45 protein-coding genes and 1 pseudogene (2 of these 46 only partly in view) are annotated in these 57,671 nt (G+C 64.9%); 22 read left to right on the top strand and 24 right to left on the bottom strand.

Annotated features, from left to right (window positions below):
* Window positions 1-149, bottom strand: partial view of an efflux RND transporter periplasmic adaptor subunit gene (locus DCM79_RS07385; protein ID WP_257179311.1) — the 5' portion only. 1,057 nt of this gene lie to the left of the window's left edge; the window shows 149 of its 1,206 coding nt (coding positions 1-149); it begins with the start codon at window positions 147-149; its stop codon lies beyond the left edge, outside the window.
* Between the two features lie 255 nt (window positions 150-404).
* Here DCM79_RS07385 and DCM79_RS07380 point away from each other — a divergent pair, with 255 nt between their 5' ends.
* The 7 genes from DCM79_RS07380 (at window position 405) to DCM79_RS07350 (ending at window position 9,148) form a co-directional block, all read left to right on the top strand.
* Entirely contained in the window at window positions 405-1,559 is a 1,155-nt protein-coding gene (locus tag DCM79_RS07380; RefSeq protein WP_257179310.1) for an iron-containing alcohol dehydrogenase, read from the top strand.
* A 17-nt stretch (window positions 1,560-1,576) separates the two neighbouring features.
* Complete coding sequence (locus DCM79_RS07375) at window positions 1,577-3,127, top strand: AMP-binding protein (protein WP_257179309.1); 1,551 nt, start codon at window positions 1,577-1,579, stop codon at window positions 3,125-3,127.
* 334 nt (window positions 3,128-3,461) lie between these two features.
* Window positions 3,462-5,060 carry an ABC transporter substrate-binding protein gene (locus DCM79_RS07370; RefSeq protein WP_257179308.1) on the top strand — a complete coding sequence of 533 codons (1,599 nt, stop codon included), beginning with the start codon at window positions 3,462-3,464 and terminating at the stop codon, window positions 5,058-5,060.
* A 40-nt stretch (window positions 5,061-5,100) separates the two neighbouring features.
* Window positions 5,101-6,048 carry an ABC transporter permease gene (locus tag DCM79_RS07365; RefSeq protein WP_257179307.1) on the top strand — a complete coding sequence of 316 codons (948 nt, stop codon included), beginning with the start codon at window positions 5,101-5,103 and terminating at the stop codon, window positions 6,046-6,048.
* Between the two features lie 207 nt (window positions 6,049-6,255).
* On the top strand, window positions 6,256-7,149 hold the full coding sequence (locus DCM79_RS07360; RefSeq protein ID WP_257179306.1) for an ABC transporter permease: 894 nt from the start codon (window positions 6,256-6,258) through the stop codon (window positions 7,147-7,149).
* Window positions 7,149-8,156 carry an ABC transporter ATP-binding protein gene (locus DCM79_RS07355; RefSeq protein ID WP_257179305.1) on the top strand — a complete coding sequence of 336 codons (1,008 nt, stop codon included), beginning with the start codon at window positions 7,149-7,151 and terminating at the stop codon, window positions 8,154-8,156. Before DCM79_RS07360 ends, DCM79_RS07355 begins: the two co-directional genes overlap by 1 nt.
* Window positions 8,153-9,148, top strand: a complete 996-nt coding sequence (locus DCM79_RS07350) for an ABC transporter ATP-binding protein (protein ID WP_257179304.1) — start codon at window positions 8,153-8,155, stop codon at window positions 9,146-9,148. The genes DCM79_RS07355 and DCM79_RS07350 overlap by 4 nt, the downstream gene beginning before the upstream one ends.
* A gap of 32 nt (window positions 9,149-9,180) precedes the next feature.
* Here DCM79_RS07350 and DCM79_RS07345 read toward each other — a convergent pair whose 3' ends face one another.
* From DCM79_RS07345 to DCM79_RS07310, 8 genes are all read right to left on the bottom strand, one after another.
* Entirely contained in the window at window positions 9,181-9,978 is a 798-nt protein-coding gene (locus tag DCM79_RS07345) for a hypothetical protein (RefSeq protein WP_257179303.1), read from the bottom strand.
* Between the two features lie 221 nt (window positions 9,979-10,199).
* On the bottom strand, window positions 10,200-12,173 hold the full coding sequence (locus tag DCM79_RS07340) for an acetyl-CoA carboxylase biotin carboxylase subunit (protein WP_257179302.1): 1,974 nt from the start codon (window positions 12,171-12,173) through the stop codon (window positions 10,200-10,202).
* Window positions 12,170-13,786, bottom strand: a complete 1,617-nt coding sequence (locus tag DCM79_RS07335; protein WP_257179301.1) for an acyl-CoA carboxylase subunit beta — start codon at window positions 13,784-13,786, stop codon at window positions 12,170-12,172. Before DCM79_RS07335 ends, DCM79_RS07340 begins: the two co-directional genes overlap by 4 nt.
* A 114-nt stretch (window positions 13,787-13,900) precedes the next feature.
* Complete coding sequence (locus tag DCM79_RS07330) at window positions 13,901-14,767, bottom strand: 3-keto-5-aminohexanoate cleavage protein (protein ID WP_257179300.1); 867 nt, start codon at window positions 14,765-14,767, stop codon at window positions 13,901-13,903.
* Window positions 14,768-14,961: 194 nt separating this feature from the next.
* Entirely contained in the window at window positions 14,962-15,762 is an 801-nt protein-coding gene (locus DCM79_RS07325) for an AraC family transcriptional regulator (protein ID WP_257179299.1), read from the bottom strand.
* 192 nt (window positions 15,763-15,954) lie between these two features.
* Entirely contained in the window at window positions 15,955-16,611 is a 657-nt protein-coding gene (locus tag DCM79_RS07320; RefSeq protein ID WP_257179298.1) for a glutathione S-transferase family protein, read from the bottom strand.
* Window positions 16,611-17,774, bottom strand: coding sequence for an acyl-CoA dehydrogenase family protein (locus DCM79_RS07315; protein ID WP_257179297.1), 1,164 nt, complete (start codon window positions 17,772-17,774; stop codon window positions 16,611-16,613). Before DCM79_RS07315 ends, DCM79_RS07320 begins: the two co-directional genes overlap by 1 nt.
* A 132-nt stretch (window positions 17,775-17,906) precedes the next feature.
* The gene (locus DCM79_RS07310) at window positions 17,907-19,043 is read right to left on the bottom strand and encodes an acyl-CoA dehydrogenase family protein (RefSeq protein ID WP_257179296.1); all 1,137 of its coding nucleotides are present in this window, start codon (window positions 19,041-19,043) and stop codon (window positions 17,907-17,909) included.
* 231 nt (window positions 19,044-19,274) lie between these two features.
* On the opposite strand from DCM79_RS07310, the gene DCM79_RS07305 reads away from it, so the two are divergent.
* Window positions 19,275-20,825, top strand: coding sequence for a long-chain fatty acid--CoA ligase (locus tag DCM79_RS07305; protein ID WP_257179295.1), 1,551 nt, complete (start codon window positions 19,275-19,277; stop codon window positions 20,823-20,825).
* Between the two features lie 47 nt (window positions 20,826-20,872).
* Here DCM79_RS07305 and DCM79_RS07300 read toward each other — a convergent pair whose 3' ends face one another.
* A complete protein-coding gene (locus DCM79_RS07300) occupies window positions 20,873-21,643 on the bottom strand; it encodes a helix-turn-helix transcriptional regulator (RefSeq protein WP_257179294.1) in 771 nt (256 codons plus the stop codon).
* Window positions 21,644-21,830: 187 nt separating this feature from the next.
* Between DCM79_RS07300 and DCM79_RS07295 the strand changes: the two genes are divergently transcribed.
* The 4 genes and pseudogenes from DCM79_RS07295 to DCM79_RS07280 all read left to right on the top strand — a co-directional run bounded on the left by DCM79_RS07295 (window position 21,831) and on the right by DCM79_RS07280 (window position 28,152).
* Entirely contained in the window at window positions 21,831-24,092 is a 2,262-nt protein-coding gene (locus DCM79_RS07295; protein ID WP_257179293.1) for a marine proteobacterial sortase target protein, read from the top strand.
* A gap of 172 nt (window positions 24,093-24,264) precedes the next feature.
* Window positions 24,265-24,822 (top strand): annotated as a pseudogene (locus tag DCM79_RS07290) (class GN sortase); the annotation flags it as partial.
* A 144-nt stretch (window positions 24,823-24,966) separates the two neighbouring features.
* A complete protein-coding gene (locus DCM79_RS07285; protein ID WP_257179292.1) occupies window positions 24,967-27,183 on the top strand; it encodes an acetate--CoA ligase family protein in 2,217 nt (738 codons plus the stop codon).
* Between the two features lie 147 nt (window positions 27,184-27,330).
* The gene (locus DCM79_RS07280; protein ID WP_257179291.1) at window positions 27,331-28,152 is read left to right on the top strand and encodes an MlaD family protein; all 822 of its coding nucleotides are present in this window, start codon (window positions 27,331-27,333) and stop codon (window positions 28,150-28,152) included.
* Between the two features lie 257 nt (window positions 28,153-28,409).
* Here DCM79_RS07280 and DCM79_RS07275 read toward each other — a convergent pair whose 3' ends face one another.
* From DCM79_RS07275 to urtA, 8 genes are all read right to left on the bottom strand, one after another.
* On the bottom strand, window positions 28,410-29,450 hold the full coding sequence (locus tag DCM79_RS07275; protein ID WP_257179290.1) for an aliphatic amidase: 1,041 nt from the start codon (window positions 29,448-29,450) through the stop codon (window positions 28,410-28,412).
* 45 nt (window positions 29,451-29,495) lie between these two features.
* Window positions 29,496-29,873: a zinc ribbon domain-containing protein gene (locus DCM79_RS07270; protein ID WP_257179289.1), complete on the bottom strand. Its 378-nt coding sequence runs from the start codon at window positions 29,871-29,873 to the stop codon at window positions 29,496-29,498.
* A gap of 111 nt (window positions 29,874-29,984) precedes the next feature.
* Window positions 29,985-31,214: a formamidase gene (gene fmdA, locus DCM79_RS07265; protein WP_257179288.1), complete on the bottom strand. Its 1,230-nt coding sequence runs from the start codon at window positions 31,212-31,214 to the stop codon at window positions 29,985-29,987.
* A 29-nt stretch (window positions 31,215-31,243) separates the two neighbouring features.
* Window positions 31,244-31,933 (bottom strand): urea ABC transporter ATP-binding subunit UrtE, encoded by a 690-nt coding sequence (urtE, locus tag DCM79_RS07260; RefSeq protein WP_028133834.1) that lies wholly within the window; start codon window positions 31,931-31,933, stop codon window positions 31,244-31,246.
* A gap of 222 nt (window positions 31,934-32,155) precedes the next feature.
* Entirely contained in the window at window positions 32,156-32,911 is a 756-nt protein-coding gene (urtD, locus tag DCM79_RS07255) for an urea ABC transporter ATP-binding protein UrtD (RefSeq protein ID WP_257179287.1), read from the bottom strand.
* Window positions 32,912-32,922: 11 nt separating this feature from the next.
* The gene (gene urtC / locus DCM79_RS07250; protein ID WP_257179286.1) at window positions 32,923-34,065 is read right to left on the bottom strand and encodes an urea ABC transporter permease subunit UrtC; all 1,143 of its coding nucleotides are present in this window, start codon (window positions 34,063-34,065) and stop codon (window positions 32,923-32,925) included.
* Window positions 34,066-34,082: 17 nt separating this feature from the next.
* Window positions 34,083-35,009: an urea ABC transporter permease subunit UrtB gene (urtB, locus tag DCM79_RS07245; RefSeq protein WP_257179285.1), complete on the bottom strand. Its 927-nt coding sequence runs from the start codon at window positions 35,007-35,009 to the stop codon at window positions 34,083-34,085.
* 132 nt (window positions 35,010-35,141) lie between these two features.
* Window positions 35,142-36,401 carry an urea ABC transporter substrate-binding protein gene (gene urtA / locus DCM79_RS07240; RefSeq protein WP_257179283.1) on the bottom strand — a complete coding sequence of 420 codons (1,260 nt, stop codon included), beginning with the start codon at window positions 36,399-36,401 and terminating at the stop codon, window positions 35,142-35,144.
* 172 nt (window positions 36,402-36,573) lie between these two features.
* Between urtA and DCM79_RS07235 the strand changes: the two genes are divergently transcribed.
* Window positions 36,574-39,945 carry an ATP-binding protein gene (locus DCM79_RS07235; protein ID WP_257179282.1) on the top strand — a complete coding sequence of 1,124 codons (3,372 nt, stop codon included), beginning with the start codon at window positions 36,574-36,576 and terminating at the stop codon, window positions 39,943-39,945.
* Window positions 39,929-40,855, top strand: coding sequence for a response regulator (locus DCM79_RS07230; protein ID WP_257179281.1), 927 nt, complete (start codon window positions 39,929-39,931; stop codon window positions 40,853-40,855). Before DCM79_RS07235 ends, DCM79_RS07230 begins: the two co-directional genes overlap by 17 nt.
* Window positions 40,856-41,109: 254 nt before the next feature.
* On the opposite strand, the gene DCM79_RS07225 is transcribed toward DCM79_RS07230, so the two are convergent.
* Both DCM79_RS07225 and DCM79_RS07220 read right to left on the bottom strand, forming a co-directional pair.
* Complete coding sequence (locus DCM79_RS07225; protein ID WP_257179280.1) at window positions 41,110-42,612, bottom strand: NAD(P)/FAD-dependent oxidoreductase; 1,503 nt, start codon at window positions 42,610-42,612, stop codon at window positions 41,110-41,112.
* A gap of 124 nt (window positions 42,613-42,736) precedes the next feature.
* A complete protein-coding gene (locus tag DCM79_RS07220; RefSeq protein WP_257179279.1) occupies window positions 42,737-43,495 on the bottom strand; it encodes a trypsin-like serine protease in 759 nt (252 codons plus the stop codon).
* 104 nt (window positions 43,496-43,599) lie between these two features.
* Here DCM79_RS07220 and DCM79_RS07215 point away from each other — a divergent pair, with 104 nt between their 5' ends.
* Entirely contained in the window at window positions 43,600-44,235 is a 636-nt protein-coding gene (locus tag DCM79_RS07215) for an HAD-IA family hydrolase (RefSeq protein ID WP_257179278.1), read from the top strand.
* A 95-nt stretch (window positions 44,236-44,330) separates the two neighbouring features.
* Here the strand turns inward: DCM79_RS07215 and mtnA are convergent, their stop codons facing one another.
* From mtnA to DCM79_RS07200, 3 genes are all read right to left on the bottom strand, one after another.
* Window positions 44,331-45,437: an S-methyl-5-thioribose-1-phosphate isomerase gene (mtnA, locus tag DCM79_RS07210; RefSeq protein WP_257179277.1), complete on the bottom strand. Its 1,107-nt coding sequence runs from the start codon at window positions 45,435-45,437 to the stop codon at window positions 44,331-44,333.
* Between the two features lie 18 nt (window positions 45,438-45,455).
* Window positions 45,456-46,331: an S-methyl-5'-thioadenosine phosphorylase gene (locus DCM79_RS07205; RefSeq protein WP_257179276.1), complete on the bottom strand. Its 876-nt coding sequence runs from the start codon at window positions 46,329-46,331 to the stop codon at window positions 45,456-45,458.
* A 134-nt stretch (window positions 46,332-46,465) separates the two neighbouring features.
* Window positions 46,466-46,738, bottom strand: coding sequence for a phosphopantetheine-binding protein (locus tag DCM79_RS07200; protein WP_028133822.1), 273 nt, complete (start codon window positions 46,736-46,738; stop codon window positions 46,466-46,468).
* 354 nt (window positions 46,739-47,092) lie between these two features.
* On the opposite strand from DCM79_RS07200, the gene DCM79_RS07195 reads away from it, so the two are divergent.
* From DCM79_RS07195 to DCM79_RS07165, 7 genes are all read left to right on the top strand, one after another.
* Window positions 47,093-48,310, top strand: a complete 1,218-nt coding sequence (locus DCM79_RS07195; RefSeq protein ID WP_257179275.1) for an acyl-CoA dehydrogenase family protein — start codon at window positions 47,093-47,095, stop codon at window positions 48,308-48,310.
* A gap of 54 nt (window positions 48,311-48,364) precedes the next feature.
* Complete coding sequence (locus tag DCM79_RS07190; RefSeq protein WP_257179274.1) at window positions 48,365-49,357, top strand: amino acid--[acyl-carrier-protein] ligase; 993 nt, start codon at window positions 48,365-48,367, stop codon at window positions 49,355-49,357.
* 37 nt (window positions 49,358-49,394) lie between these two features.
* The gene (locus DCM79_RS07185; RefSeq protein ID WP_028133819.1) at window positions 49,395-50,270 is read left to right on the top strand and encodes an acyl-CoA acyltransferase; all 876 of its coding nucleotides are present in this window, start codon (window positions 49,395-49,397) and stop codon (window positions 50,268-50,270) included.
* A 243-nt stretch (window positions 50,271-50,513) separates the two neighbouring features.
* The gene (locus tag DCM79_RS07180; protein WP_257179273.1) at window positions 50,514-53,381 is read left to right on the top strand and encodes a PAS-domain containing protein; all 2,868 of its coding nucleotides are present in this window, start codon (window positions 50,514-50,516) and stop codon (window positions 53,379-53,381) included.
* A gap of 213 nt (window positions 53,382-53,594) precedes the next feature.
* The gene (locus tag DCM79_RS07175; RefSeq protein ID WP_257179272.1) at window positions 53,595-54,572 is read left to right on the top strand and encodes a tripartite tricarboxylate transporter substrate binding protein; all 978 of its coding nucleotides are present in this window, start codon (window positions 53,595-53,597) and stop codon (window positions 54,570-54,572) included.
* A 148-nt stretch (window positions 54,573-54,720) separates the two neighbouring features.
* Window positions 54,721-55,206: a tripartite tricarboxylate transporter TctB family protein gene (locus tag DCM79_RS07170; protein ID WP_257179271.1), complete on the top strand. Its 486-nt coding sequence runs from the start codon at window positions 54,721-54,723 to the stop codon at window positions 55,204-55,206.
* 4 nt (window positions 55,207-55,210) lie between these two features.
* Window positions 55,211-56,719, top strand: a complete 1,509-nt coding sequence (locus tag DCM79_RS07165; RefSeq protein ID WP_257179270.1) for a tripartite tricarboxylate transporter permease — start codon at window positions 55,211-55,213, stop codon at window positions 56,717-56,719.
* A 101-nt stretch (window positions 56,720-56,820) separates the two neighbouring features.
* Here the strand turns inward: DCM79_RS07165 and DCM79_RS07160 are convergent, their stop codons facing one another.
* A protein-coding gene (locus DCM79_RS07160) for a bifunctional diguanylate cyclase/phosphodiesterase (protein ID WP_257179269.1) crosses the window boundary here: on the bottom strand, window positions 56,821-57,671 show its 3' portion. 844 nt of this gene lie beyond the right edge of the window; the window shows 851 of its 1,695 coding nt (coding positions 845-1,695); the start codon falls outside the window, past its right edge; its stop codon occupies window positions 56,821-56,823.

Genomic DNA, 57,671 nt, shown 5'->3' with positions numbered 1-57,671 from the left:
GCCGGCGGCGGAGCGGCGGCCTGCGAAGCCGGCTTGTCACAACCGGTGAGCGCGACAGCCGCGACGAGCAGCGCGGTGATTGCAATCGGTCGGGCCAGAACGAAATCGTGCTTTTTGACAAACCGCTCGCTTCCATCCGGTCCGCTCATCCCAGGTCCTCGCACAAAAGCCGCAGAAAGCCACATGGTACGCTTCTACCTGCGGGCGCCACAAGATGGGTGGCCAAGATGAACTCTTCAAGACTGCGATGCGCGCAATGCTCGGACGAGCGCCCTGGCCGGAAGACGGGTTGACAGTTCGAGAGCCGGCTTCGGCGCCCTCAGCGCCTTCACACATGACGGGACCTAGCGGCTCGGCTAGATTAACCTGCACAAAAACAAGGCGAATTGTCCGGGAGGACAGGCGTGCACCAGGGACGTGTCGTTTTCGGCGCGATCGAGGAGGTCGTATTCGGCCATCCCGCGGCGGGCGCCATCGTCGCGCAGATGGACCGGCTGGGAACGCGCCGCGCCTTCCTGATGGTCTCTGGCACGCTCAACCGGCAAACCGACGAAATCGAGACGATCAAGCAGGCGCTGGGCCCGCGCTGCGCCGGCCTGTTCGACGCCATGCCGGCGCATACGCCGCGCGAGGCGGTGATCGCGGCCACACATGCGGCGCGCGCGGCGGAGGCTGATCTGATCGTCACCGTGGGTGGCGGCTCGATCACCGACGGTGCCAAGGCGGTGCAGCTTTGCCTCGCCAATGGCATCACCGATATAGACGGCATCGAGCGCATCCGCGTCCGCAAGGGCATCGCACCCGAGATGAATGCGCCGACGGTGCGGCAGGTCAGCGTGCCGACGACGATCGCCGGGGGCGAGTTCAGCGCGATCGCCGGCGTCACCGACCGCAGCACGAACGTGAAGCAGATGCTGCGGCATCCGCTGACCGTGCCGCGCGCGACCATCCTCGATCCGGCCATCACCGTGCACACGCCGGAATGGCTGTTCCTGTCGACCGGCATCCGTGCCATCGACCATTGCGTCGAGGCGATCTGCTCGCGCGAGACGCATCCCTATGCCGACGCGCAGGCGGTGAAGGGCCTCGCCATGCTCGCCGACGCGCTGCCGCGGGTGAAGGCCAATCCCGCCGATCTCGACGCGCGAATGGACGCGCAGATCGGCACCTGGCTATCGATGGGCGCGCTCGCTGCCGGCGTGCCGATGGGCGCGAGCCACGGCATCGGCTACGTGCTGGGCGCGGCCTTCGATGTGCCGCACGGCTACACCTCCTGCGTCATGCTGCCGGCGGTGATGCGCTGGAACGGGCGCGACAATGCCGAGCGGCAGATGATCGTCGCCGCCGCCATGGGCTATCCCGGCCACGACGCCGCCGACGTGCTCGATGCCTTCATCCGCTCGCTCGGCATGCCGCGCAGCCTCGCCGAGGTACATGTGTCGCCCGAGCACTTCGAGTCGATCGCCGAACAGGCGATGCGCACGCCCTGGGTGCCGCGCAACCCGCGCAAGATCGAAGGCCCGGCAGAGGTGCGCGAAATCCTGCTTCTCGCCGCATGATTCAAGCCGGAGGATAGATGTACACTGGTCACCACGCCCGCCTGCGCCCGCTGCAACCCGCCTTCATCATGGCGTCGACCGGCGAGGCCGTCACCTATCGCGAGCTCGAGGCGCGCAGCAACCGGCTGGCGCATCTGTTCCGCAAGCAAGGCTTGAGGCGGCTCGACCATTACTCGATCTTCATGGAGAACAATTCGCGGTACCTGGAAGCCTGCGGCGCGGGCGAACGCTCCGGGCTGTACTACACCTGCATCAACTCCTTCCTGACACCGGGCGAGCTCGCTTATCTGCTCGTCAACAGCCAGTCCAGGATCCTGATCACGTCGGTGGCGAAGCTCGACATCGCGCGCGAGGCGATCAAGTCCTGCCCCGATATCAAGCTCTGCATCGTCGCCGATGGCCCGGGCGAAAGCGAGCGCATCGTCGGGCTTGCGGACGTGACCGCGGACATGCCGGCGACACCGATCGCGGACGAATGGCTGGGCACGGCCATGCTGTACTCGTCCGGCACGACGGGACGGCCGAAAGGCATCCTGCGGCCGCTGCCGGAGGAGCCGCCGAAGCACAATCTGCCGCTGTTCGATTTCCTGACCAAGCTCTGGCACTACCGTGAGGGCATGGTCTATCTCTCGCCGGCCCCGCTCTATCATTCCGCACCGCAAGCCGCCGTGAACCTCACGATCCGCATGGGCGGCACCGTGATCATCATGGAGAGCTTCGATCCCGAGCGCTACCTCGAGCTGGTCCAGCGCTGGGGCATCACCCACACCCAGCTGGTGCCGACGATGTTCTCGCGCATGCTGAAGCTGCCGGAGGATCTCCGCAAGCGCTACGACCTGTCGTCGCTCGAGATCGCGATCCATGCCGCCGCGCCCTGCCCGGCGCTGGTCAAGGACGACATGATCAAATGGTGGGGACCCATCATCCACGAATATTACGGCGCGACCGAGGGCCTCGGCTTCACCGCCTGCAACAGCGAGGAATGGCTTAGCCATCGCGGCACCGTGGGCAAGGTGCTGCTCGGCGACCTCCACATCCTCGACGAGAACATGCGGGAATGTCCGGCCGGCACGCCCGGCCAGGTCTGGTTCAAGACGGCGACGCCGTTCGAATATTTCAACGATCCGGAGAAGACCAAGGAGGCGCGCTCGGCCGACGGCAGCATGAGCACGGTCGGCGATGTCGGCTATGTCGACCAGGACCGCTTCCTGTACCTGACCGACCGCGCGACCTTCATGATCATCTCCGGCGGAGTGAACATCTATCCGCAGGAATGCGAAAACCTCCTGATCACCCATCCGAAGGTCGCCGATGCCGCGGTGTTCGGCGTGCCCAATGCCGATCTCGGCGAGGAGGTGAAGGCGGTGGTGCAGCCGATGCCGGGCGTGGTGCCGGACGCGGCGCTGGCCGAGGAGCTGATCGCGTTCTGCGCGAAATCGTTGTCGCGGCAGAAGGTACCGCGCTCGGTCGATTTCGAGAAGGAATTGCCGCGGTTGCCGACCGGGAAGCTGTACAAACGCCTGCTGCGGGACCGCTATTGGGGAAACAAGGCGTCAAGGATCGTGTGAGGTGACTGTCACGCGAACCCGGGATCCATAACCACAGGGCGTGGTTGTCGCGCGAGCAGACAACTCCGAGTCATCGCAAAACTCCTCCCTGGGATTATGGGGCCCGGATCTGCGCTTCGCTCGTCCGGGACGACGATGGATGCTTGAAAAGCAGCAAGACACTTCAGTTCCCGCTCTCTTCGCACCTGCACTCTCACGCTGTGAGATGTGAGGCCCCGCGGCCCTTCCGTCATCCGAAATGCCGCGGCGGCGCTATCGGGGTTGCCACGCGCGGCTTGCGTGCTATCGTCGCGACAAACAGGCCGCAAAAGGCCGATGTCCAGGGAGGATGAGCATGCGGAGCGTGTGGGCGCTCGCCGTGACGGCGATGCTATCTGTGCTGACGGCCTCAAGTGCCACGCTTGCCGGCGAGCCCAAGCAGGGCGGCGTCCTGCGGATGTATCACCGCGACAGTCCGGCCAACGCCTCGATCCTCGAAGGCGCGACTTATTCGGTCAACGTGCCGTTCATGGGGGTCTTCAACAATCTCGTCATCTACGATCAGCACATCGCGCAGAACACTCCCGATACGCTCAGGCCCGAGCTCGCCGAAAGCTGGTCCTGGAGCAGCGACAACAAGAAGCTGACGTTCAAGCTGCGTCAGGGCGTCAAATGGCACGACGGCAAGCCATTCACGTCGGCCGACGTCAAATGCAGCTTCGATCTCCTGATGGGCAAATCGCAGCAGAAGCTGCGGCAGAATCCACGCAAGGCCTGGTACAACGAAGTCAACGAGATCACGACGAATGGCGATTTCGAGGTCTCATTCGCCCTGAAGCGGCCGCAACCCTCGCTGCTCGCGATGCTGGCATCCGGCTATACGCCGGTCTATCCCTGCCACGTCTCTCCGGCGGACATGCGCACCCATCCGATCGGGACCGGACCGTTCAAGTTCGTCGAGTTCAAGGCCAATGAATCGATCAAGCTGACGCGAAATCCGGACTATTGGAAGAAGGGCCTGCCCCGTCTCGACGGCATCGAGTACACGATCATCACGAACCGCTCGACCGCGATCCTCGCTTTCGTCGCCGGCAAGTTCGACATGACCTTCCCGACGCACATCACGATCCCGCTGCTGAAGGACATCAAGTCGCAGGCGCCGAACGCGACCTGCGTCGTCGAGCCGACCAACGTTTCGACCAACATCATCGTCAATTCGACGTCGGCGCCGTTCGACAACATCGATGTTCGCAAAGCCATGTCGCTTGCGCTCGACCGCAAGGCCTTCGTCGACATCCTGTTCGAGGGCCAGGCCGATATCGGCGGCACCATGCTGCCGCCGCCTCAGGGCATCTGGGGCATGCCCAAGGACAAGCTCGAGACCATTCCGGGCTACGGCCCGAACGTCAACGCGAACCGCGAGGAGGCGAAAAAGCTGATGCAGAAGGCGGGCTACGGTCCCGACAAGCATCTTGCGGTGAAGGTCTCGACACGCAACATCGCGGAATATCGCGACCCCGCGGTGATCCTGATCGACCAGCTCAAGAGCATCTATATCGACGGCGAGCTCGACGTCGTCGAAACCGCCAACTGGTTTCCGAAGGTCGCGCGCAAGGACTACATGCTCGGCCTCAACCTGACCGGCAGCGCCGTCGACGATCCCGACCAGTCCTTCTACGAGAACTATTCCTGCGGCTCGGAGCGGAACTACACCAATTACTGCAACAAGGAGATCGAGAAGCTGTTCGACGTGCAATCGCAGGAGACCGACGTCAACAAGCGCAAGCCGCTGGTGTGGGACATCGACAGGAAGCTGCAGGAGGACGTCGCCCGTCCGATCATCTTCCATGCACGCGCCGGCACCTGCTGGCAGCCTTACGTGAAGGGCGTCACGATCATGTCGAACAGCTCCTATAACGGCTTTCGCTACGAGGATGTGTGGCTCGACAAGTAGCACGGCAGGCTGAAGGCTAGCGGCTCGCGGAGGGCGAAGGATGTTTGCCTATCTGGTGCGACGCCTGTTCCTGATGCTCGTGACCCTGCTCGGGATCTCGGTCGTCATCTTCGTCCTGCTGCGCGTCGTGCCCGGCAATATCGTCGACATCCTGTTCGCCGCCGCCGGCTATGTCGATCCCGCCGACAAGGCCAATCTGGAGAAGGAGCTCGGCATCGACCAGCCGCTGATCGTGCAATATTGGCACTGGATCAGCGGCTTTGTGCGCGGCGACTTTGGTTTTTCCTACGTTTCCGAGAAGCCGGCGCTACAGGAGATATTGCCGCGAATTCCGATCACGGCAAAGCTCGCCGGTCTCGCCCTGCTGTTCTCGGCCTCGATCGGGATTCCCTTGGGCGTCATCAGCGCCGTGAGGCAAGGCACGCGGCTTGATTACGCCTTGCGCGTGGTCAGCCTCAGCGGCCTGTCGCTGCCCTCGTTCTGGCTCGGCCTTTTGATCCTCACCGCATCGGTGGCGATGTTCGGCCAGATGCCGATCTTCAACCCGAATCCGCAGACCTGGCTCGAGGCGTTCGCGACCTACGCGGTGCCGGCCGCCGCGGTCGGCTTCCGCAGCGCGGCGCTGACCATGCGCATCACGCGGTCCTCGATGCTGGAAGTGCTGCGGCAGGACTACATCCGCACCGCGCGCGCCAAGGGTGCCTCCGATGCCGCCGTGAACTATCGCCACGCGCTGAAGAACGCGATTCTGCCCGTGATCACCGTGATCGGCATCGAAGCGGCCTTCCTGATCGGCGGCCTGATCGTCACCGAGACCGTGTTCAACATCCCCGGTGTCGCCCGCTTCCTGGTCGAGGCGATCCGCTGGCGCGACTATCCGATCGTGCAGAACCTCGTGATGTTCATCGCCGTGGTCGTCGTGGTCGCGAATTTCACCGTCGACATGCTCTACGCGGTGTTCGACCCGCGGATCAGGTACACGGATTAGGCGAATGTTTATTACTCACGCAGCGCCTGCGCTTTCCTTCACCTCTCCCCGCTTGCGGGGAGAGGTCGGATTGCGCAGCAATACGGGTGAGGGGGACTGTCCGCGAGTCCAACTCTCACCTCCCCCGTGGAAAGCCCCCCTCACCCAAAGCGCCCCTCACCCCGACCCTCTCCCCGCAAGCGGGGAGAGGGGGAGGATAAAGCTGACATGGCCGCGATCGACTTCGACGTTGAACTGAGGCGCGCCGGCGCATATGCCACCGGTGGCTGGCGGCGCGTGCTGTTCCTGGCGCAGCGGCACGTGCTCGGCGCGGCCGGGCTCATCATCATGACGGTGTTCGTGCTCACCGCGGTCTTTGCCGACTTCATCGCGCGCTATGACCCGCTGACGGTCGATTCCGCGCGCGCGCTGGCGCGCCCGAGCTGGGCGCACTGGATGGGGACCGATTCCTTCGGCCGCGACGTGTTCAGCCGCATCATCCACGGCGCGCGCATCTCGCTCGCCGTCGGCATCGGCTCGACCGCGCTCGGCGGCACGATCGGCGTCATCGTCGGGCTCACCTCCGGCTATCTGTCCGGCTGGGTCGATCTCGTCTTCCAGCGCGTTTCCGACGTGCTTCAGGCGCTGCCGCTGCTGGTCCTCGCCCTGATCATGACGGCGGCGCTCGGCCCGTCCCTGCCGAACGTCATTATCGCCATCGCGATCCCGCTGATCCCGACCGTGTCGCGCGTCACCCGCGCCAACACGCTGGCGCTGCGCGAGCAGCCCTTCGTCGAGGCCGCCAAGTCGATCGGAATGAGCGAGGTGCGGATCGCGCTGCGTCACGTGCTGCCGAACACGCTGGCGCCGCTGATCGTGCTCGCGACCGCCCAGCTCGGTTCGACCATCCTGACCGAGGCTTCCCTCTCCTTCCTCGGCCTCGGCATTCCTGAGCCCTATCCGTCCTGGGGCCGCATGCTGTCGGAGTCCGCCGCCGAATATGTCCGCACGGCGCCCTGGCTCGTGATCTTTCCGGGCATCGCCATCAGCCTCGCCGTGTTCGGCGCCAATCTGTTCGGCGACGCCCTGCGCGACATTCTCGATCCCCGGCAGCGCGGCTGATGACGAATCAATCCGATCTCGTGCTCGAGGTGAAGAACCTGAAGACGGTGTTCTTCACCAATTCCGGCCTGTTCAGGGCCGTGGACGACCTCTCCTTCAGCGTGAGGCGCGGCGAGACCCTGGCGATCGTCGGCGAATCCGGCTGCGGCAAGAGCGTCACCGCGCTGTCGCTGATGCGGCTCGTGCCCGACCCGCCCGGCCGCATCGTCGGCGGCTCCGTCTCGCTCGAAGGCACCGATCTGCTGGCGCTGGACGAGGCCGAGATGCGCGCCGTCAGAGGCAACCGCGTCTCCATGATCTTCCAGGAGCCGATGACGTCGCTCAATCCGGTGATGCGGATCGGCGACCAGATCGTCGAAGCCGTGCGGCTGCACCGGAGCATCCCGGCCAGGGAGGCCCAGGACATCGCCGTCGAGATGCTCCGCCTGGTGCGCATTCCCGAACCGGCGCGACGCGCGAGGGAATACCCGCATCAGCTGTCAGGCGGCATGCGCCAGCGCGCGATGATCGCGATGGCGCTGGCCTGCCGGCCGGCGCTGCTGATTGCGGACGAGCCGACCACGGCGCTCGACGTCACCATTCAGGCGCAAATCCTGGCGCTAATCCTCGACCTTCAGAGAGAGTTGGGCACCGGGCTCGTCCTGATCACGCACGATCTCGGCGTCGTCGCCCAGACCGCGCAGCGCGTGATCGTGATGTATGCGGGACGGAAGGTCGAGGAGGCCAACGTCGAGGCGCTGTTCGCCTCGCCAAAGCATCCTTATACGCGCGGGCTGATGGCCTCGATCCCGGCCGTCCCCGCCCCCGGCATCGTCGCGCCGGCGCGGCTCAACGAGATCCCCGGCACGGTGCCGTCGCTGGTGCGGTTGCCGAAGGGGTGCGCCTTCGCGCCGCGCTGCAAGCTCGCCATCAAACGTTGCGAGGCCGAATATCCGCCGCTGGCGGATTGGGGCGGCGGCCATCTCGCCGCCTGCTGGCGCGCGGAAGAAGTCTCGGAGGTGGCATGACCGAGGCGCTGCTCGAGGTCACCGACCTCAAGAAATATTATCCGGTGCGCGCCGGCGTGCTGCGGCGACAGGTCGGCACCGTGCATTCGGTCGACGGCGTCTCGTTTTCCCTTCAGGCCGGCGAGACGCTCGGGCTCGTCGGCGAGTCCGGCTGCGGCAAGTCGACGGTGGCGCGCAGCGTGCTGCGCCTGGTCGAGCCGACCTCTGGCCAGATCCGCCTCGACGGCGAGGACATCACGTACCTCTCCAAGTCGGCGCTGCGCCCGCACCGGCGCTCGATGCAGATCGTGTTCCAGGATCCGTTCGCCTCGCTCAATCCGCGCATGACCGCCGGCGACATCGTCGGCGAGCCGCTCATCGTGCATGGTCTCGCGACCGGCAAGGCGCTGGAGGCGCGGGTTGCAGAGCTGTTCGAGCAGGTGGGCTTGCGCCCCGACCAGATGCGCAACTTCCCGCATCAATTCTCCGGCGGCCAGCGCCAGCGCATCTGCATCGCGCGGGCACTGGCGCTGGGGCCCCGCCTGATCGTCTGCGACGAGCCGGTCTCCGCGCTCGACGTCTCGATCCAGGCGCAGGTGATCAACCTTCTGATCGACCTGCAGCGGCAGCACGGCTTCTCCTATCTCTTCATCGCCCACGACCTCGCCGTGGTGGCGCATATCAGCCACCGCGTCGCCGTCATGTATCTCGGCCGCATCGTCGAGATCGCAGGCAAGGACGAGCTGTTCCGCAATCCCAGGCATCCCTACACGCAGGCGCTGCTCGCCTCGGTGCCGATCGCCAACCCGCTGGCGAAGAAGCTCGCGCCGCTGGTCGACGGCGACGTGCCGAGCCCGGTCAATCCACCGTCGGGCTGCGCATTTCACACCCGCTGCCGGTTTGCGATGGAGCGGTGCAAGATCGAGCGGCCGGCCTTGCTGGACGCGGGCGACGGCCACCAGGTGGCGTGTCTGCTCAATGAGGGAACGGGACGGAGCAACGCGACTGTGTAGGGTGAGCACGGCGCTGCGCGCTTTTGCCCAGTCTACGATTGTGGTTCATGCCGCAATGAGCTGATCACCGGCCAGGCCGCCAGCGCGGCGGCCAGATGCTTGAGCGTGTGGCCGGAGACGACATGGCCCGTCGCGTCGAACACGATCGCATCGCCAAGCTCGAACAGCTTGGCCAATGCATAGAAGAAGATCACGCCGCCGAGCGGCACGCCAAGCGCGCCGGGCCGGGGCCGCGTCAACGCCAGTGCCACGGCGAGCGCGATGCCGCCGTACTGCACGACGACCCATGGCATGAGGTTCTCGTGCGCGACCCAGGCCGCCAGCAGGCCCGCGATCATCATCAGCACCAGCACCGCCTCGCCCGCGCGCACGCTGATGCGCTCGCTGGCTGCGATTCCCAGAAATCCCGCAAACGCCACGGCCATGCCGAGGCGGTCGGCGACCAGCCGTTGCGGCACGTCGGGGTCGAGATGATAAAAGCCTGAGCCCAGGCAGGTGAGGATCAGTCCCACAAAAAGCCAGCTTGCACCGACCGGCACATCGAGACGGCCGCGCAGCCGCTCAGTGCCCCAGACACCCATGGCGAGAAAGGCGAGATTGCTCAGCACGTCGGCGGCGTTGGGCACGCCGAGCCAGGTTCGGCCGTCGACGAAATGCGGGATGTGCCAGGCGGCGGCAGGCAGCGCGGGCGCGAACAGCGCCGCCAGCGCCAGCACGAGCAGCACCGCGGCCAGATATTTTTCGCGGGATTGTGTCGCGCCGAACGCGAGGCGGCGGGACACTGAGGGGAGGATGGCAGCCGCCTGGATGGGATCGTTTGCGCGCGACATGCGGTACTCCTGAATTGAACGTTGTTCATTATTAGTAGCAATAGAATGAACAATGTTCAACGCAGATCGTCCACGGCCGCGAAATTTTATCTATTCTGTTGGCATCATGATGTTTTTCACAAATATGGTCGGGTCTAATGTCTCGTGCGGGCGGCCCTAGCAGGGCCGCGCCGTGAATGACCTGGGACCCGGCTCGCGCTTCGCGCGTCCGGGACACGAGGTTAGGCGCCGATCTCCGCCACGATCCTGCCCGTGGTCACCTGATCGCCCTCGGCGACGTCGATCGCGGCGACCACGCCGTCGATGCCGGCCTTGTGGACGTGCTCCATCTTCATCGCCTCCAGCGTCATCACCGGCTGGCCGGCTGCGACGCGGTCGCCCGGCTTGACCAGGACGGCGACGACGCGGCCGTTCAGGGCCGCGCGGACCTTGCCGTCGCCGCCATTGCTGGCGGCCGCCTTCGGCGCAGCGAGGGTCAGGTCACTCACTGTGAGCGGGATACCGCGATGCTGGAAGTGGAGCCGCTCGCCGTCGCGCAGGAATTTGGCGCTGTCCATCACGCCGTCATGGCGGAAGCGGATCACGTCGGAATCAAGCTGCTCGATCTCGAACCGGTCCTGCCGGCCATCGGTCGCCACGATATAACTGCCGTCACGCTCGCGCGTGATGTCAAGCTCGTGCGCGTGGCCTGCGATCTCGATCTTCGCAGGAAGCGGGAACGTGGCCGACAGGCTCCGGCCACTTTGCCAGGACGGCGCGCGCGGATTGGTGACGTAGAGCAGCAGTCCCGCGAGCGCCGTATCGAATGCCGCCTCTCGCCGCGGCGCCAGCAATTCGTCGCGGTGCGCTCCGATGAAGGCCGTGGTGGCCTCGCCCTTGGCAAAGCCGGGATGGCGCAGGCAGGACAGCAGGAACGCCTGGTTGGTCGTCACGCCGAACGCGGTGAGCTGCTCCAGGCCGACGATCAGCCGTCCCCTCGCCTCCTCGCGCGTGGTGCCATGGCTGATCACCTTGGCGATCATGGAATCGTAGAACGGGGGAATCTCCGAGCCCGATTGCAGTGCATGCTCGACACGGATGCTGTCAGGCACCTGCCAGCGCGCCATGCGGCCCGACTGCGGCATGAAGTCATGCGCGGCATCTTCCGAGCACAACCGCACCTCGATGGCATGGCCGGAGAACTTGATGTCCTGCTGCTTCACCGGCAATTGCTCGCCGCGCGCGACGCGCAGCTGCAGCTCGACGAGGTCGAGCCCCGTGATCGCCTCGGTGACGGGATGCTCGACCTGAAGACGCGTGTTCATCTCCATGAAGTAGAATTCGCCGCTGGCATCGAGCAGGAACTCCAGCGTGCCCGCACCCTCATAGCGCAGCGCCTTCACCGCAGCGACCGCAACCTCACCCATCCTGGCGCGCAGCTCCGGCGTGACCGCGGGCGATGGCGCCTCCTCGATCAGCTTCTGGTGCCGCCGCTGCACCGAGCAGTCGCGCTCGCCGAGATGGATGGCGTTGCCGTGGCTGTCGCCGAACACCTGGATCTCGATGTGCCGTGGATTCTGGATCGCACGTTCGAGGATGATTGTGGGATCGCCGAACGCGGACTTGGCTTCCGACCGCGCGCTGCGCAGCGCATCCGGGAACAAGGCTGCTTCAGTGACGAGCCGCATGCCGCGGCCGCCGCCGCCGGCGACGGCCTTGATCATGACGGGGAAGCCGATCTTCCTGGCCTCCGCGAGCATGATTTCGTCGCCCTGCTCCGCGCCCTGATAGCCGGGCACGACGGGAACGCCGGCCTTCTTCATGAGATCCTTGGCGCCGGCCTTGTTGCCCATCGCCTCGATCGCCTGCGGCGACGGGCCGATGAAGACCAGGCCGGCATCCTTGCAGGCTTGCGCAAACTCCTCGTTCTCGGCGAGGAAGCCGTAGCCGGGATGGACGGCATCGGCGCCGCTCGCCTTGGCCGCGACGATGATCGCGGGGATGTTGAGATAGGACTGCGCCGGCAAGGCTTCGCCGACGCGCACGGCCTGGTCGGCTTGCCGCACATGGAGCGCATCGCGATCCGCATCCGAATAGATCGCAACGACGCCGAGGCCGAGCCGCCGCGCGCTGCGCATCACGCGCAGTGCGATCTCGCCGCGATTGGCCACAAGGACCTTGAAGAACGGCCGGTGCTGCACTGATCCGTTCCTCATGGGCGGGCCACCGAAAACTGCATGCGCTGAGGTGTGCGCGCATCGCCCTCGCGGCAGATCGCGAGCACTTCTGACAACACGGCGCGGGTGTCGCGCGGATCGATCACGCCGTCGTCGAGCACGCGCGCGCTGGTCGAGAACACATCCATCTGGCCGTCGAACACGCCGATGATCTGCGCCTTCATCGCGTCCAGCTTGTCCTTCTCGATCGGCTTGCCGCGTCGGGCAGCAGCGGCCTCGGTGACGATGGCCATGGTCTCGGCGGCCTGCTCGCCGCCCATCACGGCGGTCTTGGCGTTGGGCCAGGAGAAGCAGAAGCGCGGATGGAAGCCGCGGCCGCACATGCCGTAATTGCCGGCGCCGAAGGAAGCGCCGCAATAGATGGTGATTTGCGGCACCGTGGCCGAAGTGACCGCCTGGATCATCTTCGAGCCGTGCTTGATCATGCCGGCTTCCTCGTACGCCTTGCCGACCATGTAGCCGGTGGTGTTGTTGAGATAGAGCAGCGGCGTACGCGTCTGGCAGCAGGCCTGGATGAAATGCGTCGCCTTGTTGGCGCCGGCAGGGTCGAGCGGACCGTTGTTGGTGATGATGCCGATCGCCTGTCCCTCGATCCGGGCATGACCGCAGACGGTGGCCGGGCCGTAATTCGGCGCCATCTCGGTGAAATCGGAATCATCGACGATGCGCGCGATCACTTGGCGCATGTCGACCGGACGTTTGTGGTCCATCGGCATGATGCCGAGCAGTTCGTCCTGGTCGTAGCGCGGCGGCTTGAACTCCGGAGCCGGCCGGCCCGGCCGCTCCCATTGCAGCGCTGCCATGATCTCGCGCGCGATACGCAGCGCGTCGCGGTCGTCCTCGGCGAGATAGTCACCGAGGCCTGAGACCTGCGTGTGCATCTCGGCGCCACCGAGCTCTTCCTCGGTCGCGATCTCGCCGGTCGCGGCCTTCAGCAGCGGCGGCCCCGCGAGAAAGGCGCGGGTGCGGCCGCGCACCATCACGATGTAATCGGACAAGCCGGTCTGATAGGCGCCGCCGGCGGTCGACGAGCCGTGCGTGACGGTGACGACAGGCAGGCCTGCCGCCGAGAGCCGCGCCAGATTGCGAAAGATGTTGCCGCCGCGGACAAAATCCTCGACGCGATAGCGCAGCAGGTTTGCGCCGGCGCTTTCGACCAGCTGCACGTAAGGCAGCTTGTTCTCCAGCGCGAGCTCCTGCACCCGCAGCGTCTTGTCGAGGCCGAAAGGCTGCAGCGCGCCGGCGTCGATGCCGGAATCGCTGGCGCTGACCATGCAGCGGACGCCCGAGACGAAGCCGATGCCGGCAATGACGCCGCCGCCGGGCACGCTCTTGCTCGCGTCCGGCACGTCGAACATGTAGCCCGCGAGCGTGGACAGCTCGATGAAGAGCGCGCCGGGATCGAGCACCAGCGCGACGCGCTCGCGCGGCAGCAACTGGCCGCGCTTGTGGAAACGGTCCTTCGCCGCGGCAGATGCGGCACGCGTGCGCTCTTCCAGCGCGCGCATGCGGTCGATGAGACCAAGCATGCCGTCGCGGTTGGCCTGGTAGGCGGCGCTGCCGGGGGAGATGGTGTTTTCGAGAATGGACATGACTTGATCCTGCTCGTCATTGCGAGGAGCGAAGCGACGAAGCAATCCAGACTGCCTCAGCGGAGAGATTCTGGATTGCTTCGCTTCGCTCGCAATGACGGGTGAGGCGATACTTTACCGATTCGTCCCAAAGATCTTCCGCGCTTCGGCCGGGCTCGCGATGTCGCGGCCCGCCCGCCGTGCGCAGGCGGCGATGGCCTCGATCAACTGGCCGTTCGACGTCACCTTCTTGCCGTCGGCGAGATAGAACGTATCCTCGAGCCCCGTGCGCAAGTGTCCCCCGAGCTCGGCGCAGCGCTGGTGCAGCGGCCAGATCTCCTCGCGGCCGATGGCGGTAACCTGGAAATGCGCCTCGGGACGCTTCAGCTTGATCAGGATCGGCAGCAGCTCGGGATCGGCGGGCATGCCGGAGGCAACGCCCATCACGAAGTTATATTCGAGCGGTCCCCTGTACATGCCGACCTGATGGTACATGCCGACGCAGCGGACGATGCCGACGTCGAAGCATTCGAACTCGGGGATGGTGCCGACCGCGTTCATGACGTCGAGATAGTCCTTCACCTTCTCGACCGCGTTGTCGAACATCATCGGCGGCCAGGCCCAGGTGTTGTCCGCCTTCACCTTCAAGTAATTGAGCGAGCCGGCGTTGCAGGCAGCGATCTCGGGCTTGGTCTCGCGAATGCAGTCGAGCGCGCCGGAGTAGTTCGGCCCCGATACGCCCGAGGTGTGGTTGATGATCACGCCGGGGCAGGCTTCGCGGATCGCCTGCTGGATCTCCCTGCTGACGCTCACCTCCCAGGACGGCAGGTGTCCCTTGCCCGGCGCCTGCTGGCGCAGATGGATGTGCATGACCGACGCGCCGGCCTCGAACGCGGCCTTGGCTTCGCGCGCCATCTGCTCGGGCGTCACGGGTACGTTGTGCTGCTTGGGGTCGGTGAGCACGCCGTTCAGCGCGCAGGTGATGACGGCCTTGTCGCTCATGCCAACAATATCTCGCACGTTGAGAATTCAACGTTTGCGATCATGTGATGGGCGGCATGCGGCTTCTTGCGCGGAGAAGCTGGAAAAAACGGGGAATCGTAGGGTGGGTTAGCCGAAGGCGTAACCCGCCACTGTCTCTCTACGCGGAAGCAGATGAGGTGGGTTACGCTGCGCTAACCCACCCTACGTCAGCGCTAGCTCGCCTCCGCCAGCCGCACCGTCTCGGTGCTGCGGTAGATCGCAAGGTCGCGCGAGCCGACGAAGATCGCGCGCGGCTTCAACCCGTAGAAGCGGCGGATCGAGTGGCTGAAATGCGTAGAATCGGGATAGCCGATGTCCTGCGCGAGATGGGCGAGGTTGAGATCCTGGTTGGCGAAGTGCAGCAGATGCCGCGCGCGCTTCCAGGCGCGGAAGGAGCGGAAGGAGATGCCGGTCTCTTCCTTGAACAGATGCAGGAAACGCGAGGCGGACAGTCCGGCTTCGGCGGCGCAAGTATCGGCTGTCACCGGCTCTCCGGAGAAGCGCTCGATGCGGGCTACGGCCCGGGTGATGCGCGGATCGAGCACGCGGCGCGGCAGCGCCTCGCCAAAGCACATCTCGTCGAACTCGGCGGTGGTGATGTCGCCATAGCGGCGCTGGCGCAGCAACGCGTAGGCGGCGAGAATCTTGCGGGCATAGGCGGCTTTGTCCGGCCCGCGCAGCCGTGTGGCGAGGGCCTCGATCACGCCGTCCGGCATGCTTTCGGGCTCCAGCGTCACGCTGATGACGGTGCGATAATCGCTGGCGATGGTGTGGCGCTGGTTCGGCAGGGTCACGAGCAATTCATCCGAGGTGTGGACGTCGTCGATCGTCAGATGCAGGCTGCCCTTCACCGCGACATAGACATGGCAGCAGCCGGGGGTCCGCTTGCGCGGGCGCCCGAGCAGGCCGGCATAGAAGACCCGCTCCGGCGTGATCAGCATCAGATGGTCGGATTCGCGACCTTTATCTTCCATTGGGTTCCTCCTCGCGCGGCTCTCTGGCCGCTGCGGACGGAGGTCACCTTAGCGGAAATTTGGCCGCTGTCACGATGGGATAGCGCTGTCATGAAAACAGCATCGTCGTTCCGGGACGATCCGCAGGACCTAGCCCGGAACCTCGAGATTCCGGGCTCGATGCTTCGCATCGCCCCGGAATGACCGTCTGCTCTACGGCCTCGCCCTCGGCGCAACATTTTGCTCGACGCCAGCCTTCTGCTCCGCGGCAACAGCACGCTTGAAGCCGTCGCGCTGCTGCAGGCGTGCCCAATAGGCTGCGACATTTGGCCCAAAATCCTTGGCGAGCCCGATGTTGCTCGCCAGTCGAAGCGCGTAGCCGATGACAATGTCAGCGGCGGTGAAGCGGCCCGCGCACAATGTTTCGGCATTCGCGGTGGCTGCCTCGACAGCGCGCAGTCGGCCCAAGAACCATTTGGCATAGTCGCCGGCCACCTGCGGGTTGCGACGCTCCTCCGGCTCGAGCTGGGTGTATCGGAGCACCAGCGTCTGCGGAAAGGTTAACGTGGCATCGCTGAAATACATCCAGTTCAGGAAGGCGCCATAGGCGGGATCCTCCGGTCCGACCATCAGCGGCGTCGGGCCGTGTTTGATGCCGAGATAATGGCAGATGCCGGAGGACTCGGTCATCTTGGTCTCGCCGTCGACCATGAAGGGAATGGTGCCGAGCGGATTGAGCGCAAGATATTCCTTGGCGAAGACTCGCGGCGGGAACGGCAACATCTTCAGCTCATAGGCCAGCCCCATCTCCTCCAGCATCCAGAGCGGGCGAAAAGAGCGCGCGGCGTCGCAGTGATAGAGCGTGATCATCAGGCGTTTCCCTTGCTCCCAGGCAACGTGCCCATCATCTTGCACAGGACCATCAGCATGACCTCGTCGGCACCGCCGCCGATCGAGGTCAGGCGGCTGTCGCGATAGGCGCGGCTGACCGGCGTCTCGTTGGTAAAGCCCATTCCGCCCCAATATTGCAAGCAGGCGTCGGTGAGCTCGCGGCCGAGGCGGCCGGCCTTCAGCTTGGCCATGGTCGCGAGCCGCGTCACGTCTTCGCCAGCGACCAGCTGCTCGGCGGCACGATAGATCAGCGCGCGCAGCAGCTCGACCTCGGTCTGCATCTCCGCGAGCTTGAAGTGCACGACCTGGTTGTCGAGGATGCTCTGGCCAAAAGCCTTGCGGTTGCGCGTGTATTCGATGGTCTGGTCGATGATGTATTCGTGCGACTTGAGGCAGGCCGCCGCGCCCCACAGCCGCTCCTCCTGGAACTGGATCATCTGGTAGGTAAAACCCTTGCCCTCCTCGCCGATCCGGTTGCGCTTGGGCACGCGGACATTGTCGAAGAAGATCTGCGCCGTGTCGGAGGAGCGCATCCCCATCTTGTCGAGCTTGCGCGCGACCGTGACGCCCTTGCTCTTCATGGGCACGCAGATCAGCGACTTGTTGCGGTGGACGGGGCCGTCGCCGGTATTGGCGAGCAGGCAGATCCAGTCGGCCTGCGTGCCGTTGGTGATCCACATTTTGCCGCCATTGATGACGTAATCGTCGCCGTCGGAGCGCGCCTGCGTCTTGATCGAGGCGACGTCTGACCCTGCGCCGGGCTCGGAGACGCCGATGCAGGCGACGTAATCTCCGGAAATCGAAGGCGCCAGAAACTCGCGCCGCACCTCATCCGAGCCGAACCGCGCCAGCGCCGGCGTCGCCATGTCGGTCTGCACTCCGATCGCCATCGGCACGCCGCCGCAGGTGATGGCGCCGAGCTCCTCCGCCATCATCAGCGCATAGGAATAATCGAGACCGGAGCCGCCGAACTCGACCGGCTTGTTCAGCCCGAGGAAGCCGAGGCTGCCCATCTTCTTGAACAGCTCGTGGGCCGGGAAGATGTCGGCCTTCTCCCATTCATCGACATGGGGATTGATCTCGTTCGCGATGAATTTTTGTAAGGAACGGCGGATGTCGTCGTGGTCGGCGGTGAATAGCATCTTGTCTCAGCCTCGTCATTCCGGGACGCGCCATTTGGCGCGGGCCCGGAATCCATAACCCCAACCTGTGGCTATGGATTCCGAGCTCGCTCCGCTTCGCTCGCGCCCCGGAATGACGCGAGGAGAGACCACTCATAGACCCATCTGCCGCGACGCCAGATCCTTCATGATCTCCTCGGTGCCGCCGCCGATGGCGTTAACCTTGACCTCGCGATAGATGCGCTCGGCCTTGATGCCGCGCATGAAGCCGGCGCCGCCAAAAATCTGTACGGCTTCCGAGGCACAGAACGCCATGGTCTGCGTCGCCTGGTTCTTCATCATGCAGATTTCCGCGACCGGGCTCTCGCCCTGCTCGAGCCGCCAGGCCAGCATCTCCAGCATTGCCTGCGAGGCTGCCACCTTCTGCGCCATGTCGACGATCTTGTGCCTGATGACCTGGTGCTGGGCGAGCGGCTTGCCGAAGGTCTTGCGCTCCTTGGCGTAGGCAATGGCCTCATCGAGGCAGACGCGGGCGAAGGCGGTGCAGCCTGCCGCCATGCCCATGCGCTCGCTGTTGAAGTTCTGCATGATGATCTTGAAGCCCTGGCCCTCCTCGCCGATCAGGTTACCGGCCGGCACGCGACATTCGTCGAAATGCAGCGTCGCAGTGTCGGAGGCCCACCATCCCATCTTCTTGAGCTTGGTGCGCGACAGGCTTGGCGTATCTCCTTCGATCAGGAGCAGGCTGACGCCGCCCGCGCCCTCGCCGCCGGTGCGCACCGCAACGGTCAGATAATCGGCACGCATCCCCGAGGTGATGAATGTCTTTTCTCCGCTCACCACATAGTGATCGCCGTCGCGCCGTGCCCTGGTGCGGAGGCCCGCGACATCGGAGCCACCGCCCGGCTCGGTGATCGCGAGCGCGGAGATCTTCTCGCCCGACAGCACCTGCGGCAGCACGCGCGCCTTCACCTCGGGCCGCGCCGCGCGCGCGATCGGCGGCGAGCCGATGGTGTGGCTCATCAGGCTGGCACTGACGCCGCCCGCACCGGCGCGCGCCAGCTCCTGGCTGGCCACGATCTTCATGAACTGATCGGCGGCGATCCCGCCATATTCCTCGGGAAATCCGAGTCCCAACAGGCCGATCTCCGCCGCCTTGCGATAGAGCTCACGGGGAAATTCGCCGGCCTCGTCCCATTCATGAGCGAACGGGGTGATCTCCTTCTCGACGAAGCGGCGCATCACGTCGCGGAAGGCGTCGTGCTCGGCGGTATAGAACGGGCTTTTCATTGGTCTCGCCCTGTTGGCGGATTCGCTGGTCCACCATGGCTGGAACATTTGCCATTCACTTGCGCAGAGTGGCTGTCCGAAAGGTGCCGCTCCGCCGCGGCCTACGGCCTAGCAACTCAACGCAAGACGATTTTCGTCGCGCACAGGCCAACTCTGGCGCAAAAAAACGTTGCTGCACAGACTCCGGCTGGCCCCAGGGCCACGCCGGCATAGTGCGCAGGGGAGGTATTTTTGGCCGTTCGTTACTACGACTGGATCGTTCATCATGGCCGCCGCACTCCGAACAAGGTCGCGGTGATCGACCTCGCGAGCGAGCGCCGCTTTACCTATTCGCAGTTGGACGCCCGCGTCTCCCGCCTCGCTTCGTTGCTGCGTCATACGCTGAACGTCTCGCGCGGCGACCGTGTCGCAGTGCTGGCGCTGAATACGACCGATACGCTGGAGGTACAGTTTGCCTGCGGTCGCCTCGGCGCCATCTTCGTGCCGCTGAACACCCGCCTCACCGTTCCCGAGCTTCAATTCATCACGGCCGATTGTGCGCCGAAGGTGATGATCCACGACCTCGATCTCGCCGAGACGGCGCTTGCCGTCGCCAAGCTCTGCGGCGTCGCGACCAGCCTGCTGCTCGGCCCGGGCGGGTCCTACGAGGCCGGCATCGCCGCCGCAAAGCCGCTCGACCGCGCCGAGGAAGTCACGCTCGATGACGTCTCGACCATCATGTACACATCGGGCACGACGGGCCATCCGAAGGGCGCGACCATCACCCATGGCATGACCTTCTGGAATTGCGTCAATCTCGGCGGCCCCGCCTGCATCGGGCCATCCTCGGTGCTTCTCACCGTGCTGCCGTTATTCCACACCGGCGGTCTCAACTGCTACACCAATCCGGTGCTGCATGCCGGCGGCACCGTGATGATCATGCGCGCCTTCGATCCCGGCACCGCACTCGGCCTGATCAACGATCCCGCGCAGGGTATCAACGTGTTCTTCGGCGTGCCGGCGATCTACCAGTTCATGGCGCAGCATCCCGCGTTTGCGACGACCGACCTCAGCCGGCTGATCGTCGGTGGTGTCGGCGGTGCGCCGATGCCGGTACCGCTGCTGAAAGTGTGGGAGGCGCGCGGCGTCGCCCTGCAACAGGGTTACGGCATGACCGAGACCTCGCCGGCCGTCCTGGTGCTCGATCGCGAGGATGCGGCGCGCAAGGCCGGCTCCGCCGGCAAGCCGGTGCTGCATACGGAGGTGCGCATCGTGCGCCCCGACGGCAGCGATGCCGATGTCGGCGAGCTTGGCGAGCTCTGGGTTAGGGGTCCCAACATCACGCCGGGCTATTGGAACAGGCCGGAGGCGAACAAGACCTCCTTCACCGACGGCTGGCTGCACACCGGCGATGCGACGCGCATCGACGAGGAAGGCTTCTACTACATCGTCGACCGCTGGAAGGACATGTACATCTCCGGCGGCGAGAACGTCTATCCGGCCGAGGTCGAGAACGTCCTGCATCAGCTCAGTGCCATCGCCGAAGCCGCCGTGATCGGCATTCCCGATCCGCAATGGGGCGAGGTCGGCCTTGCCATCGTCGCGGTCAAGCCCGGCCAGAAGCTCACCGAGGCCGACGTCTTCGCACATTGCGCGGCCAATCTCGCGCGCTTCAAGTGCCCGCGCCAGATCCGCTTCGTCGACGCGCTGCCGCGCAACGCCACCGGCAAGATCCACAAGCCGACCTTGCGCAAGGAATTCTCGGTGGCTTCGGAGGTCGACAAGAAGGTCGCCAACGCCTGACCACAGCGTCCTTTTGTTTTTCGGCGTGCCGGCCCGTCGATCGCGGATTATTGCGTCAAGAACAGCGCAAAAGGCTCTTCCACCGTGCGGCGCAGATGCTTTCGATACAGGGCGTGATTGGCATCGCCAGACGCAACCCGCCCCAGGGATGGCTGCGGGACGTTTCTGAGCGGCACGTAGGCGATCGGTGCCGCGATCGGCGTGAGCTGCGAACCAGGCCCTGCACGGAGCGTCGAGATGATGCCGTACATCTCGCCGGACACCGTCGGCCGCGACACCGTGATCACGCGGTGCTGGCCGTGCTTGATGATGACGAGGTAGATGAAGCCGGACTGATGGGGGACGGCGACCTCGCCGGTATGCTCGTAGGCGGCATCGGTTCGATCGCCCTCGCGGAAGACCAGCGAAGAGACTTTCGGCTCCCACACGATCTCGGTGCGGTAGGCAAAAATCGCGTCCTTGTCGCCAAAGGACGGCCGCAACGTGATGTAGACGTCTTCGAGCCAGGTCACGGCGCGATGCGCATAGGAGCCGAGGCTGTCGGGAGCGACATCGTTGGCGGCCTGAGGCGCCGGCACGACGGGACCTTTGCGTAAGGAAACCCCCAGTGCCTGCTCCAGCCGGACCGTGGTCGCCAGCGTGAATGGGCGTCGTCCGCCGAGCACCTTCTCCAGCGTCGAGAGGCTGAGCTTGGCCTGCTCGGCCAGCGCCTGCCGGGACATCCGGCGCCGCGCGAGCTCCTCGCGGATGGTCTCCGCGATCTCGCGGCTCTGTTCGTCCGAAAGCTGCTTGTCGGAAACCTTGTCCTGCATCTGCATCGTTAGCCCTGCTCCAGCACGGCCACTCTAGCAGGCCGGACAAACCAGCACAAAACCGCACATGGCCGCCCCGGCCACGGCGCACCCGGCCGGCCGTGGCGGAACATTGCCGATCATTCTGCTCGCGAAAGCGGCCGCTCCCGGCGAATGCTCGGAGCCAGCAAACGCTTTTTCGGGAGCAGGCCAAATGGACACCTACGACACAGCCGCCAACGACGAGCACCCCCTGTTGAAAGGACTGATCAAGTTCGGATTGTTGCTCCTCGCGCAGGGCATCGCGGTGATGCTGATGGCCTTCGTGGCCCTGCTCGTCAGCTTCGGGACGGGTTGGTCGGCAACGACCGAGCAGGCCAGCCTGCTCCAGCCCGGCGATGCCAGGTCCGGAAGCCTGCTTCTGAAGGACGGCGACGCCATCACGGAAGCGATACGCCTCGGCATCGACGTCGACATCACGGTTTCCGGCCCGACCTTGCGTGCCCGGATCACTCAGGTGTTCCGCAACCCGACCCAGGATTGGGTCGAGGCGACCTATGTCTATCCGCTCGCGACCGGCGGGGCCGTCGATACGCTGAAGATGGTGGTCGGCGATCGCATCATCGTGGGAGACGTCAAGGAGCGGCAGCAGGCGCGCGTCATCTACGAAGAGGCGCGCCGCGCCGGCCAGAGGGCCGCGCTCACCGAGCAGGAACGGCCGAACATCTTCACCAATTCGGTTGCCAATATCGGCCCCGGCGAAACCGTGCTGGTGCAGATCGAATATCAGGAGCCGGTGCATCAATCCGGCAACGAATATTCGCTCCGCCTGCCGCTAGTGGTCGGACCGCGCTACAATCCGGCGCCGATCGTCCAGAGCGTCGACTTCCGCAAGGACGGATCGGGCTGGGGCGCGACGACGTCGGACCCTGTAACGGATCGTGACCGCATCTCGCCGCCCGTGCTGGATCCCGCCAAGGCTGCGCCGGTCAATCCGACCAGCATCACGGTGCGCCTAAACGCCGGCTTCGCGCTTGGCGAGGTCAAGAGCCACCACCATAACGTCAAGATCGACAGCCCGGACAGCACCACACGGACCGTCACGCTCGCCGACGGCGTCGTCCCCGCCGACCGCGACTTCGAGCTGACCTGGAAGCCCGCCGCCGAGAAAGCGCCATCGGTCGGCCTGTTCCGCGAACGCGTCGGCGACGCCGATTATCTGCTCGCCTTCGTCACCCCGCCCGGCACCGAGCAGGCGACAAAAAAGCCGCTGCCACGCGAGGTCGTGTTCGTGATCGACAATTCGGGGTCGATGGGCGGCACGTCGATCGTCCAGGCCAAGGCGAGCCTCACTTACGCGCTCTCCCGGCTCCAGCCAACCGACCGCTTCAACGTCATTCGCTTCGACGACACCATGGACGTGCTGTTTCCCGCTTCCGTGCCGGCAGATGCCGCGCATGTCGGCGAGGCCACCTCGTTCGTGAGCGCTTTGCAGGCGCGCGGCGGCACCGAGATGGTGCCGGCGATGCGCGCAGCGCTATCCGACAAGCTCGGCGACACCGGCATGGTTCGCCAGGTCGTTTTCCTGACCGACGGCACAATCGGCAACGAGCAGCAATTGTTCGAAGCGATCACGGCGATGCGCGGTCGCTCGCGTGTCTTCATGGTCGGCATCGGGTCGGCACCCAACACCTATCTGATGACCCGCGCCGCCGAGCTCGGCCGCGGCGCTTTCACCCATATCGGCTCGGTCGAGCAGGTGGAGGAGCGCATGCGCGGCCTGTTCGCCAAGCTCGAAAACCCGGCCGTGACCGGCCTCACCGCGAAATTCTCCGGGGCCAACGCCGACGTCACACCGGCGATCATCCCGGACGTCTATCGCGACGAGCCGCTGGTGCTGGCGGCAAAGCTCGACAAGCTCGCAGGCGCGCTCGAGATCAGGGGACGGGTCGGCGACCGTCCATGGTCGGTGACGCTGCCGCTGCAACAAGCTGCCGAAGGCAAGGGCCTGTCGAAACTCTGGGCCAGGCGCAAGATCGGCGACGCCGAAGTGGCGCGCGCCATGCGGGAGCTCGCCCCCGAGGAGGCGGACAAGGCGATCCTGGCGCTGGCGCTCGACCATCAGATCGTCACGCGCCTGACTAGCCTGGTCGCCGTCGACAAGACGCCGAGCCGCCCCGAAGGCGCGCCGCTCAAGCTCAGCGAATTGCCGATCAACCTGCCGGCCGGCTGGGATTTCGAGAAGGTGTTTGGCGAACGGCCGCAGATCCCGGCGCAGTTGCGCGAGCGCCATGCCGATGCAGCCGCCTCACCGGCCGCGCGGCGCCCGACGCCCGCAGCGCCCGATGCGATCCGCCTGCCCAAGACGGCGACCTCGGCCGGGCTGAAAATGATCGCAGGCCTGATCCTGATCGTGCTCGCCCTTGTCCTGTTCGTGTTCAACCGGCGTCGGCCCTTGCTCACCAACGCCGCTTGAGAGAGGAGCCCCCCGACTCCTCTGTTAGCGCGCGCGGCTGCCTGTCCCGTCACCAACGGCCGCGCGCGCCTTTTTCTCAAGGTCATTGCCAGCGCAGCGAAGCAATCCAGGCTGCCTCCGCGGAAAGTCTCTGGATTGCTTCGCTTCGCTCGCAATGACGAGTGTAGAAACAATGCCCCGACTCATCTCTCCTCTGGTTCTGGCCCTGATCGGCCTCATCCTGTTCGGCGACGGCGCCTACATCCACGCCAAGGCGTGGCTCGCGCAGGTGCTGCTGGCGCGGGCGTTCGACCGAAGCATCGCGACCGGACAGGCGGTGAAGCCGTGGTTCTGGGCCGACACCTGGCCGGTGGCGCGGATCGAGGTCAAGCGAATCGGCGCCAGCGCCATCGTGCTGCAAGGTGCGAGCGGACAGGCGCTCGCTTTCGGACCCGGCCATGTCCAGCACACAGCCGATGCGGGCGAGCGCGGGACTGCCGTCTATGCCGCCCATCGCGACACTCATTTCCGCTTCCTGCGCAACGTCGTCATTGGCGACATCATCGATGTCACGCGTCGCGACGGTGGACATTTCCGCTATCGCGCGGATTCCTCGGCCGTGGTCCGCTTCGATGCATCGGGCATCGACGCCAGGACACAGGGCTTCGAGCTTGTTCTCGCGACCTGCTGGCCATTCGACGCGGTCGCCCCCGGTCCCGAGCGTTACGTCCTGCATGCGACATTGATCGGAGCCGGCATATCGCCCACCGCGCCGACGACACGCGGCAGCATCGCTCATTCCACCACACGGCATGCCCCGTGGTTGCCAGTCCAACGGACTCGCCATAGAACGGAGTGGCGCTCGACCAAGAAGAACAACAGGTGAGGTCACGGCATGGAAGCCCAGGTGTCCGCTGCGTCCGCGTTCCATCCATGGTCTCCGTCGTCCGATGCCAGCGACATCGTCAAGGGCATCCACGCGATGCTGCACCCGCGCAACATCGTGCTGGTGGGCGCGACCGACAAGCCTGGCAATTATGCCGAACGCATCTGGAACAATCTGGTCAAGTACGGCTACGAGGGCGGCCTCTATCCGGTCAACGCCAAGCGCGACACCATCTGGGGCGTTCCCTGCTACAAGGACTTTGCGAGCCTCCCGGAGAAGCCCGATCACGTTCTGGTGCTGGTGCCGGCGCGTTTTGCGGTCCAGGTGATCCGCGACGCCGCGGCGGCCGGCGCGCGCTCGGCCACGATCGTCACCTCCGGCTTCAGCGAGCTGCAGGACGAGGAAAGCCAAAAGCTCGCCGCCGAATTGCAGGCGGCCGTGCGCGAGACGGGACTTGCGGTCACGGGCCCGAACTGCCTCGGCAATCTGAGTGCCGGCGAAAAGCTCTTCACCAACATCGACGATCGAATCGTCACCATGGAACAGGGCACGGTGGCGATCGCCGGGCAATCGGGCGCGATCGTCATGGCGATCCGCCAGGCGCTGGAGGATCGCGGCGTCGGCGTCGGCTACATGGTGACGACCGGCAACGAGGCAGGGCTCGAGACGCCGGACCTGATGCGCTATTTCGCCGAGGATCCGAGCATCAAGGTGATCGTCGTCTACCTCGAAGGCGTGCGCAACACCAGGGCGTTCCGCGATGCCTGCAAGGCGGCGCGCGCCGCAAGCAAGCCCGTGATCGCGCTCAAGCTCGGCACCTCCGAAGGCGGCCGTGCCGCCGCGATGGCGCACACCGGCGCGCTCGCGGGCTCGATCGAGACGTTCGACGCGGTTGCAACGCGCGAAGGCGTGATCCGGGTCGGCGGGCTCGACGAGCTGATCGAGACCACCGAATGCTTCGTCCACGCGGCCGTGCCCAAAGGCGACCGGCTCGCCGCCGTCACGCTGTCGGGCGGCAAGCGCGGCATGCTGATCGACGCCTTCGACGCAGAAGGCCTGAAGTTCGCACCGCTGAGCCCGCATGTCAGCTCGGAGCTGGCGAAGATGCTCGGGCCGGGCTCGATCGTCGGCAATCCGCTCGATGCCGGCTTTGCCGCGGTCGTCGATCCCTCCGTCTACATGAAGTCGATCAAGCTGATGATCGACGATCCCGATATCGACATCGTCATCATCGATGCCGAGCTGCCGAAGGCGCCGCACGAGCTGCGCGAGCGCAATTTGCGCATCGTCGACGAAATGGCGAGCAAGGGCGGCAAGCCCGTGATCTATATCAGCGCGATGTCGATCGGCTTCACCGAATTCACCAAATCCCTGCGCAAGTCGCTGCCGCATCTTGCGGTCATGCAGGGCATGGACCGGGCGGTGACCGCGATCAAGTCGCTGCTCGCCTACGGCAAGCTGCGCAAGGAGGTGCCAGACATTGTCTCGAGCTCGAAGCCTGCCGCCCGCACCGTGCTGGAGAAGGCGCTGAAATCGGCAAGCGGCGCCGCGCTCGACGAGGTCGCCTCGAAGAAGCTCTTGAAGGCGTATGGCATTCCGGTCTCGAAGGAGGCGATCGCACAGACGGCGACGGAAGCCGCAGAGATCGCCAAGCAGATCGGATTTCCGGTCGTGGCCAAGGTCGTCAGCGCGGAGATCCTGCACAAGTCCGACATCGGCGGCGTGGTGTTGAACCTGAACAGCGCGGCCGAGGTGAAGAAGGCGTTCGCCGATATCACGGCCCGGGTGAGCAAGTTGAAAGGCAAGCCGAGGCTCGACGGCGTCCTGATCGCGCAGCAGGTGAAGGCCGAGCTCGAGCTCGTGGTCGGCGCCTCGCTCGATGCCGAGATGGGGCCTGTCGTGCTGTTCGGCACCGGGGGCATCGACATCGAGCTGATGAAGGACGTCGCGCTCGCCGGCGCGCCGCTGGACGAGGCCGAGGCGCGGTTCCTGATCGGCCGTACCAAGGCCGGCATCAAGATGCGCGGCTATCGCGGCAAGCCGGCCTTGCACGAGGCCTCCGCGGTGAAGGCGCTGGTCGGCCTGTCCAATTTGATCGCGGATGCCGGCGACCGGATCGCCTCGATCGACGTCAACCCGTTCCTGATCAACACCAGGACCGGCGTGGCCGTCGATGCCCTGATCGTGCTCAACAACGCCGCGGCAAGGCGCGCGGCCGGGCATTGAGGCTGTAGGGCGGATTAGCGCCAGCGTAATCCGCCAAATTGCAGGGCTAATGAGGCGAACATGGCGGGTTACGCTTCGCTAACCCGCCCTACGTACCATTATAGCCTCCTTCCAACTTCCCTGCTTTGGCCGTAAAACCTCTCCCGTATGGCACGTGCGAGCAATCTGGTGATCGGAACGGCGACGCTGGCGGTGATCGCCGTGGCGCTCGGCGGCGTTCTCGGCGTGCAGAAATGGCGCACCATCCAGAGCCGCAGCCAGTTGCGTGTGGTGTTCGAGGGCGGCTCCGCCAGCGGCCTGCGCCGCGGCGGGCCGGTCAATTTCGACGGCGTGCCGGCCGGCCAGATCCGCTCGATCAAGCTGGAGAGTCCGCGCCGGATCGTGGCGCTGGTGATGCTCGACAACACTGCGCCGATTCGCAAGGACACTGTGGCGGGCATCGAGTTCCAGGGCCTGACCGGCGTCGCTGCGATCTCACTGATCGGGGGCGCGCCTTCCGCGCCACCGGTGCCGCTGGACTCGGACGGCGTCCCCGTCCTGACCGCCGATCTCAGCGACGCCGAAACCATCGTCGAAACCCTGCACAGCGTCGACCGCGCGATCGTCAGCAATGCCCCCGCAATCAAGGAAGGCCTGAGCACGTTCGAAAATTACACCGCCGACCTGCGCAGCAAGGGCGCCGAGATCGATTCCGTCATGGCCAAGGTCGACAGCGCCTTCGCGGGCTTCGACAAGGCGGTCACGAAGATCGAGGGCGTGGTGCCCGGCTTCGTCGACGGCAAGGCCGACGAGCTGTTCGAGAAGATCAAGGGGCTGCACGAGCTTGCCGACACCATGAAGAAGAAGTCGGCGGGTTATCTCGAGGACATCCGCCGCTCGCTGCTCGATGTCAGCGAAGCCGCCAACAAGATGAGCGGGACACCAGCGCCGCCGCGCCCCCCGCGCAGGCCCACGGAGCAGAAGCGCTAGCTTACCCTCCCCTGGAGGACAGGGCTATCGCATATGACTCGTGCCAGCGGCCAGCGCGCACGCCTCGTCCTTCGAGACGGCGCTTACGCGCCTCCTCAGGATGAGGCTAATCAGCGTCAGCGCTCTTTGAATTTGCCGCCGCGCACTTCGGCCCTCATCCTGAGGAGCCCGCCAAGGCGGGCGTCTCGAAGGATGGCCGCAGGGAAAGCTCTCAAATGCGGCCTCCAGGGGAGGGTAAGGCGCGACCTGGCAACAGCTCAGTAGTTGCTGGCCGCCGCGCCGTTCGGAATGCCGTCGATCGGGCATTCGTCGGTGCCTGGCGTCGCGCGGGTCATCGCCTCGACCATGTCGCGCGTGCCCTCGGGATCTTTGATCCAGTTCTTGTAGAAATCGTACGGACACGCCGCGACGCCGCGCGGGCTGTCGCCGGAATTGATCATGCCGGTGTAGCCGCGGTGGACCAGCTTGTAGAGATGGTTCTGCGACTGGCCGTTGCGGCGCGCGTCGCGGATCAAATGTTTCGACAGCTGGGCGTATTGGATGCCGTAATCCTCCTCGCCGCATTCGCCGAGCGTGCGGCCGTCGAAGCCGATGATGGCGGAGTGGCCGAAATAGGAATAGACGCCGTCGAAGCCGGCGGCATTGGCAACCGCCACATAGACGTTGTTGGCCCATGCCATCGCCTTGGAGATCATGACCTGCTGCTCCTTGGCCGGATACATGTAGCCCTGGCAGCGCACGATCAGCTCGGCACCCTTCATGGCGCAGTCGCGCCAGATTTCGGGATAATTGCCGTCGTCGCAGATGATCAGGCTGACCTTGAGACCCTTCGGCCCCTCGGAGACATAGGTGCAATTGCCGGGATACCAGCCCTCGATCGGCACCCAGGGCATGATCTTGCGGTACTTCTGCACGATCTCGCCCTTGTCGTTCATCAGGATCAAGGTGTTGTAGGGCGCCTTGTGCGGATGCTCCTCGTGGCGCTCGCCGGTCAGCGAGAACACGCCCCAGACCTTGGCCTTGCGACAGGCCTCGGCGAAGATCGCGGTCTCCTCGCCGGGTACCATGGACGCCGTCTCGTACATCTCCTTGGAATCGTACATGATGCCTTGCGTGGAATATTCCGGGAAGATCACGAGGTCCATGCCGGGCAGGCCGAGCTTCATGCCGACGATCATGTCGGCGATCTTGCGGGCGTTGTCGAGCACCTCGGCCTTGGTGTGCAGGCGGGGCATCTTGTAATTGACGACTGCGACGCCGACCGTGTCGTTGCTGCTGGAGATGTCACCGTGAAGCATGTTGAGCGCTCCTGTACCTTGTCTGTCTGATGCTGGCGTGTCGCGTTAGTGGCTGATCATCCAGGGGCGCGCCGTCGGAAAGCCCTTGGCGCCGCTTCTGGACTTGGTCATCAGCCGCGCCGGTTTCTTCTTGTCCGACGAGCCCTTGTCCTTCACCGTCTTGCCCGACGAGCAGCAGCCGCAGCCGGGGCCGTGCGAGGCCTTGTACTGCGCCAGCGTCTGCGGCGCGTGCGAACTGCGCTCGTTGACGGCATGCGCCTTGCGCTTGTCGGCCGGCATGCAGAAGAAATTCGGGGCGGTCAGAATCACCCGCGGCGCTGGGCTCTCGCAGTGCGGACAGCTTTGCGGATCGTCGCATTCCGCCATCGGGCGCAGGTCCTTGAAGGGACCGCAATCGTCACAGAGATATTCGTAGACCGGCATAGCATCACCTACGCTGTTGCCTGTTCACACAACTCGCTGCCGCCGCGCGTGTGGAGACAGCCCCTCACCCCAACCCTCTCCCCGCAAGAGCGGGGAGAGGGAGCGCAAGCGTCACTTGTCTGGCGAGATCGGCATCTGGATGTCGCCGGTGATGTGCTTGATGGGCCCTGCCGCCGACGGCATCACGTCGAAGTCGAAGATCTCGGTCGGCAGCCACAGCGTGGCGCAGGCGTTGGGAACGTCGACGACGCCGGAGATATGGCCCTGGCACGGCGCGGTGCCGAGGATCGAATAGGCCTGGGCGCCGGAATAGCCGAACTTCTTGAGGTATTCGATCGCGTTGAGGCAGGCCTGGCGATAGGCGATGTGGACGTCGAGATAATGCTGCTTGCCGGCTTCGTCGACCGAGATGCCTTCGAAGATCAGATAGTCCTTGTAGTTCGGCGTGATCGGCGACGGCTTGAAGATCGGGTTCTTGATCCCGTACTTCGACATGCCGTCCTTGATCACCTCGACCTTCAGGTGCAGCCAGCCGGCCATCTCGATGGCGCCGCAGAAGGTGATCTCGCCGTCGCCCTGGCTGAAGTGCAGATCGCCCATGGAGAGACCCGCGCCCGGCACATAGACCGGGAAGTAGATCTTCGAGCCGCGCGAGAGATCCTTGATGTCGCAATTGCCGCCATGCTCGCGCGGCGGCACCGTGCGCGCGCCTGCGGCGCCGATCTTGGCCTTGACGTCGCCCTTGGCGCGGCCGCCATGGGCGGTCGGCGCGAACGGCGGATTGGCAAGGCCAGGCACGCGGGTCGGATTGGTCGAGATCAGCTCGGCCTCGCGCTTGTTCCAGGTGTCCAGCATCTTGGGATCGGGCAGACAGCCGATCAGGCCGGGATGGATGAGGCCTGCGAAGTTCACGCCGGGCACGTGGCGGGACGAGGTGTAGAGGCCCTTGATGTCCCAGATCGACTTCTGCGCCAGCGGGAAATGGTCGGTGAGGAAGCCGCCGCCGTTCTGCTTGGAGAAGAAGCCGTTGAAGCCCCACAGGCTTTCCTTGAGCGGACCGACGTCGAGCAGGTCGACGACGAGGAGGTCGCCGGGCTCGGCGCCCTTGACGCCGATCGGTCCGGACAGGAAGTGCACGATCGACAGGTCGATGTCGCGCACGTCGTCGGCGGAATCGTTGTTCTTGATGAAGCCGCCGGTCCAGTCATAGGTCTCGATGATGAAATCGTCGCCGGGATTGACCCAGGCCACGATCGGGATGTCGGGGTGCCAGCGGTTGTGCACCATGTCGTTGTCATAAGCCGATTTGGTGAGATCGACCTTGATCAGTGTCTCTGGCATCGAGAGGCTCCCCTTTTGACTACGGTTGGTTAGACGGACAGATATTTCGAGACCTGCGCGGCATCGACGGCATCGCGCGGATCGTCCCGCACGATCTCGCCGTTCTCGATCACCAGGACGCGGTCGGCGATATCGAGCGCAAAGCTCAGGACCTGCTCGGACACGACGATGGAGAGCCCCTTCTCGTCGCGGATGCGCTTCAACGTGCGCGCCATCTCCTTGATGATCGAGGGCTGGATGCCTTCGGTCGGCTCGTCCAGCAGCAGAACCTTCGGCTTGGTCGCGAGCGCACGCGCGATCGCGAGCTGCTGCTGCTGGCCGCCCGAGAGATTGCCGCCGCGCCGGCCTTTCATCTCCAGCAGCACCGGGAACAATTCGTAGATGTCGCCGGGCACTTCGGAGCCGCCGGAGACGACGAGCCCGGTTTCGATGTTCTCCTTCACCGTCATGGTGGAAAAGATCATGCGGCCCTGCGGCACATAGGCGAGGCCCTTGGCGACGCGCTCAAAGCTCTTGAGGCTGCCGAGCTCGGCGCCATCCATGGTCACCGAGCCGCTTTTGGCGGGCAGGATCCCCATCAGCGATTTCATCAGCGTGGTCTTGCCCATGCCGTTGCGGCCCATGATCGCAACGATCTCGTTGGGCGCGACCTTGACGTTGAGCCCGTGCAGCACCTCGCTCTGGCCGTAGGCGACGTGGAGATCTGAAATTGCCAGCATCGATTGCTCCTAAGCTCGGCATGCCTTCCTTCTCCCCTTGTGGGAGAAGGTGGCGCGGACGAAGTCCGCGACGGATGAGGGGTCTGCATCTGCGAATGCGAATGGCAGTTTGATGCGCGGAGAGATACCCCTCACCCGGATCGCATCTGACGATGCGATCCGACCTCTCCCACAAGGGGAGAGGTGCACCGCCGATGCCGCTATGGACTCTTTCGCCATCGCTCAGTGCCCCAGATAGACTTCGACGACCTTGGGGTCGTTCTTCACCTTATCCATCGTCCCTTCCGAGAGGATCTGGCCCTGGTGCAGCACGGTGACCTTGTGCGCGATGTCCTCGACGAACTTCATGTCGTGCTCGATCACCAGCACCGAACGGTTCTTGATGATGCGGTTGAGCAGCTCGGCGGTCTTGGCCCGCTCGGACACGCTCATGCCGGCGACGGGCTCATCGAGCATCAGCAGGTCCGGGTCCTGGATCAGCAGCATGCCGATCTCGAGCCACTGCTTTTGGCCATGGCTGAGCTCGTCGGCGTAGGTGTTGAGCTTGTCCTTGAGGAAGATCATCTCGGCGACCTCCTCGACCCGGTCCTTCACAAGCTGGTCGCGCTGGAAGGTCAGCGAGCCGAACACGGTGCGGCCGCGCGGGAACGAGATCTCGAGGTTCTCGAACACGGTGAGGTCCTCGAACACCGACGGCGTCTGGAACTTGCGCCCGACGCCGGTCTGCACGATCTCGTTCTCCCTCATCTTCGTGAGCTCCTTGCCACGAAACTGGATCGAGCCCGAGGTCGCCTTGGTCTTGCCGCAGATCAGGTCAAGCACCGTGGTCTTGCCGGCGCCGTTGGGACCGATGATGACCCGGATCTCGTTCTCCTCGACATAGAAGGAGAGATCGTTGACCGCCTTGAACCCGTCAAACGAGACGGTCAGTCCGGAGACGGCAAGCAGGAAGTCCTTGGGCTGGTGTCCGACGAGCATGATTGATCCCCTCACTCTGCCGGCGCGCCGTCAGCGACCGAATTGCCGTTCCAATCCGATTTCGGCTTGCGTGGGCCAAACAGCCGGTCGATGCGCGGCTGCACGTAGTCGGCCCAGAGTCCGGACAGGCCATTCGGGAAGGCGAGCACGACCGCGATGAACAGCGCGCCGAGACCGAACAGCCAGAGTTGCGGGAAGGATTCCGACAGGCTGGTCTTGGCGAAATTCACCAGGATGGCGCCCCAGATCGCGCCGAAGATCGACATCCGCCCGCCGACCGCCGTGTAGATCACCATCTCGATGGACGGCACGATGCCGACGAAGGACGGCGACATGAAACCGACATTGAGCGCGAACATGGCGCCGCCGATCGCGGCGAACACCGCCGCCATGCAGAAGGCGAAGATCTTGAAATTGGCGACGCTGTAGCCGGAGAAGCGGACGCGGTCCTCCTGCTCGCGCATCGCCACCAGGATGCGGCCGAGCTTGGTCAGGCGGATGAACTGAGCGATGCCGATGCAGGCGAACAGCAGCACCACTTCGACGAAGTACAGGATGACCTTGGCGTGGTCGGGCCGGATGTCCCAGCCCTTGAGCGTGCGCAGGTCGGTCATGCCGTTGATGCCGCCGGTATAGCCCTGCTGTCCCACGATCAGGATGGTGAGGATGGCGGCGACGGCCTGGGTGATGATGGCGAAGTAGGTGCCGCCGACACGCCGCTTGAACATCGCGGTGCCGATGATCAGGGCGAACAGGCCGGGCACCAGGATGATGGCGAGGATGGTGAAGGTGAGGCTGTGGAACGGCTGCCAGAACAGCGGCAGTGACGTGATCTGATTCCAGTCCATGAAATCGGGGATGCCGGGCGTCGACTGGATCTTGGTGTTCTCGACGCTCGAGGCTTCGAGCTTGAGGAACATCGCCATGCAATAGCCGCCGAGGCCGAAGAACACGCCCTGCCCCAGGCTCAGGATGCCGCCATAGCCCCAGCACAGCACGAGGCCGAGCGCGACAAAGGCGTAGGTGAGGTATTTCGCGACCAGATTGAGGCGGAATACATCCAGCGTCAGCGGCAGGATCACGAACAGCACGGCGGCCAGCGCAATGAAGCCCATCAGTTCGGATCGGTTGAAGAAGCGTGAGTTGATGATCATGACTTGCCTGCTTCTCGTTATTTGCGGACTTTGAGGGCGAAGAGGCCCTGGGGCCGCAGCATCAGGATGCCGACGACCGCGAGCAGCGTGAGCACCTTGGCCATCGAGCCCGACATGAAGAATTCGAGCGTCGATTGCGTCTGCGAGATCGAGAAGGCGGAGGCGATGGTGCCGAGCAGGCTGGCGGCGCCGCCGAACACGACGACCAGGAACGTATCGACGATGTAGAGCTGCCCCGACGTCGGCCCGGTCGAGCCGATCATGGTGAAGGCGCTACCGGCAATTCCGGCGATGCCGCAGCCGAGGCCGAAGGTGTAGCGGTCGACCTTTTCGGTATTGATGCCGACCGCGCCCGCCATGATGCGGTTCTGCACCACGGCGCGCACCTGGCGCCCCCAGCGCGACATGTAGAGCACGTAGGCGACACAGACAGTGATCAGCACGGTGAGGCACATCACGAAGATGCCGTTGATCGGCACCTCGATGCTGTCGGTGACCTGGAGCGAACCGAGCATCCATTGCGGCAGCTCGACGCCGACCTCGCGCGCGCCAAACACGGAGCGATAGGCCTGCTGCAGCATCAGGCTGAGGCCCCAGGTGGCGAGCAGCGTATCGAGCGGACGCTTGTAGAGGTGCCGTATCAGCGCCCATTCCACCAGCATGCCCAGCGCGCCGGATGCGACGAAGGCCAGGATCATCGCAAGGAAGAAGTAGCCGGCGAACAGGCCCGGCAGATAGGCCTGGAAGAGATTGGAGGTCATCCAGGTGACGTAGGCCCCGAGGATCATGAACTCGCCATGGGCCATGTTGATGACGCCCATCTGGCCGAAGATGATGGCAAGCCCGAGCGCCATCAGGACGTAGACCGAGAACAGGATCAGCCCGGCAAAGCCCTGCATGACGAAGATGGAGCCGAGATCACCAAGCGAATAGTCGCCGAACATCGATGTCCTCCGTCGGGGATAAGGGTCCCGCGTCGCGATGCAGAGTCGCGACGCGGGGTCTTGCGGCATGGACTTGCGATCCACGCCAGGGAGCGGCTTAGCCTGTGGGAGAAGCGCGACGGATGTCGTCGCTTATTGATAGCCCTTCGGGAACGGATCCGGCTCGACGAGATCGGCGGTCTCGTAGATCAACTCGAACTGGCCATCGAGCTTGGCGCGCCCCACCCGGGTCTTCGACCACAAATGATGGTTCTCGTGGATGCGCACATAGCCTTCCGGCGCGCCCTTGAACTCGACGCCCGGGGAGGCCGCCGCGATCTTGTCGACGTCGAAGGAGCCGGCCTTCTCGACCGTCAACTTCCACAGCCACGGGCCGAGATAGGCAGCCTGGGTGACGTCGCCGATCACGGTCTTCTCGCCCCACATCTTCTTGAACGCCGAGACGAAAGCCTTGTTGTTCGCATTGTCGAGCGACTGGAAGTACTTCATGCAGGCGTAGGCGCCCGCGATGTTCTCGCCGCCGATGCCGTCGATCTCGTCTTCGGTCACCGAGATCGTCAGCAGCGCCTGCTTGGAGAGATCGATGCCGGCCGCCTTGAGCTGCTTGTAGAACGCGACGTTCGAGCCGCCGACGACGTCGGTGAAGATCACGTCCGGCTTGGTCAGCTTGATCTTGTTGATGACCGAGTTGAACTGGGTCGAGCCCAGCGCGTAATATTCCTCGCCGACGACCTTGCCCTTCAGCACGTTCTCGACGTGCTTGCGCGCGATCTTATTCGAGGTGCGCGGCCAGATGTAGTCCGAGCCGATGAAGAAGAAGGATTTGGCGCCCTTCTCCTTGGCGATCCAGTTGAGGCCCGCCAGAATCTGCTGCGTCGCTTCCTGGCCGGTGTAGATCACGTTCTTGGACTGCTCGAGGCCTTCGTAGAAGGTCGGGTAGTAGAGCATGCCGTTATATTGTTCGACGACCGGCAGCACGGCCTTGCGGGAGGCCGAGGTCCAGCAACCCATGATCGCCGCAACCTTGTCGTTGACGAGGAGCTTCTTCGCCTTCTCGGCGAAGGTCGGCCAATCCGATGCGCCGTCCTCCTGGATGAACTTGATCTTGCGGCCGAGCACGCCGCCCGCCGCGTTGATCTGCTCGATCGCGAGCTTTTCGGCCTGGATCGAGCCGGTCTCGGAGATGGCCATGGTGCCGGTCGCCGAGTGCAGGATGCCGACCGTCACCTCGGTGTCGGTGACGGCGAGACCCGTGGTGTTGACCGCCGAGGTCGCCGGCGCCTGGGCAAATGCCCCCCGCGGCAGCATCGTCATGGCCGGCACGGCGGCCATCCCCATCAATAATTTGCGCCGAAACGGCGATAACAGGCCCTTGTTTCCTTCGTCCGACATGAGCACCCCACTTTTTGTTCGAGACCACGCGATTGGTGCGGTGAGGATGGCGCGGATTGGGGCAGCGGGCGCATACGCAAGATCGCGTATACTGCACCGCAAAATGCCGACGTAGGCTCTTGGTACGGAATTTGCGAGGGGTTCCGGGTCCGTATCGGCAGTGGGGTAGAGCGTGGCAGGGCGGCAGCGAATAGACCGCGTCAGGCGCCAGTACAACCAATGGGTCGCCAACCAGACGCTGGAAGACTACGCGCTGCGCTTCACCGCCAAGAGCGCACGGCGCTGGTCCGCCGCGCGGGTCGCCAACACCGCGCTGGGCGCGATCTCGTTTCTGGCGATGGAGGCGATCGGCGGTACCATCACGCTGAACTACGGCGTCACCAACGCCACTGCCGCCATTCTCGTCGTTTCCCTGATCATTTTCTGCTGCGGCGTTCCGATCGCCTATTATGCCGCCAGATGCGGCATCGACATCGATCTGCTCACACGCGGCGCCGGCTTCGGCTACATCGGCTCGACCGTCACCTCGCTGATCTACGCGTCCTTCACCTTCATCTTCTTCGCGATTGAAGCGGTGATCCTCGCCTCCGCGCTCGAGATGTGCTTCGGCATTCCGCGGCCGATCGGCTATCTCATCAGCGCCGTCGTCATCATTCCGCTGGTGGCTTACGGCATCACGCTGATCAGCCGCTTTCAATTGTGGACGCAGCCGTTGTGGATCGTGCTGCACATCATCCCGTTCGCGGCGATCGCCTGGCACAACCCGCGTTCCTTCACGGAATGGCGCAAGTTTTCCGGCGAGCACGGCGATCTCAACGGGCATTTCGATCTATTGCTGTTCGGTGTCGCGGCCTCGGTCGTGTTCTCGCTGGTGGCGCAGATCGGCGAGCAGGTCGATTTCCTGCGCTTCCTGCCGCGCGACCGCCGCGCGTCCAAGGCCTCCTGGTGGATGGCGCTGATGAGCGCAGGCCCCGGCTGGATCGTGCTGGGCGCGCTGAAGCTGCTGGCGGGCTCGTTCCTCGCCTTCTTCGCGCTGAGCCACGGAGTGCCGCCCGAGGAGGCCGCCGAGCCGGCGCACATGTATCTCGAAGCGTTCCGCTACGTGCTGTCGCAGCCCGATCTCGCGATGGCGCTGACCGGTACGTTCGTGATCCTGTCGCAGGTCAAGATCAACGTCACCAACGCCTATGCCGGCTCGATTGCCTGGTCGAACTTCTTCTCGCGTCTGACCCACAGCCATCCCGGCCGCGTGGTGTGGCTGGTCTTCAACGTCATCGTGGCGCTGCTGCTGATGGAGATCGGGGTCTACAAGGCGCTGGAGCAGACGCTGGCCCTGTATTCGAACGTCGCGATCGCCTGGGTCGGCGCGCTGGTCGCCGACCTCATCGTCAACAAGCCGCTGGGCTTGCGGCCGCAGCAGATCGAATTCAAGCGCGCGCATCTCTATGACGTCAATCCGGTCGGCGTGGGCGCGATGACGATCGCGACCATCGTCTCCATCAGCGCCTTTTACGGCCTGTTCGGCCCCACCGCGAAGGCGCTGTCGGCCTTCATCGCGCTGGCGGTCGCCTTCATCGCCGCACCGTTGATTGCCTGGGCCACGGGCGGCAAGTACTACATCGCACGCAAGCCCAAACGGAGCTGGCAGAACATCGAGTCGATCCAGTGCTGTATCTGCGAGCACGCGTTCGAGCCGGAGGACATGGCCTCCTGCCCCGCTTACGCCGGGCCGATCTGTTCCCTGTGCTGTTCGCTGGACGCTCGCTGCCACGATCTCTGCAAGCCGCATGCGCGGATCCAGGCGCAGGTGTCGGAGACGCTGGGCAAGCTGATGCCGCAGCCGATCTACGCCCGGATCAACTCGCAGCTCGGCCACTATATCGGCGTGTTCGTGGTCTCGGCGGGTCTCGTCGCGCTGGTGCTCGGGCTGATCTATCTGCAGACATCGGCGAGCGTACATGGCGAAAATGCACTCGTCTCCGACGTGCTGTGGAAGGTGTTCTTCTCGCTCAGCATCATCATCGGTGTGGTCGCCTGGCTGTTCGTGTTGGCGCAGCAGAGCCGCCGCGCGGCCGAAGCCGAGACGCGGCGGCAGACCACGCTGCTGATCCAGGAGATCGACGCCCACAAGCGCACCGACGCCGAGCTCCAGCGCGCCAAGGAAGTCGCCGAATCCGCCAACCTCGCCAAGAGCCGCTACGTGGTGGGCCTGAGCCATGAGCTGCGCTCGCCGCTGAACGCGATCAGCGGCTATGCCCAGCTGCTGGAGCAGGATGCGACGCTGAGCGCCAAGCCGCGCGACCAGGTCCGCGTCGTCCGCCGCAGCGCCGACCACCTCTCCGGCCTGATCGACGGCATTCTGGACATCTCCAAGATCGAGGCAGGGCGGCTGTACCTGTCGCGCGACGAGGTGCGCCTCGGCGAATTCCTCGACCAGCTCGTCGGCATGTTCCGTTTGCAGGCCGCGGCCAAGGGCATCGACTTCGTGTTCCGGCGGCCTCCACACCTGCCGCTGGTGGTCTATGCCGACGAGAAGCGGCTGCGCCAGGTGTTGATCAATTTGCTCTCCAACGCCATCAAGTTCACCCAGAGCGGCAGCGTGCAGTTCGTCGTGCACTATCGCAGCCCCGTGGCCGAGTTCGAAGTGATCGACACCGGCCCGGGCATCCGGGCCGACGACCTCGAACGCATCTTCGCGCCCTTCGAACGCGGCGCGCTCGGCGTCTCGCAGCCGCAGACCGGCACCGGGCTCGGCCTGACCATCAGCCGCCTGCTGGCCGGGGTGATGGGCGGCGACATCAAGGTGACGAGCACGGTCGGCACCGGCTCGACCTTCAAGGTCAAGCTTCTGCTCTCGGAGGTCACCAATCCGCAGCGCATCGCGCCGGTGGAGGCGCCGGTCTCCGGCTATCACGGCGCGCGCAAGACCATCCTCGTCACCGACGACGATCCCGTGCATCGCGACCTGCTACGCGAGGTGCTGACGCCGCTCGGTTTCATCCTGCTCAGCGCCCCCGATGGGCCCGGCTGCCTCGCACTGGCGCAACATTGCCGGCCCGATCTGTTCCTGCTCGACATCTCGATGCCGGCCATGGACGGCTGGGCCGTGGCGGAGGCCTTGCGCGCGAGCGGCCATCACCAGGCGCGGATCCTGATGGTGTCGGCAAGCGCACTCGAGGCCCATGGCGCGCCGCTGGCGCAGCCCTTCCACGACGGCTATCTGATGAAGCCGATCGACATCCCCCGGCTCTTGGAGACGATCCGCCAACTCCTCAAGATCGAGTGGCAGTACGGTTCGAACGAGATCGCAGTGCCGTTCTGGCGTCCCGAGACTGGTTCAAGGCCGCCGGCGCGGCACATCGAGGCGCTGATCGGGCTCGGCCAGATCGGCTACGTCAAGGGCATCCAGTTGAAGCTGGACGAGATCGGCAGCGAACATCCGGAGCATGCCGACTTCATCGCGCAGATGCGGTCTTTGGTCGACCGCTTCGATCTCGATCAGTACATGGACACATTGAAGACATTGCATGCGCATGAGCATTGAACCGAAGAAGCGTGACGTCGCGCTCGTTGTCGATGACTCTCCGGAGACGCTGCGGCTGCTGACCGACGCGCTCGACGGCGCCGGCATGACGGTGATGGTGGCGCTCGACGGCGCAGCCGCGATGCGCATCGTCGACCAGATCACGCCCGACATCGTGCTGCTCGATGCGGTGATGCCCGGGATCGACGGCTTCGAGACCTGCCGCCGGCTCAAGCGCGATGCGGACCTTGCCAATGTCCCTGTCATCTTCATGACGGGCCTCGCGGAAACCGAGCACATCGTGCGCGGGCTCGAGGCCGGAGGCGTCGACTACGTGACCAAGCCGATCGTGATCGAGGAGATGCTGGCGCGGATCCGCGTTCATCTCGGCAATGCCCGGCTGACGCAGAGCGCGCGCGCCGCGCTCGACGTCTCCGGCCGCTTCCTGTTCGCGGTCGACCGCCAGGGCAACGTGCTGTGGGCGACGCCGCAGGCGCAGAAGCTGATGTCCGACCATCAGGGCACACAGGCCGACGACTTCGTGCTGCCGCCATCGCTGCTGCAATGGCTCGAGCAGGCCAAGGCCAAGGGCAGCTCGAAGTCGCAGGCGACCTCGTTACCCGACAATCCGCAACTCCGACTCTACTACATGGGCGAAACGGCGCCGAACGAGTTCCTGCTGCGGCTCTCCCGGGAGTCCGGCACCGCGCTGCCTCCCGAATTCACCAGCGAGCTCGGCCTCACCACCCGCGAGGGCGAGGTGCTCGCCTGGCTCAGCAAGGGCAAGACCAACCGGGATATCGCGCAGATCCTGGGCCTCAGCCCGCGCACGGTCGACAAGCATCTCGAGCAGATCTACGCCAAGCTCGGCGTGGAGAACCGGACGGCGGCGGCAGCGATCGCGGCGAATGCGACGAGGCGGAATTCTTAGGCGTGGCGTGAATGAGTTGAGGCGCCGCGCATCCGATCCACGGTGTCGTCCCGGACAAGCGCAGCGAAGCGGAGCGCCGATCCGGGATCCATAGCCACAGGGAGACGTTTGGCGAGGACTCGGAGTGGTCAGCGTGCCCAGTAACCACTCCCTGTGGTTATGGGTCCCGGGCTCGCTTCGCGCCCCGGGACGACAGCGGAGTGTGGGACGAGCGTCGCGCCGCCCGCGACGCGACCTCTCGCCTACGAACGTCCTCACCCATAAACAAACGCCTTGTCGTCCAGATCCGTCTTCGGAATCTCGTCCTTCTCGGTCCAGTAATCCTGGCTGTGCTGCCATTCCGGCTTGTCGCCGCGCTTGGGCAACAGGTCCATGTTGCGCATCATGTAGCCCGGATTGAAGTTTTCCGGATCGATCCAGGGCAGGATCGGCATGTTGTGGTCTTCGGGACGCAGCTTGACCTCGACCTTCCTGACGCCCTTGGCCTTCATGTGCCCGAGCAGCCGGCAGACGAAATCGGCGACGAGGTCGACGCGCAGCGTCCAGCTGGCGCGGAAATAGCCGAACACCCAGACCATGTTGGGAACGCCCGTGAACATCATGCCGCGATAGGTGACGGTGTCGCCGAAGGCGAGCGGCTTGCCGTCGATCTCGAACGCAATATCGCCGAGCGCCGCGAGATTGAAGCCCGTCGCGGTGACGATGACGTCGGCTTCGAGCAGCTTGCCCGATTTCAGCTGGATGCCGTTCTCGACGAAGCACTCGATCTCGTCGGTGACGACAGAGGCCTTGCCGCTGGCGATGCCCTTGAACAGGTCGGCATCCGGCACGAAGGCGATGCGCTGGCGCCAGGGCCGGTAGGTCGGCGTGAAGTGCGTCTCGACATCGTAGTCGGGACCGAGCACGGCGCTGATCTGGCCGATCAGCTCCTTCTTCACCTGTTCGGGCTTGGATACGCAGAGCTTGGTGAAGGCGTCCTGCTCGAACAGGATCTTGCGCCGCACGATCTCGTGGATCCACGCTTCGTCGACCTGAAGCCGGCGCAGCTCCTCCGCGATCTCGATGGCGTTGCGGCCGAGCCGGAAATAGGTCGGCGAGCGCTGCAGCATGGTGACATGCGCGCATTTGTCGGCGATGTTCGGCACCAGCGTCGCCGCAGTGGCGCCCGAGCCGATCACGACCACTTTCTTGCCCGCGAGATCGATGTCGTCAGGCCAGGTCTGGGGATGGACGATGCGACCCTTGAAGCGGTCCATGCCCTTCCATTCCGGTGTATAGCCTTCCGAATGGCGGTAATAGCCCTGGCACATCCAGAGGAAGTTCGCGGTGAACGTCCTTGCTTCGCCGGTGTCGGTCCTCACCGCCTCGATGGTCCAGAGATTCTGCTCGCTCGACCAGCTCGCGGTATTGATCTTGTGCTTGTAGCGGATGTGCTTGGCGATATCGTTCTCGTCGATCACCTCTTTCATATAGGAAAGTATCTCATCGGCGGTCGCAATCGGCGGGCCGACCCACGGCTTAAAGCTGTAGCCGAAGGTATGGAGATCGCTGTCGGAGCGAATGCCGGGATAGCGATGTGTGCTCCAGGTGCCGCCGAACGTCTCCTGCGTCTCCAGGATGACGTAGCTCGTGCCCGGAAGCTGCTTCTGGATGTGATAGGCGCTGCCGATGCCGGATATGCCGGCACCGACGATCAGCACGTCGAAATGCTCCGAGGCTTGCTTGGTTGTGGCGTGACTGCGAACAGCGACATTCATTGTTGCTTCTATGCCTTGCTTGTTTTTGTGACCACCCTTGACGGGCGACGCGTTTCCTCCGCGACCGGCATGATCATCCGGCGCGCTTCCGCTTCAAAATGACATAGATCAAGTCGCGGTCAAATCACAGCGCCGCGCCCCAGCCCCGCGCGGTCTGCAAGATCCAGTCGCGGTACAGCGTGAGCGGCGTGACGCCGGTCATTCCGCCGCAACCGGCCGCGCCGTTCGGCCCCGTCGACCAGCTGACGAGCCCGACGAGGAAGGCGCCACTCGGCTTGTCCTCGAACACAGGACCGCCGGAATCGCCGGTGCAAGCGCCGATTCCCCCGCGAACACCGTTGGTTACGGGATCGACCAGCCTGATCTGGAGCGTGCCGGGCTGGCCCGTGGCAACGAGCCCGGCCACACGCGTGATGCCGCCACTCTTGCCGTCACCGTGGACCGTGACGCCAATGCCGGCGATGACGAAACGGCTGCCGACCCGGATTGGGATCGTCGGCGTGCCGACCGTCACTGTGGATTTTCCCTTGAGTGGAATTTCCAGTTGCAGCAACGCCACGTCGGCGGTGGCGCGGTGCGATTGCATCGCCTGCATGTTGAAGTTCGGATGGATCGCGACCGTGCGCACGTTCAGCAATTGCGGCGCGCCGTCGGCGCCGCGATCGACCACCTTGTAGTCCGCGCCAGGCTGTACGCAATGCGCGACGGTCAGAACCACGCGCGGTGCAATCAGGCTGCCGGTGCAGAAATTGCCGCGCGAGCCGACGATGGTGACGATGGCGCGCGCGACACCGTCGGCCTGCGGCGTGCCGCCGCCGACGATGGCATGAGCTGACCCGACGGTCAGCAGCGCAACGATGACGAGAGTTGCAAGCTTCTTCATGGGAACACGCTTCGGCGTCGTTGACGGCAGCAGATGGCTTCGGACTGGCCCTTGCCGATAGCGCATGCTAGCCGTCTTGGAAAGGAATTGACGAGGGCAGGACATTGGCGATCGAGGCGGTGATCTTTGATTTTGGCGGCGTGCTGACGAGCTCGCCCTTCGAGGCGTTCGCGCGGTTCGAGACGGCGCGCGGCCTGCCCGTCGACATCATCCGGCGCACCAACGCCGCCAACCACCTGGAAAACGCCTGGGCCAGGTTCGAGCGGGCCGAGGTCGATATCGAGACGTTCGATCGATTGTTCGCCGAGGAATCTCGCGCGCTTGGCGCCGAGGTGCGCGGCCGCGAGGTGCTGCCGCTGCTGCAGGGCGAGCTGCGCCCGGAGATGGTCGAGGCCTTGAAGCGCATCAAGGCGCAGTTCAAGACCGGCTGCATCACCAACAACCTCCCGGCCAATGCGATCGGCAGCCTGACCGGGCGCTCGCTCTACATTGCCGAGGTGATGGTGCTGTTCGACCACGTGATCGAATCCGCCAAGATCGGCCTGCGCAAGCCCGACCCGCGCATCTACGCGCAGATGGTAGACACACTGAAGGTCGATCCAAAGAACTGCGTCTATCTCGACGATCTCGGCGTCAACCTCAAGCCCGCGCGCGAGATGGGCATGACCACGATCAAGGTGACGAGCGGCGCACAGGCGATTGCGGAGCTGGAGAAGGCGACGGGGCTGACGCTGGGGTAGGGCACAAATACTGCAGGGGTGGGCAAAGCGCAGCGTGCCCACCACTGGCAAATCGTGGGCACGGCGCAAGAGCGCCTTTGCCCACCCTACGAGAGCTATTCCGCCGCGGCGGCGATCCGCTCGGGAAATGCTGCCGCCAGCGAGGCGCGATCCGGCTTCAACACGCCACGCTCGGTGATGAGGCCTGTCACAAGGCGCGCCGGCGTCACGTCGAAGGCGTAGTTCGCGACCGGCGAGCCCTCCGGCACGATCCGCACCGTCTCCAGCCTTCCATCGGCGGTGCGGCCGGTCATGTCGGTGACCTCGACGCCGCTGCGCTGCTCGATCGGGATGTCGCGGATGCCGTCATGGACGGCGAAATCGATCGTGGGCGACGGCAGCGCGACGTAGAACGGCACGTTGTTGTCGTGGGCGGCGAGCGCCTTCAGATAGGTGCCGATCTTGTTGCAGACGTCGCCATTTGCGGCGACGCGGTCGGTGCCGACGATGGCGAGATCGACCATGCCGTGCTGCATCAGATGGCCGCCGGTATTGTCGGGGATCACGGTGTGCGGCACGCCGTGATGGCCGAGTTCCCATGCGGTGAGCGAGGCGCCCTGGTTGCGCGGACGCGTCTCGTCGACCCAGACATGGATCTTGATGCCGCGCTCATGCGCAAGATAGATCGGCGCCGTCGCGGTGCCCCAGTCGACGGTGGCAAGCCAGCCGGCGTTGCAATGGGTCAGCACGTTGACCGCCTCGCCCGGCTTCTTTGCCGCAATCGCCTCGATCAGCTTCAGACCGTTGCCGGCGATGCCGCGATTGATCTCGACATCCTGCTCGACGATCTCGTCGGCGCGCGCATAGGCGGCCTCCGCCCGTTCATCAGGATCGATCGGCGTCAGCGTCGCACGCATCTCGTCCAGCGCCCATTTCAGATTGATCGCCGTCGGCCGCGCCACGACGAGCGTGTCGTAGGCCCGTTTCAGCCCGGCGTCGGAGGCATCCTCGCGCATCGCGAGCGCCATGCCATAAGCCGCGGTGGCGCCGATCAACGGCGCGCCGCGCACCAGCATGTCGCGGATCGCGACGGCCGCGTCTTCGCACGAGGTCAGCTTCGCGACGACGAACTCATGCGGCAGCCGGCGCTGATCGATCGCGCCGACCGACCAGCCGTCACGCTCACGCCAGATGCTGCGGAAGTGCTTGCCGTCGACCTTCATGGCATTCTGCCTTTCGTATCACGCCCGCAGCACGCGTCCCGCCACCGCGTCGAGCTTCTTGAGCAGCTCCGGATCGCGCGCCTCGGGCGCGGTGATCAGTGCGGTGTCGAGCGCGCGGTCCGAGCCGATCGGGCACGGCTCGTGCTCGCGCGGGAAATCCCTTGCCAGCCGCGCCACCAGCGCCTTCGCCTTGTCGGCGTTGGAGCTCAGCACGCGGATGATGTCCTGCACCGTGACGGCGTCATGGTCGGGATGCCAGCAATCGAAATCCGTCACCATCGCAACCGTGGCGTAGCAGATCTCCGCCTCTCGCGCGAGCTTCGCCTCGGGCATGTTGGTCATGCCGATCACGGAATAGCCCAGCGTCTTGTAGGTCATGCTCTCGGCATAGGTGGAGAATTGCGGACCTTCCATGCAGACATAGGTTCCGCCGCGCGCAATCGCGATATTCTCGGTTTCGGCCGCTGCCGCAAGGTGGATGCGCAACCGCGGCGAGACCGGATGGGCCATCGACACATGCGCGACGCAGCCCTTGCCGAAGAATGAGCTCTCGCGCTTGTGGGTACGGTCCACGAACTGGTCGACGAGGACGAAGGTGCCGGGTGGAAGTTCCTCCTTGAACGAACCGCAGGCCGACAGCGAGATCAGGTCGGTGACCCCGGCGCGCTTGAGCACGTCGATATTGGCGCGATAGTTGATATCGGAGGGCGACAGCCGATGGCCCTTGTCGTGCCGCGGCAGAAACACGATCGGCAGGCCGGCGATAGCGCCGCGCCGCAAGGGAGCCGACGGCTCGCCCCAGGGACTTCCGATCACCTCTTCGCGCGCATCCTCGAGGCCCGGCAGATCGTAAATGCCGGAACCGCCGATGATGCCCAATACCGCCTGCGCCATGCCTGCTCCACCCCGTTCGCCACGTGCGACATGGTTAAGCTATGCCAGTTTTGCGGCGGCTTTGGAACGGGCCGGTGCAGTGATCCCGGCGTCGTGAGGAGCGCGGGTGCCGCTTCCCACGCAGTGCGCCCGGCCTAAGCCGCGTTCGCCAGCTGCAGCTGCGCCGCCACCATCCGCTCCAGGGTCTCGACGGACTGGAAATTCTCCGGCGTGATCTCCGACTGCGGGATCGTGAAGTCGAACTCGGCTTCGACCCCGAGCATCAGATTGACCATGTCCATCGAGGTCAGGCCGGCGTCGACCAGCTTGGCGGATGGCGTGAGGTCGGCGCTGAGCGAATTCTGCTCGAGGATGCCCTTCACGAGCTTGATGATGCGGTTGCGCAATTCGGTATCAAAGGCCTGCATCGGCAAATTCCCGTCTGTCGTCGGAGGTGGACCAGCTCCGGCTACGATGGGCGCGGCCCGCCGGTCCTGCAATGGGAGGCACCAATACTTCGCGTTTGTTAGTAAACGATGACTCAGATTGTCTGGAATTCGAGCTTCTTCCAGATTCCTAACGCGATGCTCGAAAAGCGGGAGTTGCAAACAACCCGACCTTAACTGTTCGTTCGGAATTCGGCTTTGTTTACCCTGTATTTGATCGACGAATTTGAATTAAATCCGTAGCCTCGTCTCACAAGCAAAGATGACCGGAGGATCGCTTTCAGCGGCGTCGCAATGATGCCGGCGATCTCGAACGGCAACCGGAGGCGGACGAGTATGAACGTGCGTGAAGCAATCCTCACTGTCGACGAAGCACAGACGAGCTTCCTCGAGCAGGGTCCCTCCCTGATCGAGCGCGCCGCCCGAACCGCCGCTGCTGCGGCGGCCGACGCCGACGAGGTCGATCGCGACGCCCGTTTCCCGCACAAGGCTTTCGAGGCCGCCCGCGAGCAGAAGCTGCTCGGCGTCATGATCCCGGTCGAGTTCGGCGGCTTCGGCGCTTCCATCTACGACGTCACCGACATCTGCTACACGCTTGGCCGCGCCTGCGCCTCGACCGCGATGATCTACGCGATGCACCAGACCAAGGTCGCCTGCGTCATCAGGCACGGCCACGGCATTCCCTGGATGGAGACCATGATGCGCCGGGTCGCCCGCGACCAGTGGCTGCTCGCCTCCTCGACCACCGAGGGCCAGAACGGCGGCAACATCCGCGCCAGCGCCGCCGCGGTCGACCATGCCGGCGACACCATCTCGCTGGTGCGCGATGCCACCGTGATCTCCTACGGCGCCGAGGCCGACGGCCTCGTCACCATCGCCCGTCGCGCCACCGATGCCGCGGCCTCCGACCAGGTGCTGCTGGCACTCGCCAAGGACGATTATTCGCTGAAGCGGACCCTTGGCTGGGAAACGCTGGGCATGCGCGGCACCTGCTCGACCGGATTCGAGCTGAAGGTCGACTGCCCCGCCGACCGCGTCTTTCCGGAATCCTATGACAAGATCCACGCCCAGACCATGACGCCGTTCGCACATCTGTGCTGGTCGTCGGCCTGGACCGGGATCGCCGCCGCAGCGGTAACCCGCGCGCAGGCCTTCATCCGCAAGGCAGCCCGCAGCTCCGGCGGCCAGATGCCGCCCGCCGCGGCACATTTCACCGCCGCCAAGATGTCGCTGGCAAGACTGCGCGCGCTGCTGTCGGCCAATATCGACGCGTTTGACCGCGCCGAGCATGACGAGCGCGCCCTCGGCTCGCTCGACTTCCAGTCCTCGATCACGCTTCTGAAGGTGCAGGCCTCCGAGCTGGCGGTCGAGACCGTGATGCATGCGATGCGCACGGCGGGCCTCTCCGGCTACCGCAACGACGGCGAATTCACCATGGGCCGGCACCTGCGCGACGTGCTGTCGGCTCCGATCATGATCAACAACGACCGCATTCTCGCGAATGCCGCGACATCGACGCTGATGAGCGGCGTGCCGACAAGCCTTCGTGACTAAGTCCTCGGCGACCGAACCAACAAGAACAATTTTGAGATAGCAGGATACCGGACCATGAACATTGCCATCCTCCCCGATTCGCCGACGACCGCGCCGCAGGCGATCGATCCGCTCGATCATCTCGCCGACAAGCTGTTCCATCGCATGGGTGCCGACGGCGTCTACGCCCGCACCGCGCTCTATGAAGGCGTCGTCGAGAAGCTGGCCGCGCTGATCACGGGCCATCGCGAATCCGGCACCGAAGTGATGCGCTTCCCGCCGGTGATGAGCCGGGCTCAGCTGGAGAAGTCCGGCTACCTCAAGAGCTTTCCGAACCTGCTCGGCTGCGTCTGCGGCCTGCACGGGACCGAGCGCGAGATCAACGCCGCGGTGAGCCGCTTCGATGCCGGCGGCGACTGGACCACCTCGCTGTCGCCCGCCGACCTCGTGCTATCGCCAGCAGCCTGCTATCCGGTCTATCCGATCGCGGCGAGCCGCGGGCCCCTGCCGAAGGGCGGCCTGCGCTTCGACGTCGCCGCGGATTGCTTCCGCCGCGAGCCGTCGAAGCATCTCGACCGGCTGCAATCGTTCCGGATGCGCGAATATGTCTGCATCGGCAGCCCCGACGACGTCGCCGATTTCCGCGAGCGCTGGATGGTGCGCGCGCAGGCGATCGCCCGCGACCTCGGCCTCACCTTCCGCGTCGACTATGCCAGCGACCCCTTCTTCGGCCGCGTCGGCCAGATGAAGGCGGTGAGTCAGAAGCAGCAGCAGCTCAAGTTCGAGCTCCTCATTCCGCTGCGCTCGGAAGAGCAGCCGACGGCCTGCATGAGCTTCAATTATCACCGCGAGCATTTCGGCACGACCTGGGGAATCCAGGATGCCAACGGCGAGCCAGCCCACACCGGCTGCGTTGCCTTCGGCATGGACCGGCTCGCGGTCGCCATGTTCCACACTCACGGCACCGACCTTGCGGCCTGGCCCGCCAAGGTGCGGGACGTGCTGGGCCTGCAGCCGCCGGCACCGGCCGATGCCCATGTCGCTGCCCATGTCGAAGGCTGGCGCTAACCGAACGAGGCCTGTCATTTCCACGGGTAAGACGAGCGTGATCCACACCAAGGTCCGATGCCGCGAGATCACCGAGTCCGACGCAGACGCGATCGCGGACTTGCTGACGCGCGGCTTCGTGGGCCGCTCGCGCAACTACTGGATCCAGGGCCTGCGCCGACAGGCCTTCCGGCCCGTACCGGAGGGCTATCCGCGCTTTGGCTACATGCTCGACAATGACGGCACGCCGGTCGGCGTGCTGCTGCTAATCTATACGGCACGCAGGAATGGCGAAGAGACCGCCATTCAGTGCAACCTGTCCAGCTGGTATGTCGATCCGGCCTATCGCAACTATGCTCCGCTGCTGACCAAGATCGCCCAGCGGCACAAGGACGTGACTTACTTCAACATCAGCCCGGCGCCGTGGACCTGGCCGATCATCGAGACCCAGGGCTTTCGTGCCTATTGCCGCGGCATATTCTTCTCGGTGCCGGCTCTGGCGCGTGTCCCGCGCTGGAGCGAGATCGAGGTCATCTCGCCTCACGCCAAGACGATCGAGGGGCTTTCCGAGGCTGAAACCGAGCTGCTGATCCAGCATGCGCGGTACAATTGCCTCAGCTTGGTCTGCCGCACGCCACAGGGAACGTTTCCCTTCATTCTGCAACCCGTGCGCATCCGCCGCGGCTTCATCGCGCCCCCTGCGATGAAGCTGATCTATTGCCGTAACGCCGCGGAATACGCCGCCTGCGCCGGCCGAATCGGCCGGCTGCTGCTTCGGCTCGGCAAGATCGCGGTGGCGGTCGATGCCAACGGGCCGATTCCCGGTCTTGTCGGTATTTATACCGAACGGCGCGGTCGCAAGTACTTCAAGGGCCCGCACCGGCCGCAGCTCGGCGATCTCACGGACACGGAGCTCGTGTTGTACGGGCCCTAGGGAAGGCGCTTCGGACCAAGCCACCGCTGTCGTCTCTGCGCAGCGACGACAGCGGAATTTGCGACGCGATGGCGGCCAAATCTCGGCGGCAAGTCTCGCTTGCGCCTGTTCATTTCCGACACTCTCTCCATCGCCGGTCATCCTCCGTAAACTACCGCGCTTAAGGGAATTTTCCGGCCTCTTCGCTACGCTCAGTGGTTGAATTAGGTTGCGTTAATTGCTCGCCGAGATCCCGCCAATCCCATGACGTCGACCTGCGACAACGAGCTTGGTGCACGCCGCGAGCAGGGCCCGGAGGCCCTGGTCGCGCTGAGCCAGCTTGCGCTCGACCACATGGAGCAGGGCGTCTGCGTCTACGACGCGGACAACCGCGTCGTGCTGGTCAACCAGCGTTACCTCTCCCTGTTCGATATGTCGGCCGACGTCGTGCGGGTGGGTACGAGCTACCGCGAGGTGCTCGCGCACAGCGCCGAGCGCGGCAACTTCCCGCCAAGCGAGCTCGACACGCTCTACTCGGCGCGGATCGCACGGATCGCGGCGGGAAAGCCGTTCCGGACCGAACAGCGGCTCGCGACCGGCTTCGTCATGTCGCTCGAGTTGAAGCCGCTTCCCGGCGGCGGCTGGATGACGATCTGCGACGATGTCACCCGCCTCGCCCGGCTCGAAGCAGAATTGCGCGTGCAGACCGAGCGCAGCCAGCACGCCCTCGCCAACATGTCGCACGGCCTGATCATGTACGACGCCGACAGCCGCGTCGTCGTCTGCAACGAGCGTTTCCTGAACCTCTACAACCTCGATCCCGGGGTCGTGAAGCCGGGGGTCTCCCATCGTACGGTGCTCGACCATTGGGTGTCGCGCGGCAATTTGTCGGGCATGCCGGCCGACGATTTCCACGATTCCAGATTGGAGGACGTGCGTCTCAGACGGACGAAATCGCTGCTCGTGATGCGTTACGACGGCCGCATGGTGCAGACGATCTCCCGCTTCCTGCCCGACGGTGGCTGGGTGACCGTGCACGAGGACGTCACGGAGCGGCTGCAATACGAGGAAACACTGCGGCAACAGAACGTCATGCTCGATGCGGCGCTGGAGAACATGGCGCACGGGCTCGCTTTCTACGACAGCGACATGCGGCTTCGGATCTGCAACACCACCTACCGCAAGCTCTACCGATTATCGCCGGAGCAAACCAGGCCCGGCACGCATCTGGCCGAGCTGATCGAGCGTTCGATGGCGAACGGCGCGTTCTCGTCCGAGTACAGCCCCCAGCAGATCCTGGAAGACGCCCGCACGCGGATCGCGAGCCGCGATTCCTCGCCGATGCGTCGGCGCATGTCGAACGACACCGTGGTCTCGGTACGCTATTGCGCCCTGGCCGAGGGCGGGTTCGTCGCCACCTATGAGGATATCACCGAGCGGGAACATGCGATCGGGGAGCTGAGCGAGCAGTACCGCCGCTTCGACGCGGCGCTCAACAACATGAGCCAGGGCCTGTGCATGCTCGATGCGAACCTGCGCGTGATCGTCTGCAATCGCCGCTATATCGAGATGTTCGGCCTGTCGCCTGACGTCGTGAAGCCGGGCGTCTCGATGCGCGAGATCATGGAACACAGCTGCGAGCTGGGCCTCCATCCTGACATGACGGGAGCCAGGCTTTATGCCGATTACGTCGAACGGCTGCGCGAAGGCGAGCACACGCTGCACCGGCATTTGAACGACGGCCGCATCATCAAGCTCAACCACAAGCGCATGGAGCAAGGCGGCTGGGTCGTCACCTATGAGGACGTCACCGAGCGTCACAAGGCCCAGGCCCGCGTGGCGCACATGGCGCGGCACGATTCCCTCACCGACCTGCCCAATCGCCTGCTGTTCCGCGAGAAGATGAGCGAGGGGCTGAACCAGGTCGCGATCGCCGGCGGCGCGATGGCGGTGCTGTGCTTCGACCTCGACAATTTCAAGACCGTTAACGACCGCCTCGGCCACGCCGCGGGCGACCGCCTGCTGCGCTGGGTCGCGGCGCGCCTCAAGGAGAATGTCGGCGAGCACGACACCGTCGCACGTCTCGGCGGCGACGAATTCGCCGTCCTGCAGCGCGGACCGCAGCCGCAATCGGCGGAGAAGCTCGCCAGACGCCTGGTCGAGGTCATCGGCCGCCCGCCGCCGCTGGAGAACCAGTCGATCCATGTCGGCGCCTCCGTCGGCATCGCGATCGCGCCCGACCACGGGCTCGATGCGGACGAGCTGATGAAGTGCGCCGACCTCGCGCTCTACCAGGCCAAGGCCAAGGGGCGCGGCGCCTATCAGCTGTTCGAGCCCGAGATGGAAGAGGAGGCACGCAGCCGTCACGCGCTGGAGCAGGATCTGCGCGGTGCGCTGGAGGCCCGCGAATTCCACCTGGTGTTCCAGCCGCAGATGCGGCTCGATTCGTCGGAGCTCACCGGCTTCGAGGCACTGCTGCGCTGGAAACATCCCTCGCGCGGTCTGGTCTCGCCGGCCGAATTCATTCCGATCGCGGAAGAGAACGGGCTGATCGTTCCGATCGGCGAATGGGTGCTGCGCAGCGCCTGTGCGACTGCCGCGTCCTGGCCCGACGTCAGCGTCGCGGTGAACCTGTCGCCGGTGCAGTTTCGCTCGCGCGGATTGGTGGCAATGGTCACGAGCGCGCTCGCTGAAGCCGGCCTGCCGCCGCAGCGGCTCGAGCTCGAAGTCACCGAAACGGCCCTGCTCGACGATAGCGAAGCGACGATCGAGATCCTGCACCAGCTTCGGGCGCTGGGAGTGCGCGTCAGCCTCGACGATTTCGGCGTCGGCTATTCCTCGCTGAGCTACTTACGCAAGTTTCCGTTCGACCGCATCAAGATCGACCGCTCCTTCGTCGGCACGCTCGGCGAGAGCCCGGAGAGTGTTGCCATCGTCCGCACCATCGCAAGCCTCGGCTCCGTGCTCGGCGTCGAGACGACGGCCGAGGGTGTGGAGACCGAGGAGCAGCTCGATTTCGTCCGCGAATGCGGCTGCACCGCGGTGCAGGGCTATTATTTCGGCAAGCCGTGCCTCGCATCGGAGGTCGGCCGCACCATCGAGACGCTGAACACGGTCCGAAAGGTCGCCTGAGCCGCGCGCCGTCCGCCGACGGCGCAAATTCCGTGTCTCGGCAAGCGCCAGAACGACGGATTGTCGCACGCCCCGTTTCCGGCATGATTGGCTCCCCGACTGTGCACCGCCGACCGCGCAATGCGCTTTTCTTCTCCCGTGAATTCGAGGACAATCCCGTCGCAACAATGAGAAACTGCGGCCCGAACGGGCCGCTGCGAGGGAGGTGTTCCGATGTCGGGGTATGGGCTGAGGGCGGCTGCATTTGCCGCTATGCATGTCGTCATGGGTGCGTTGGCCGCAACCAGCGCTAGCGCGCAGGATTATCCGACCAAACCGATCACGCTGATCGTGCCGTGGCCGGCCGGCGGATCGACCGATATCTCGATGCGCGCAATCGCCGACAGCGCCTCGAAGGTGCTGGGGCAGCCGATCGTGATCGACAACAAGGCCGGCGGCGGCGGCACGGTCGGTCCCGCGACCATGGCAGCGGCTGCGAAGCCGGACGGCTACACCATCTCGCAGATCCCGATCACGGTCTTCCGCCTGCCCTTGATGCAGGAGGTGTCGTGGGATCCGGCCAAGGACTTCAGCTACATCGTCCATCTCACCGGCTACACCTTCGGTGTGACCACCAGCGCAGAGTCGCAGTTCAAGAGCTGGAAGGACGTGGTGGAGTTCGCGAAGGCGAATCCGGGCAAGGTCACCTATGCCACACCGGGCGCCGGCACCTCGCTGCATATCGGCATGGAGCAGATCGCGGGAATGGCCGGCATCAAGCTGACGCAGGTGCCGTTCAAGGGAGGTGCAGAGACCAATGCCGCCGTGCTCGGTCAGCATACCATGCTTCAGGCTGATTCCACGGGATGGCGACCGCTGGTCGATGCCGGCAAGCTCCGACTCCTGATGGTGTGGACCGGCGCCCGCTCGCCGAATTACCCTGATGTGCCGACACTGAAGGAACTCGGCTACCCCATGGTCTATGATTCCCCGTTCGGCATCGCCGGGCCGAAGGGGATGGATCTCAAGATCGTCGCCAAGTTGCACGATGCCTTCAAGAAGGCGCTCGAGGACCCCGCGGTGATCGCGACGCTCGCCAAATACGACATGGTGCCGAACTACAAGAACACCGAGGATTACAAGAAGTTCGTGGTCGAGGTCACCGAGTCCGAGCGCAAGGTGATCGACAAGCTCGGGCTTGCGAAGAAGTAGGGCCGGACTGCTTGTGTCCCGGACGCGCTGCAGCGTGCAACGCTGCTGCGCAGAGCCGGGACCCATCTTCTTCGGCGGCACCGATGGGCCCCGGCTCTGCAGCGCACCGCTTCGCGCTGCGCTGCGTCCGGGGCACGTGAGAGAATCGATGAACAATCCAACCAACGTCAAGCTCCGCCTTAACAATTCCGAGCTCTGGGGCGGGCTGATCGGGCTCGCGCTCGGCGGCTTCGTGATCTGGTCGGGCATGAAGCTCAAGCTCGGCACCATCAACGATCCCGGCTCCGGCTACGTGCTGTTCTACACCGGCATCCTGATGTGCGTGTTCGCAGGCGCCATCATCGTCTCCGCGGTCACCGACGGCGGCCCGACGCTGGCCTCGCGCTGGGAGAACGCGCGCTGGAGCAAGCCGCTCCTGCTGATCGGCTGCTTGGTGGCATTCTCCGTTGCACTGGAGCCGCTCGGCTTCCTGCTGTCGTCGATCCCCTTGATGCTGCTGTTGTTGCGGCTGATCGATCCCGTGCGCTGGATACTGGCGATTCCGGTCGCCGTGCTGGCGCCCATGGGCATGTGGTGGGTGCTCAAGCGGCTGCTGCTGATCCAGTTGCCCTCTGGCATTTTCGGGATCGGCTGACCTCATGGATACGCTTCTCAACGTCGCCCACGGATTCGGCGTCGCGCTGCTGCCGATCAATTTGCTCTATTGTTTCATTGGCGTCTTCATCGGCACGCTGGTCGGCGTGCTGCCGGGCATCGGGCCGATCTCGGCGATGTCGCTGTTGCTGCCCGTGACGCTGTCGGGCACGCCCGAATCCGGCATCATCATGATGGCCGGCATCTATTACGGCTCGATGTATGGCGGCTCGACCACCTCGATCCTGGTCAACATCCCCGGCGAAGCAGCCTCCGTCGTCACCTGCATCGACGGCCACCAGATGGCGAAACAGGGCCGCGCGGGCCCGGCGCTCGGCATCGCCGCGTTCGGCTCCTTCGCCGCCGGCACGTTTGCGCTGGTCGCCTTGATGCTGGTGGCACCGAAGCTTGCCAGCATTGCCATCGCCTTCGGCCCGGCCGAGTATTTCAGCCTGATGGTGCTCGGCCTCGTTGTGCTCACCTTCCTGACGCAGGGATCGATGCCGAAGGCGCTGCTGATGGCGTGCACCGGCGTCGTGCTCGGGCTGGTCGGGCTCGACAGCATCACCGCGCAGCCGCGGCTAACCTTCGGCCGCATGGAGCTGATCGACGGCATCGGCCTCGTCCCCGTCGTGATGGGCCTGTTCGGCGTTGCGGAGGTGCTCCTCAACACCGAGCAGGCCATCAAGCGTGACATCATCAGCACCAAGATCACTCATCTCCTGCCCAACAAAGAGGACTGGAAGGCGAGCGCGGGTCCGATCGGCCGCGGCACGATCCTCGGCTTTTTCCTCGGCATCCTGCCGGGCGGCGGCGCGGTGGTGTCGTCATTCGCCTCCTACGCGCTGGAGAAGCGACTGTCGAAGACGCCCGGGCGTTTCGGCCAAGGAGCGATCGAAGGCGTCGCGGGGCCGGAAGCGGCGAACAACGCCGCGGCGGGCGGCGCCTTCATTCCGCTGATGACGCTCGGCATCCCGCCGAACGTGGTGATGGCGCTGCTGCTCGGGGCCTTCGTCATTCACGGCCTGCAGCCGGGACCGCTGCTGATCACGCAAAACCCCGGCCTGTTCTGGGGCATCGTCGCCAGCATGTATATCGGCAACGTCATGCTGCTGATCCTGAACCTGCCGATGATCGGCATGTGGGTGCAGCTGCTCAAGCTGCCCTACAACATCCTGTTTCCGCTGATCATCCTGTTCACGATCCTCGGCGTCTACTGCTCCAGCAACAACGTGTTCGACGTCTATGTGATGATCGCGTTCGGGATCATCGGCTATTTCATGCGCAAGCTCGGCTACGAGCCGGCACCGCTGGTGCTGGCCTTCGTGCTCGGACCGATGATGGAGAACAATCTTCGCAAGTCGCTGATCCTGTCGCAGGGCGACCTGTGGACCTTCGTGCAGCGGCCGATCTCGGGCGTCTGCCTTGCGTTCGCAATGGTGCTGCTGATCGCGCCGCTGTTGCCGTCGCTGCGCAAGAAGCGCGAACTGGTGGCCCTGGACGAGGGGGCGTGATTTCGTAGAGAGGGCAAAGCGAAGCGTGCCCACGCGTCTGTTGCCGTATTGAAAAGAGCGTCGGCACGGCGCAAATGCGCCTTTGCCCATCCTACGACATCTCAGCTCGCCGCAGGCAGCGCGCTCTCCGTTGAAACGCCCCACGGCCGCTCAGCCGAGGCCAGCCCGATCAGGCGGCCCTGGATGTAGTCGCAGCCCCAGTCGCGCAGCATGCCTGCGGCTTCCTCGTCCTGCACCCATTCGGCGACGGTCTTGATGTCGAGGCGGCGGGCGAGGTCGATCAGGGTCTGCACGAAGGCGCGGTCGTCGGCGGAATGGGTGATGTTCTGCACGAAGGCGCCGTCGATCTTTACGATATCGACGCCGAGCTTGCGCAGGTTTCGAAACGAGGTGTAGCCGGCGCCGAAATCGTCGATGGCGATGCGGCTGCCGAAATTCTTCAGCCGCGTGACGAAGCCGCGGACGTCGTCGATGTCCTGGATCGCGACCGTCTCCGTGATCTCGACGATCAGCCGCTCGGCGACGCCGGGATGGGACAGCATCAGCGACTCGATCCCCGCCCACCAGTCCGGGTCCATCGTCGTATCCGGCGAGATGTTGAGGCTGAGGCTGACATCGGGCGCGGCGGCGAGCTCGGCGACCACGAGCTCGAGCACGCGATGATCGACCAGGCGGATCAGGCCGAGCCGTTCGGCGACCGGCACGATGTCGGGCGCGAGCAGCACATGGCCGTCGCCCTGGTCCATGCGCACCAGGCATTCGTGGAACGCGCGCTCGCGCGAAGCGGCGGACACCACCGGCTCATAGGCGAGCCTGATGCGGCGCTCGTTCAGCGCGGTGACGATCTCGTCGGTCACGCGGATATTGACGCGGCGCTGCGCGTCGCGCGCGGCGTCCGGACGCCACGCGGCGAACGAGCCGGCGCGGCGGCGCTTGGCGGCGTCCAGCGTCT

The organism is Bradyrhizobium sp. WBOS07, from assembly GCF_024585165.1.
Taxonomy (GTDB): Bacteria; Pseudomonadota; Alphaproteobacteria; order Rhizobiales; family Xanthobacteraceae; genus Bradyrhizobium; species Bradyrhizobium japonicum_B.
This window is presented reverse-complemented; position numbering and strand designations above follow the sequence as displayed.

Bases quoted from the DNA above. Each gene is read 5' to 3' on its own strand.
- DCM79_RS07375 (WP_257179309.1), top strand. From the start codon at position 1,577: ATGTACACTGGTCACCACGCCCGCCTGCGCCCGCTGCAACCCGCCTTC.
- DCM79_RS07370 (WP_257179308.1), top strand. From the start codon at position 3,462: ATGCGGAGCGTGTGGGCGCTCGCCGTGACGGCGATGCTATCTGTGCTG.
- DCM79_RS07365 (WP_257179307.1), top strand. From the start codon at position 5,101: ATGTTTGCCTATCTGGTGCGACGCCTGTTCCTGATGCTCGTGACCCTG.
- DCM79_RS07360 (WP_257179306.1), top strand. From the start codon at position 6,256: ATGGCCGCGATCGACTTCGACGTTGAACTGAGGCGCGCCGGCGCATAT.
- DCM79_RS07355 (WP_257179305.1), top strand. From the start codon at position 7,149: ATGACGAATCAATCCGATCTCGTGCTCGAGGTGAAGAACCTGAAGACG.
- DCM79_RS07350 (WP_257179304.1), top strand. From the start codon at position 8,153: ATGACCGAGGCGCTGCTCGAGGTCACCGACCTCAAGAAATATTATCCG.
- DCM79_RS07345 (WP_257179303.1), bottom strand. From the start codon at position 9,978: ATGTCGCGCGCAAACGATCCCATCCAGGCGGCTGCCATCCTCCCCTCA.
- DCM79_RS07340 (WP_257179302.1), bottom strand. From the start codon at position 12,173: ATGAGGAACGGATCAGTGCAGCACCGGCCGTTCTTCAAGGTCCTTGTG.
- DCM79_RS07335 (WP_257179301.1), bottom strand. From the start codon at position 13,786: ATGTCCATTCTCGAAAACACCATCTCCCCCGGCAGCGCCGCCTACCAG.
- DCM79_RS07330 (WP_257179300.1), bottom strand. From the start codon at position 14,767: ATGAGCGACAAGGCCGTCATCACCTGCGCGCTGAACGGCGTGCTCACC.
- DCM79_RS07325 (WP_257179299.1), bottom strand. From the start codon at position 15,762: ATGGAAGATAAAGGTCGCGAATCCGACCATCTGATGCTGATCACGCCG.
- DCM79_RS07320 (WP_257179298.1), bottom strand. From the start codon at position 16,611: ATGATCACGCTCTATCACTGCGACGCCGCGCGCTCTTTTCGCCCGCTC.
- DCM79_RS07315 (WP_257179297.1), bottom strand. From the start codon at position 17,774: ATGCTATTCACCGCCGACCACGACGACATCCGCCGTTCCTTACAAAAA.
- DCM79_RS07310 (WP_257179296.1), bottom strand. From the start codon at position 19,043: ATGAAAAGCCCGTTCTATACCGCCGAGCACGACGCCTTCCGCGACGTG.
- DCM79_RS07300 (WP_257179294.1), bottom strand. From the start codon at position 21,643: ATGCAGATGCAGGACAAGGTTTCCGACAAGCAGCTTTCGGACGAACAG.
- DCM79_RS07295 (WP_257179293.1), top strand. From the start codon at position 21,831: ATGGACACCTACGACACAGCCGCCAACGACGAGCACCCCCTGTTGAAA.
- DCM79_RS07285 (WP_257179292.1), top strand. From the start codon at position 24,967: ATGGAAGCCCAGGTGTCCGCTGCGTCCGCGTTCCATCCATGGTCTCCG.
- DCM79_RS07280 (WP_257179291.1), top strand. From the start codon at position 27,331: ATGGCACGTGCGAGCAATCTGGTGATCGGAACGGCGACGCTGGCGGTG.
- DCM79_RS07275 (WP_257179290.1), bottom strand. From the start codon at position 29,450: ATGCTTCACGGTGACATCTCCAGCAGCAACGACACGGTCGGCGTCGCA.
- DCM79_RS07270 (WP_257179289.1), bottom strand. From the start codon at position 29,873: ATGCCGGTCTACGAATATCTCTGTGACGATTGCGGTCCCTTCAAGGAC.
- fmdA (WP_257179288.1), bottom strand. From the start codon at position 31,214: ATGCCAGAGACACTGATCAAGGTCGATCTCACCAAATCGGCTTATGAC.
- urtE (WP_028133834.1), bottom strand. From the start codon at position 31,933: ATGCTGGCAATTTCAGATCTCCACGTCGCCTACGGCCAGAGCGAGGTG.
- urtD (WP_257179287.1), bottom strand. From the start codon at position 32,911: ATGCTCGTCGGACACCAGCCCAAGGACTTCCTGCTTGCCGTCTCCGGA.
- urtC (WP_257179286.1), bottom strand. From the start codon at position 34,065: ATGATCATCAACTCACGCTTCTTCAACCGATCCGAACTGATGGGCTTC.
- urtB (WP_257179285.1), bottom strand. From the start codon at position 35,009: ATGTTCGGCGACTATTCGCTTGGTGATCTCGGCTCCATCTTCGTCATG.
- urtA (WP_257179283.1), bottom strand. From the start codon at position 36,401: ATGTCGGACGAAGGAAACAAGGGCCTGTTATCGCCGTTTCGGCGCAAA.
- DCM79_RS07230 (WP_257179281.1), top strand. From the start codon at position 39,929: ATGCGCATGAGCATTGAACCGAAGAAGCGTGACGTCGCGCTCGTTGTC.
- DCM79_RS07225 (WP_257179280.1), bottom strand. From the start codon at position 42,612: ATGAATGTCGCTGTTCGCAGTCACGCCACAACCAAGCAAGCCTCGGAG.
- DCM79_RS07220 (WP_257179279.1), bottom strand. From the start codon at position 43,495: ATGAAGAAGCTTGCAACTCTCGTCATCGTTGCGCTGCTGACCGTCGGG.
- mtnA (WP_257179277.1), bottom strand. From the start codon at position 45,437: ATGAAGGTCGACGGCAAGCACTTCCGCAGCATCTGGCGTGAGCGTGAC.
- DCM79_RS07205 (WP_257179276.1), bottom strand. From the start codon at position 46,331: ATGGCGCAGGCGGTATTGGGCATCATCGGCGGTTCCGGCATTTACGAT.
- DCM79_RS07200 (WP_028133822.1), bottom strand. From the start codon at position 46,738: ATGCAGGCCTTTGATACCGAATTGCGCAACCGCATCATCAAGCTCGTG.
- DCM79_RS07195 (WP_257179275.1), top strand. From the start codon at position 47,093: ATGAACGTGCGTGAAGCAATCCTCACTGTCGACGAAGCACAGACGAGC.
- DCM79_RS07190 (WP_257179274.1), top strand. From the start codon at position 48,365: ATGAACATTGCCATCCTCCCCGATTCGCCGACGACCGCGCCGCAGGCG.
- DCM79_RS07180 (WP_257179273.1), top strand. From the start codon at position 50,514: ATGACGTCGACCTGCGACAACGAGCTTGGTGCACGCCGCGAGCAGGGC.
- DCM79_RS07175 (WP_257179272.1), top strand. From the start codon at position 53,595: ATGTCGGGGTATGGGCTGAGGGCGGCTGCATTTGCCGCTATGCATGTC.
- DCM79_RS07170 (WP_257179271.1), top strand. From the start codon at position 54,721: ATGAACAATCCAACCAACGTCAAGCTCCGCCTTAACAATTCCGAGCTC.
- DCM79_RS07165 (WP_257179270.1), top strand. From the start codon at position 55,211: ATGGATACGCTTCTCAACGTCGCCCACGGATTCGGCGTCGCGCTGCTG.